The organism is Paenibacillus rhizovicinus (genome assembly GCF_010365285.1).
Taxonomy (GTDB): Bacteria; Bacillota; Bacilli; order Paenibacillales; family Paenibacillaceae; genus Paenibacillus_Z; species Paenibacillus_Z rhizovicinus.
The window spans coordinates 4,360,344-4,418,014 of sequence record NZ_CP048286.1 but is presented as its reverse complement, the minus strand read 5'-3'; the positions used below and the strand labels follow the sequence as shown (position 1 = coordinate 4,418,014).

Below are 57,671 nucleotides of genomic sequence, written 5' to 3'. Positions count from 1 at the left end.
GAGCACGCGAGAAAAGACCAGCCACAGGTCTAAGGCAGACCAGCGGCTAGTCTCTTCGGTTGAGAATATTGGTCCTTCACCAGGAGCCGTCAATGATAATCCCTGTATTCCTGGGGCGTGCAGCCGACCATCTTCTTGAACAAATACGTAAAATACGCCGAAGTTTGAATCCCGACCCGATCCGCCACTTCGTAGACTTTGATGCCCGGATCCTTCAACAGCCGCCGCGCCCGGTCGATGCGGATTTCCTGGACGAATTCCGAGATCGTCTTCCCCATCTCCCGTTTGAACAGGACGCTGAGGTAGCTCGCGTTCAGGCTGAATTCCTCCGCCAGCTGCTTGACCGTCCAGTTCTCCTGGAGACGCTCCTCGATGAAAGCGGCAATGCGGCTAATCAGATTATGCTGCTGGTTCATGCGCTCCTTCTTCTCGATCGTCATGTACCGGTCGACGTAATCGACGAGCAGCAGAACGATCTGTCCCGTGCTGGAGCAATCCAGCATCCGGCGCCACATCAGGATGTTCATCTCGCCGTCCGCGTCGTCCTTCCACTTCAAATTGCGGATCAGCTCGCTCAGGAAACTCATGCCGAACGCCTGCACGTAGGAGAACGAGGCCGGCTCCTGGGTCAGCAGCACGTCCAGAATGCGGTTCATGTATGCGCCGACCTTCGCGGAATCGCCCAACTCCATCAACTTGACGATGTTCGGCATGAATTCCTCGCGCAGCCGGAAGTCCTGGAATTCGCTGCGGTCGATGTAATCGTGCCGAACGATCTGCCCGTCCGAGATAAGCCGGGCCTTCGCCATCATGAATTTGATCTCCTTATAGCAGAGCGGCACCTCTTCCCAGCTGTTCCCCGTCCGGCCGCAGCCGACGGTTATCGTGGCGCCGTACTGCTCGCGCATCATGCTCTGGACGAACGGCAGCCGCTTCTCGATCTTCGCGCGTTGCTCCGGCGTCCGGTTGAAATGCAAGACGACGATCTCGTCCGGCGTGATCTGCGCCAGGAACATCGGCTCGGTGTCGGACATGCCGACCTCCGCGGTTTGCTTGAATCCGCTTCCAAGGACGATCCGGTCTTTGGCCTCCTTGCCCGACGACAGGAAGTGATCCAGGCCGAACACCAGGATTTGAAACCCCGCCGCCGCGTCCGGCAGCTCCATCAAGAGCTTCCAGGAAGCGAGCATTTCGTCCGTCTGCGGGATTTCCGCGATCAAGTCGCTGACGAACCGTTCCTTCACGAGCTTCTGGCTCTCCGATACTTTCTTCTCCAGCTCGCTCGTCTGGACGACGATGCTGCGCATCTTCTCCAGCGTCTCCCGAAAACCCGCGAGACGGCTCGTTACTTCCTCCATCTTGAGCGGTTTGAGCACGTAGGCCTGCGCGCCGACATGGATCGCATCCTGCACGAATTCGAATTCGTTGTAGCCGCTGATCATCAGCACCTGAATGTGGGGATGCAGCTTCTTCGCTCCCGCCACCAGCTCGATGCCGTTCATGCCGGGCATCGACACGTCGGAGATGAGCACGTCGAAGGGCGTCGCGCGCAGTTCGTCCAGCGCTTCTTCGCCCCCCTCCATCGTCACCGGCTTATCGTACCCGAGCGATTGCCAATCGATATAACGGACAAGGCCTTGAATATTGGAAGGCTCATCGTCCACGATGAGTATTTTGAGCATATTAGGCTTCCCTCCTGATCATCGGCTCCGCGGAGCAAGCCGGGAAGACGACGGACACCAGCGTCCACGCGCCGGGCTCGCTGTCGATCGTCAACGCCGCGCCGCTCCCGAAATAAAGCGCAAGCCGCTCTTTGATGTTGGGCGTTCCGAATCCGCCGCCCTTGCCGACATGCGTGCCCTGCCCGATCGCCGCGAGGACATGGGCCGGAATCCCCTGCCCGCTGTCGTAGACGGACATACGGATCATGTTCCCCGCTTCCCGGGCGACGGCGATGCGGATCACTGCTCCGGGCTTGCGGGTAATGGCACCGTGCAGATAGCAGTTCTCCACGATCGGCTGCAGCACGGTCTTGACCGTATAGAAGTCGAGCGCGCCCTCGTCGATGTCCCATTCGACCTTCACGCGGCCGGGATAGCGGAATTGGCAAATGTCGAGATAGGCTTTGACATGCTCGAGCTCGTCGCGGATCCGGATCGAGCTGATTCGGTTGTTCAAGGTGATGCGGTAGAACGTCGTCAGCGCGTCGATAATTTGAATTTGCTCCCCGTCGTCCGCATCCATCGCCCGCCAGCGCAGAAGGCCGAGCGAATTATAGATGAAATGCGGATTGATCTGCGCCTGCAGCGCCTTGAACGCCTGCTCCTTCTCCGCCAGTCCGGCCTTCGTGATGTCCTCGACCAGCCTGCCGAGCCGCTCCGACATGGAGTTGAACCGGTTCTCCAGGTCGCCCAGCTCGTCGTTCTGGCTATAGCGGACCGATGCCTCGAATTCGCCGCGGGAAAGGTCGCCCATCCGCATGCCGAGCTTGCGGATCCGCCGGACGATATTCCGGACGATCGTCGTCATCAGAGACATCGACAGCAGCAGGAAGAACGTCACGATGCTGACGATCAGAATGAGAATCATCCGGTTCTGATTGTCGAGATGCTTCGTGCGCATCAGCGCCACCAGCGTCCAATGGGAGGACAAAGGCTGGGTCAGCAGCATTTCCTTCGTGTCCGACAGATCCACCACGGAACCTTTCTTCTCGTCTTCCGCCGACGATGCTGCGTTCGACGCTACGGACGTGCCGGTGCCGGTTGCGGCGGCGCCGGCCGTGCCGGTTAGGCTGCCGGCGTCCCATGCTTTCAATTGCAAGCGCTTGCCGATTTCCGATCGGTCCGTCGCCGCCAGAATGCGATGGGCATCGTCGACGATGTACAGGCTGCCGCCGTTGAACGGATGATCCAGCAATTCGCCGAACACGGCGTCGTAATTCAATAGAATATAGACCATGCCGAGGAGATTTCCGGTGTTGTCGATGATTTTGCGCGTGATCACGCTTTGGTTCGGATTGCCCGGCACGCTGCTCCAGAAGAGCGGATTCTGCGACTTCTTCGCTTCGTCGTACCAGGAGCGCTCGTCCATGCCGGAGAGCTTGCGCGCTTCGGGCCGCCATAGCAGCTGGCCATCCTGAACGAGCGTCTCGTTCGTGTGATAGATGCGGAAATCCGCGATGCCCGGCAAATATTTGCTCGTGATCAGGAACGTCCTGTCCACGTAGTTGACCGTATCCACCACTTCGGTCATGTCCGCATATTCACGGCCGAGCCTGGCGATCAGTTCGCCGTCGGTCGCCGTGCGAACCGCCAAGAGGTCGTAGCTCTTCTTGCTGAAGTCGACGACCTGCGCCGTCTGCTGCACCGCTTCCTCCGCCGTGTTCGTATAGCTCTGATGAAAGCTGCGGATGACCCAGTAAACGGCGCCGCTGCTCAGCACGAGCGTGGGCAGCAGCAGAATCATCACGTACAGCACCACGATTTTGCCGCGGAGGCGCATTCTTCGGGTGAAGCCCAATATCCATTTATCCAATCGCTGCCGCAAGGCTTCATCCCCTTTTACAACGGAGTATATCATACGACCCCCGGGCGGTTAACAGGAAGCTCCCTCCTGAATCGTGCCGAAAGGGAAGCCGTCACGTAGACGGCTCCCCTTGGTCAGACAGGCATGCAATTTCGATGCGATCCCATTGCGAACTTCGTTGCGGTTTTCCATGCGATTCCGATGCGACCTCGATGCGATTCTTGTGCGGCGTCACACCGGTCCGCTTCTATTATTTGGCCGCCGCGGACTGCTCTTGGAACGTCGCGTTCCATTCCTGCTTGAGCTCGCTCCAGTGCGCGCGTTTCTCAAGCGCGGATTGGAAGTCGCTCCATGCCGCCTCGAATCCTTTGTCGTTCTTGGCCATCAGCAGCTTCGCCTTGAACTCCTTGCGGACATTCTCGAGCTCGGGCAAATATTTCTCCCACAGGCCGCCCGGCTTCGCTTTTACCATATCGTACGGCTCCGCGACCCGGACGCCGCCCATCTTGCCGATCTGCTCGGTGAAATCGATCGTCTTCTGCCGGCCCTTCGGATCGGTCACGGCATAGTTCCACCACGGGTACCACTCGTTGCTGTAGGACGAGATTCCGTAGAGGCCGGGATTCGTGCTCGCGATTTTGGCCGCGTCGCCGGAATCGTGAAGCTGTTGGTAGTTGGCATCCGTGAATTTCCACAGTCCGAGCGGCTTATCCACCCAATCCCAGAACACGCCTGCCGGACCTTCGTTCGCGACCTGCTGCTGCTCCGCCTTCGGCGTCAGCATGTAGTCCACGAATTTGAGGATGGCATCCAGATTCTTCGTATCTTTGCTGATGTATAAGTCATTGGCCGGGTACGGATTGACGATTTGATTCGCTCCGATATGGCCGACGCCCGGCACCTGCGGATACGGGATCGTCTCGTAGAACCAGGCCGGCTCCGTCGGCCCGTCGAGAATCTCCCAGATATGCGCGTCCATGTTGAAGAATCCGCCGGCGTTCATCGCGATGCGTCCGGATTTGGTCTTCTCCTTGTAGCGCTCCGCTTTGTCCGTGATCGCCTCGGCATCGATAAGGCCTTCGCGGTACATTTGGTTCATCCATTGGTAGGCCGCCTTGTACTGCGGGTTATCATAGATGAATTGATAGCTGCCGTCGTCCTTCTTCTCCACCGGAATCACGCCTCCGGCCGTCGAGGTCGATACGCCGAACGTGCTCAGGATGACGTTCTCGTCGCTCGCGTCCGACAGGAAGCTGAGCGGAATGTACGGTTTGCCGGACGGGTCCTTCTGCTGCGCCGCGGCCTTCAGGTAATTCTCCACGCCGGAGATCGTTTTCAGATCGTCCGTCTTCATGCCGGTCTTATCGAGGATGTCCTTCCGCACGAACCAGCCAAGCGACGCCCAGCCCGGCCACGGATCTTTGGGGTTCTGGTCAAACCACGTCGGGATCGACCAGATATGGCCGTCCTTGTCCTTCATGGCATCCAGGTACTCCTTCGGGATGGAAGCCAGCCCGGGATATTTATCCGGCATGTTGAAATACTGCTCGACCGGGAGAATGCTGTTGGAACGGGTCATCGAGGAATCGACGATATCGCTTCTGCCGAACAACGCCGCGTCATCGAAGCCGCCCGTGTTCAGCTTCAGGTTCAAGGCCGTCATGGCGTCGCCCTGCGTCGCTTCCAGCTGGACGTCGATGCCTGGCTCGTGCTCTCTCCAATACTTCTGCACCATGCTGTCGTTGTTGATCGTCGCGGTCCAGCCGAGCCAGAGCTTAAACGTCTTGGAGCCGGCGGAACCGCCCGCATCCGTCGCAGAGCCTGCGGCTTGATTCGTATTCGCTTGCCCCGCCTGGCCGTTGCCGCCGCCGTCGTTTCCGCCGCTCGAGCATGCCGTCAGGCCGAACATGAGCGCCGTTAAAGCGATGGCCATGCCCTTTCTTGCCGTGGATACATTCATGCACTGCTTCCCCTTTCTATTTCCCCATTATATATGGTGTTTCCGGACACCTGCTGTTCAAGGAATTACTTACCGCTTTACTGCGCCTTATCATGCTAGCCTTTGACGGACCCGATCAGTACGCCTTTGACGAAATACCGCTGCAGGAACGGATAGACGCACAGGATCGGAATCGCGCTCACCATGACGGTCGCCATCTTGATCGACATCAGCGTGACGTTCGCAAGGCTCGTGCCCCGGGCCAGCGCCTCCACGTTGTTGTTGGAGCCGAGCACCGCCGAAATGTCCTGCGCGGACAGCAGCTGCTGCAAGAACGTCTGCACGGGAATCAGCTTCTGGTTCGAGACGAAGAACGCGCCCGCGAACCAATCGTTCCAGTGCATGACGCCGGTAAATAATCCGAGCGCGGCCAGCATCGGTTTGGACAGCGGCAGGATAATGGACCACAGCACCCGGAACGGATGGGCGCCGTCCATCTCGGCCGATTCGATCAGCGCTTCGGGAATGCCTTGAATGAACTTCATCATGACGAACATGTTCCACGCCGAGAACGCGCTCGGCACGATATACACCCAGAACGAATTCAGCAAATGCAGGTCGTGAAGCTGGATGTAGAACGGAATCAGCCCGCCGCTGAACAGCATCGTCAGCAGCACGTACCCGAGAATCGTTCCCCGCATCGGCAGCGCCCGGTACGACAAGCCGAACGCGGCCAGCAGCGTGACGAGCAGGCCCAAGACCGTGCCGAGGATCGTCCGGGCGATCGTGATCCAGTAGGAATGCTGGATGACTTCGTTGCCGAGCACGATCCGGAAGTTATAGAACGTAAACGCGCGCGGCCACAAATACACGCCGCCTTTGGCCGCATCATTTCCCTGGTTCAGGGAAATGGCCAGCATATACAGGAACGGATAGATGACCGTAACGCATAACAGCGATAACAGGACAATGATGACGATTTGACTTGCTTTGTCGCCTGCCGAACGTTTCATATGCTACCAGAGCCCCTCCCCGTTGATTTTGCGCGCCGTCTGATTCGTGACGAGCACGAGAATCAAGCTGATGACGGATGACAGCAGGCCGACTGCCGTCGCCATTCCGAAATAGCCTTGCTGGAGCCCGCTTCGCAAAATGTACGTGTCGAGCACGTCCGCGACCGGTTGGTTCGCCGGGTTCATGAGCGGGTAGATCTGATCCATCCCGACCGCAATCAAGCTCGGCATGCTCAGGATGAGCACGATCGAGATTGTCGGCATGATGCCGGGAAGCGTAATATGGCGGATTTGCGCCAGCCTGCCCGCGCCTTCGACCTTCGCCGCTTCGTACAGCTGCGGATCGATGGTCGTGATGGCCGCGAGGTACAGTATCGTATTCCAGCCGACTTCCTTCCACAGGCCGCTCGCCACGATCATCGGACGGAACCATTCCGTCGAGCCCAGGAAGAAGATCGGATCGCTGCCCGTCTTGGTCACGATTTGATTGACGAGTCCCCCGTCGAGCGTCAGCAGCGATTGCAGGATATACGCAACGACGATCCAGGAAAAGAAATGCGGCAGGTAGCTGACGGATTGCACGAACCGCTTGAACCCGCTGTGCCGTACTTCGTTGATGAGAAGGGCGAGAATAATCGGTGCCGGGAAGCCGAACACGAATTTAAGAACCGCGATGATAATCGTGTTCTTCACCACGATCCAGAATTGGTCATCCTTCAGAAAAGAGAAATTCTCAACCCCGGTCCACGGAGCGTTCCAGATCGTGTAGCCGATGTGGAAATCCTTGAACGCGACTTGAATGCCGGCCATCGGAATATAGCTGAACAACAACAACAAGATTACGGCCGGTGCGATCATTACGTACTGCCAACGGTATTTTGCCAGTCTCTCGAGCATGCGATCACCTCTGTACGCTAATTATACGGACAGCGGGAAACCGGAACTAGAACACAACGATTGGATTTCTATCGCAATGATTAGCGATTTCGGCGGGCGGAGGCGCGAGATTATGAAAACGCTTTTCATGAATTCTGGCGGCATAGGGGCGTATAGAAGGGGGCATGCCGGCAGAAGAGCCCCCAACAATCGCATGGATGAACAAAATGAAGGCGGCTTCCCGCAGGAATGCGAAGGAGTGCGACGGAATGCCGTCAAGCCGGCGAAGATCGGAACCTCGCAAAAAAGCAGCCGCCCGGGACGTCTCGTCCAAGCGGCTGCTCCTATGATAAGTGCAAACACGAATAAATGAAATTATACCTCTTCCAAGCTGTCCAAAATCTCTTGCAAGCTCAGCTCCGCGCATGCCATCGACGTGTCCGCGGCGCCGTAGTACATGCGCACGCGGTCGCCATCGACAAGAACGCCGCAGGAGAACACGACGCCGCCGAAGAAGCCGTTCGCTTCATAATCGGCATCCGGCTCCATGACCGGCTTAACGGAACGGGCGATGACCTTCGACGGATCGTTCAGATCCAGCAGCACCGCGCCCATGCAGTAGCGGTGGTCCTTGGTCGCGCCGTGGTACAGCTCGAGCCAGCCCCGCTCCGTCCGGAACGGAACCGCGCCGCCGCCCAGGCGGCCGCTGTCCCACATGCCGTCGCGCAGGCCGATCAAGTGCTTATGGTTGCCCCAGTACAGCAGATTGTCGGACTCGGCGATCCACATCTCCGGATTGCCGACGCTCTTCGTCGTCGGACGATGCAGCGCGTAGTATTTGCCGTTGATGCGTTCCGGGAAAATCAGAACATCCTTGTTATCCGGTCCGAAGATCATCCCGTGGCGTTCCACGCCGACGAAGTCCTTCGTCGAAACGAGCGATTCGCCGATGCCGACAGGCGATACCGCGGAATAGTAGATGTAGTACGTATCCCCGATTTGCGTAATGCGCGGATCTTCGATGCCGAAGGTCTCCAGCGATTCGGACGGATACAGGAACGGCTTCTCGTCGATCGTGAAGTTGCGGCCGTCCTGGCTGCGCGCGATGCGCAGGTACGACAGCGACGTCAAATATTGAAACGCCGGCGCGTTTTCTTTCAAGATAATAACGCGCGGATCCGACAAGTCGTAACGCTCGTCGTCTTTGCGAACCGGAATCAGATCCAGCTCCTTCGTGTCCACGTTGTAGACCGGAGCCAATATGACTTCAGGATCCGGGCTGATCGGGCGCTCGGCGATCCGAAGCAGCATGATGACTTCGCCGTTATACTCCGCGATACCGGCGTTGAACGCGCCGATGACTTCGAAATCGTCACGGTGCGGCTTCACGTCCGCCGGGGTGACCAGCGGATTCTGTTCATAACGGTAAATATTCATAGCGTTAACTCCTCTATAGTAAACTCCTGCCACATGACGGCTATCCAAACCACTTATGATCTCTCTACTCTATCTCTGTGAAACGTCAGCAAAATGTCTCTATTCCTGCTTACTGCCAAGCTCTATTACATCCCTTGGAACGGATCATCAATAACAATACGCTGCGCGTCCGCGTCGCTGATGCCCGCGTACAGCACGGCGCTGCCATCCGCTTGGCGAACCAAGCCGCCGCTGAAGACAACGTCCTCCAGATCCGGCCGCTTCGACGGTCCCGGCAGGAAGCGGCTGCGCTCGGCGATCAGCTTCATGGCCGAGAACGATTCATCGGCCGGGTTGAACACGAACGCCATCGGATAGTAGTGGCGGTCTCCCGCATCGTCGAAATTCGCGACATGGCCGAGTACGCCGACCAATCCGCCTTCCAGCAGATGCGCTTCGTTGGCGCCGCCCCATTCGCCTTCGGCGAACTGGCCTTCCAGCAGCGGCGCTTCATTAATCGCAGCCAGAGTCAAGCTGTCCAGCGATGCGACGCGGGTATAGCCGATTTTGCCGCGGCCGCCCTTCTCGCCCTGCGGCCGTGTAAACACGCCGATGCTTCCATCCGCAAGCTCGACGAGCCGAAGGTCCTTCATGCCGTCCGGCCCTTTGAAGAACGGCTTCAGGCTGCGGATGTCTTGGCCGCGGTAGAAGACGGTACGCCACATGAGCGCGCCTTCGTTCACGGGATGCGGATAAATTTCCACGCCGCCTACGACGAGTTCCCCGCCGATCCGGCAGTGGAACGGATCCTGCAGCACCAGTACCGGCGCATCTTCCAGCGGCAGCCAGCTTCCGTCCTGCTCCGCGAAGAACACGACCTCGGAATGCTCGCTGTCGCGCGATTCCACGCGTCCCGGAATGACCGTTACGCCGTTATCCGTGAAAGGCGCAGCGATATTGTACACGTCTTTATCGACAATGCCGCCGAACGCGATTCGCTCCGCGTTCTCGGCCCGCGCGCGGGAAGCGCGATAGGCCGCCAGCAGCTCCCTGCTCGGCTGCGGTTTAATGCTTGTATCCCATCCTGATGCCATTCTTCTCTCTCCTCGCCCGATTGCTTTATTTTAGGTTGAACTGCATGCCTTCTTTGAACTTCTTGCTGAACGCAACGAACATGATGATGATCGGCAGCGTCAGTATGGTCGATGCCGCGTACAACGGTCCCGGATACGAGCCGTACGGTCCGAACATTTGCGACAGCAATACGTTCAGCGTCAGCATGGAGTCGCTCTTGACCGCGATCATGTCCCATAGCAATTCCGTCCAGCGTTCCATCAGCAGGAACAGGAAGATGACGGTCGTGATCGACTTCGACATCGGCAGCATGATGCGGTACATGATTTTCAGATCGGATGCGCCGTCCAGGCGAGCCGCCTCGATGAACACCTGCGGTACGGCCTTGAAGAAATTCGTATACATGAAGATCGCCCACAGGCTGACCGCTTTAGGGAGAATAAGCCCCAAATACGTATCGTACAAGCCGACTTTTTGAACGATCAGGAATGTCGGAATCAACAGGATAATCGCCGGGAAGAACATATGGAACAGCACGAAGTTGTTAATGACATTACGGCCGAAAAAGTTCAATTTCGCTAAAGCGTATGCCACCATGACGCCGAAAGCCATCATGAGCACGGTAGAACTGATCGACACGATAATGCTGTTCATGAATGCATGCAGCCAAGGCCGCGTGATGCCGGTATCTCCGCCATTAAACAACCAGTCGTACGATCGAGTCGTGAATTTCGTCGGAATAAGCATTTTGTCGATTTGCGACCAATCCGCGAACGAACTGAGCACCATATAGAGATACGGGTACACCATAATGAGCAGAAGCACGATGGCAAGCGCATAACGGACGAACCGTCTGGCGCCGCTGTGCCGTTTAGACCCAACCATTGCGCTTCCCCCAAACTTCAAGTAATTTGCGGATGATGAAAATCGAGATGAACGTCGCTACCGAAGCGAGCAATGCGACCGCCGAAGCGTAACCGCTCTGCAGATTCGAGAACGCCTGTTTGAAAATCTCCATCTGCCAGGTGTTCGTGGCATTGCCCGGACCGCCGCCCGTCAGCTGATACACCTCGGTGAAGATGCCGAACGTGACGCCGAACGCCAGAATCAGCGTCGTGTACAGCGAAGGATACAGCAGCGGAAGCGTGATCCTCCAGAATCGCTGGCCGTCTTTGACCCCGTCAATAGCAGCCGCCTCGTACACTTCCTTGTCGATGCTCTCGAGACCGGACGTAATAATGAGGGCATAGTAGCCCGTGAACTTCCAGGCAAGAATAAGACCGACGATGAAGAGCGCCGTGAACGGCGTGCCGAGCCAGTCGATGTCGATGCCCATGCCGCGCAGCGCGGTATTGATCGGACTGGTATAGGACAACAGGCCTTTGACAATCAGGGCCGACACGACGCCGGAGCTGAGATACGGCAGGAAGAATCCGATCAAGAACAGACCCTTGAACCGCGAAAGTCCGTGAACCAATACGGCAACGCCGATCGCAAGCACGGTCACGAGCGGGACGAAGATCAGCATGAATCGGTACGTATTCCAGAAAGCCGCATGCACGTTAGGCGATTGCAGCGCGTCGGCGAAGTTGCTGATGCCGACGAAATTGAATTTGGGTTTGATCATGTTCCAGTCCGTGATGGACAAGAAGAACGTCCAGATCAACGGGACGAAGAAGAAAACGACCGAATAGATGAGATAAGGGCTGGTGAATAGCCAGCCCAATTTATTGTTGCGTTGTTCCATTAGTGGAATCCTCCCTTATTTCAGGGCTTTCTCAAGAGCCGCCTTCATTGCTGCCCATCCGTCCGCAGGAGCGATTTCGCCTTTGACCACTTTGTTGAACGCTTCAACGCCAATGATCGTTTGCAGGTCGTTGTATTTCGCGTTGTCCATCGGCGGCACGGCATTCGGTACATTCTCCGCGTAAGGCTTCAGCTGAGGGCTTGCATCCAGGATCGGCTTAAATGCTTCGTTGGTCGAGAGATCGTCGCGCGCCGGCGGAAGGTTCGTGTCTTTGAACCATTTCGCATCGTTGGCGGCGTCGCTGTATACCCATTTAATGAAGTCGACTGCAGCTTGCTGCTGCGCTTTCGTTGCGGACGCGTAGATGACGAGCCCTTTCGTATCCGCGAACGTCTTGCTTTGCGCCGGATCAACGTCGTCCGGTACCGGAGGCATGCTCAGCGCGTACGTCTCGTTGTATTTCAAGTTCGGATATTTCTGATCCCACATCGAGAACGTCCAAGGACCGATGTCCGTGAAAATACCTGTGCCTGTCTCGAACGGATCCGTTACTTGACGGGAAAGAATACCCTTCTCCTTGCGGATGTCGTCGACGAAGCTCAATACTTCCGTGCCGGCTTTCTCGTCGCCCGTGAAGGAGCTGCCTTCAATGAACTTGTTGCCGCCGGATGCAGCGTCATAGAGCATGTAGAAGTCGAACCAGCGTTTCCAAGCTGTCGGATCGGCAAGATCCGGTTTCGCCCAAAGGTACTTCTTGTCGCCGTATTTGGCTTTCAGCTTACTCGTCACTTCAAGCACTTCGCTGTACGTCTTCGGCGGAGCGTCGTAGCCGAGTTCTTTCAGCGTATCCAGGCGCCAGCCGAACAGCATCGGGTTGGAATAGATCGGCAGCACGTATTGGTGGCCGTCCGCGAACTTCCACGGCTCGAGCGTCTTCGTCATGTCGCGGGCGCTGACGATATCGGAGAACCCGCTGATCGTATCCAGCGGAACGAGCGCTTCGCTGTCCGCCAGCTGCGCCGCGAAGCCGCGGTTGATGTTCTCGGAGATCGTCGGCGCGCTCTTCGCCGCGATCGCGGATTGAATGCTCGCTTCCGATGTCGGAGATTCTTTAATGGCGCTTACATTGATTTTGACTTTATCGTTCGTGGCTTCGTATGCCTTGGCCATCTCTTGCCAGTATGCCTGCTGCGTCGGATTCGGCGCTGCCCAGAACTCGATCGTCGTCACGCCGCCCGCCGCAGCGTTACTGTTATCGTTTGCCGTATTCTGACCCGTCGAGCAAGCTGACAGCATGACCGCTGAAAGCGTCACCATAAGTAAAGCAGAGTTTCTCTTTTTCATTAATATTAGCCCTCCATGCGTGTTGTAATGAGGAAACTATGAAAAATCCCGGTCTTCTGAACCAAAAATATAACGTGACCGAGACCTATTATGCTCCTTGTAATTATAACAGTCAAGTGACAATATTTGAACCTGCGACGTATAAACCAATTAAGTAACGTGAATAATAGTTATTTGTAACGTTACATATCATAAGAACGGCACGTTGCCCCCGCATTCCACCCCGTATTGTTCCACTTGACAGGTCCCTTCTAATTAAGGAACAATGAGTAATGAAACAGTAACTCTTTTCTTATTGAGTGGAACAGACCGGTAACGGAGGTTAGCAGCAGTGAAAACGAAAGTGACGATGCAGGATATCGCCAACAAGCTTAATCTGTCCAAAAATTCCGTTTCCCAAGCATTGACGGGAAAACCCGGCGTGGGCGAAGACACGCGGAGGCTGATCGTCCAAACGGCGGCCGAAATGGGCTACTCCTACGCAAAGCGGCAGCCTGAAGCCGCTGAAGCAGCTTCGTCCAAACGCACCATCGCCCTCATTGCCTCGGATTACGCCTTTTCGATGAAAAGCTTCTTCAGCGACATTTATTTGAGCGTCGATAAAGAATTGAACCGCCATGGCTGCGGACTACTCATACAATCCATCAGCCCCGAACAGGCAGCCTCGCTGACCTTGCCGGCGTTCCTGCAAGAACGCTCGGTAGAAGGCGTGCTGATCCTCTCGCACATTACGACGCCATACATTCAAGCGGTGCTGGACACCGGCATTCCCGCGGTGCTGATCGACCATCATCATCCTGCGCTGCAGGCGGACGCCATTCTGACCAACAACCGGTTCAGCGCCTTCGAAGCGATACGCCATCTGGTCGACTTCGGCCATCGCGATATCGGCTTCATCGGCAACATCCGGTTATCCCCGAGTTACTATGAACGGCTGGAAGGCATGCGGCTCGCAGCCTACGAACTCGGCCTGGAGCTGCGCGAGGAATGGCTGATTACCGATGCCGTCGAGGAGAGCGAAGCCGTTCGCAGACGGCTGACGGACTTGCCCGCGCTGCCGACGGCTTGGTTCTGCGTCAACGACGGCTTCGGTTTCATGGTGAACTCGGCGCTGCAGCAGCTAGGCTGCCGCGTGCCTGAAGACGCGTCGATCGTCAGCTTCGATAACGGCTACTTGTCCCGCCTCGCCACGCCTCCGATGACTACGATGAACGTCAATCTCCCGCTCTATGCGGAATGCGCGGTGGAACGGCTGCTCGGCCGAATGGACAACCCTTCCCTGCCGCTGGCCGAAACCTTGCTGCCGACGTCGCTGCTCGTTCGCGCTTCGACCGGACCTGCGCCGGGCAGCCGGTAGCCGGCTCGCTTCGCGTGGACAATGGAACGCGCAGCTTTGCCGCTCCAGCCATAACCAACGCCACGATCCGCTTAAGCATGCAAAATGCAAAAAAACGCCTCAAGCACGGTGAAGACCGCGTTTGAGGCGTTTTGTATAATTGCCTTATATTCGGACTGCCGATTCTTAATCGGACTGCCGTTTATTATCTGAAATATTTCGCCAGGTGCTGCGCCGCTCTCTCGATGCCTTGCGTCTCCGCCTCCAGGGAACCCCAGAACCGATGATCTTCCAGCTCGATGCTGACCGCGCCTTGGTAGCCGAGGCGCTCGAGACGGACAGCGACTTTGCCCCAGTCGACTTCGCCGTGGCCCGGGATCGTGTAACGCCATGATCCTTCGGAGAAACCGTATTTCGCGCCGAAAGTCGCTTCCAGCACGCCGCATTCGTACAGCTCGTCATGCAGGATTTCGGTGTCTTTGCCGTGCACGTGGTTGATGCGTTCGCCGAATTCGCCGAGCGCGCGAAGATGATCGATGCCCAAACGGACCATGTGGGACGGATCGTAGTTCAAGCCGAAATGCTTCGACGGAATCGCATTGAACATCGCTCTCCACATCTCCGGCGTGCAGCCGAGCGTCGGATAGTGCGGCGCAGGTCCCGGCCAGCCTTCGATGGCGATGTAGATGCCCTGCTGCTCCGCGTGCTTCACGACCTCCGGGAAGGAATCCTTGAAGAGCTCGAAGCCGTCTTTGCGCGGAAGCGTGTGATCTTCCGGCACCAGACACATGAACAGCACTCGGCCGCCCAGCGCCGCGATATCCGAAATTTCCTTCTTCGTCGCTTCTACCGCATCCGCGCGGCGCGCTTCGTCGCGGCTCAGCAGCTGCGCGGTGTGCTTCGCGTCGATCGTGCCGAAGCCGAGTCCCGCCGCTTCGCAAACCGCTTTCCATTCCGGCGTGAGCCGCGGGAGATCCAGTACGTCAAGACCTGCTTTCACCGCCAGCTTAGCCGTGCTTTCCATCCCCTCCGCCCCGATTTTGGGCGGGATTCGCATACCCAGTTTGACATTCATCATACCGTTTATTCCTCCTCGGATGAAACTATGTAATCGCTTCAGAAACGATTATATACCCAGGGTAAGAGGAATAATATCCCTTGGCGGAATCTTGCAGTTTGTCGCAGATTTGTCGCATAATTTGACTTTCACGAAGTTCTGCAGATCCGCGGCCGGCATGGCCGTCAATGCCGGACTAAGCCAATGCATTTCACAGGGTCTTGAATGCGTTGTCGTCCATTCGGAAGAATACCGATGCGCCCGCGTATTGCTCGCAGCCATTGAGGAAACGCGAAAATTGTTGCATGTATATTCATTCCAAGCCAGCAAGATCGGCAATGTCCCGCCAATATGCTTCTCTCACAGCCTCTCTGTTCTCGACCGTCAGCTCGTACAGCCGCACGCCTGCAGCGGCCTTGATCCGATCGATGACCGGGTGGCTGTCGACGCATACGGTTCCTAAGATGATATGCGGACCGCCTGTTCCGGCGGCAATCTCCGCCAACAGCTCTTGGAAGGGAATGGACAGCATCTGCATAAAGCCGATCTCGTCGATGACGGTGATCGCCTTCGTCCGCAGCGACTCCCGAATGGCCGGAATGGCAATTCCTTCGAAAGCTTCAAGTTCGACGCCGTATCTGCCGACTCGCATCGGACTCGCGCTGTCCACGCTGGCGATGGTCCTACTGCCGCCGCTTACCGTTACGCAGCGGAATCCGGTCCGCCCCTCTTCATTGCGTATTTCTTCCGTATAGAATCCGCCGCATTGCCCGCTCCCCAGTCGGCGCGCGATCGCTTGGATCGCGGTGCTCTTCCCCGTGCGCGGCTTCCCCGTCAGCAGGAGCAGGTTGTTCGCCTTATGACTGGTGTTCAACATGCTTCTCCCCCCGGTCTCCTTTCGATTGAAATACAAACACAGGCCCCTGCCACCTGTCATTCGCCAGCAATTCCTCCCTGTAAGCGCCCTCCCCGGCAAATCGACCGATCACGCGCTTCCAAAACGCGTAGGCGTCCTTATTGCCAACCGTTTGCCGAACCTCCCACATGCCGGGAAACCGGAGGAAGATCGATGCTGCAACCTGGCGGCCGACGCCTTTGCGCCGGTATTTGCGCATAATGAAAAACTCGCTAATTACATGCGTTTGCTCGGCTTTGCTCAGTTTCACATATTGGCGCGGCACGTCGAGGCTGACCAGTACGAATCCCGCGATTTCTCCATCGACCCTAACAATGAACGGCCTCCTGTATTCGTCGGTCCATTGATGGTCGAAGTACTTATACAAGTAATTGCCATGCGCGGTTAGCACGTGGCCGTCGAATTCACTGCTATCGTAGCGGTACAATTGGATGAGGTTAGCCAAAATCGTCTTATCTTCATAGGGAACCAGCGTTACTTGGATGTCCATATCTTTCACTCTCGTTCACTCGCCTTCATCTTTGTTAGTCCATGCGTTGCTGCTGCCATTATAGTGCAAAATCCAATATCTTCCTAGATTCGTAGAGCTGTATATAAAAAAACAGCCGGGGACATGTCCCAAGCTGTGCGTAGACCTATCATGGCTTTGCGTCATTCGGCGGCAGTTTGCCACGTTTCAGCTCGCTGATCGAGTAGCCGAAATCCATCTGCAAATGCGGGTAATCCTTGAAGCTCTTCCAGTCGCCGCCCCATGTGAAGCCGAGCGTCTTGGCGATGGCCACGACCTCCATCCAATCCGCTTTTCCATTGTGGTTGCCGTCGTATTTGAGATCCCAGATGACGTCCCCTTTCGGGGTGCGCAGCGCAAAATCGATCGCGAGGCCGTAGTTATGGTACGATGCGCCGCCCTTGACGTTCGTGACGACCTGCCCCTTCGCGGTCCGGCCCTGTTCGTAGAGCGCGTCCTGCTCCAAGCTGCTGCGGAAGCCGTCGGTGACCAGAATGGTAATGCCCGCCTTCGACGTTTGCTTGATCAGCTCCATCATCTTCGCGCTCACTACCGGATGAAGAGAGGTTACCGGCACGGGCAATGGCGTCTCTTCCTCGGCGATTTTCGGCCAAATCCGTTCTTTCGCCGGCGAGTTGATAATAATCAAGCCTGCAAGCGACGCCAGCATCATGACGAGCAGCCATGGCCTGCGGGCGGTCTTTCGTCTCCCGGGTCGGACCGGAACGGACAAATTCATATCCGGCATATCAGTGTTCACTTCCTTTGAAACGCGTTTCGTTTACTAGATTTAGATTGCGATTTTACTAGTTTACCCTAAATGATATCGGAATAACGTAGCGAAACGATGAAAAATCGGGCGATTTCCTTTGGAGGCGGCTAATGGGTCCTTCTCCCCCAGTACGGCTATGTGGCATACGTCGAAACGCAGCCTACGGCGCCTCGGCCATGCTGATGTGGATTCCGGCCAAAAAAGCCGGCAGCTATGATAGCGGCAAGCATGACTTAGCTCATGCTGCACCCTGATGCGATATGCAATTGCTTCCAAGTCGCCGGGTCCTGTCCTCGACCGGATTCTTGACGGGGAATACGAATATGACGTGCAAACAGAAGCGTGAGCCGGCGTAACGAATCCTAGCAACCTTATTCGGGCCAAAAACAGTGATTTGAAATCGTAACGAACTCCAGACGCGTTATTTCGAATAAATGCTCCACATACCGGCTATTTGGCTTATTTTCTGCGTAATAACGCTCATAGGATTCTTTAGAAGCGTGAAAGTGCTGATTTCTCGATTATAAGCATTATAGAGTTCGTTAGCCGCAAGCATGGGGGCGGAGGAGCGGTATTTGAGACTTGGGGATAGACGGTTGATGGGGGGGCTGGAGAGTTGGCGGGTCGGGGACTTGGTAGGTTAGAGGCTTGGAGCTCAGGAGGTTTGGAGATTTCGAGTTGCGGAGGCGCGAGAGTGCAGGGTCCGAAGGTGCGTGCCGGGGTTCGGGGTTCGGGGTTCGGGGTTCGGGGTTCGGGGTTCGGGGTTCGGGGTTCGGGGTTCGGGGTTCGGGGTTCGGGGTTACGGGGTTACGGGGTTACGGGGTTACGGGGTTACGGGGTTACGGGGTTACGGGGTTACGGGGTTACGGGGTTCGGGGCTGCGAGGGGCCGAGGCTGCGGAGTTGCTGAGGCGCGTGCCCCTTCGGACTTGCCGGGACGGCAACCCGCCGCCCCAGCCCCGACGCCTTAAGCCGGCTTCTTGGCCAGCTCTGCCTCATGCCCGCGCTGCGCGAACGGCGGAATGAACGCGATTACGCTCAAGATCAGCCCGAACAGGAAAAGCTTATGCATGCCGTCGTAGAAGTGATCCGTCTTCGTCACGAAGGCGCCCATGACCGTAACGCCGACCGCCGTGCCGATGTTGCGCGCGAACATTTGCAGCGAGGTCGAGATGCCTTTCTGATGCGGTTCCACCAGCTGCTGCGAGCCGATAATGGATACGGTCGAGAGCAGGCCGTATGCGAGTCCGTAAACCGTCATCGCCAGGAACACGTAAGCGAGCGGCGTGCTTTCGCGGAATGCCAGCAGCAGCAGCGCCGAGACGATGAGAATGAGGTTGCCCGCGATCAGCAGCCGTTTGTAGCCGTAACGCAGCACCCATTTGCCCGCCGGCACGGACACCGCCATCCAGCCGAAAGCGACGAATAACAGCGCGACGCCGCTGATCAGCAGCGAATGGCCTTGATTTTGGACGAACAAGGGCACGAAGCTCGCGGCGCCGAAGAGCGCCATGTACGAGATGAGCGAACCTGCCAGCATCCAGGAAACCGGCTTGTTGCGCAGCAGCGACAGCGGCACGATCGGCGACGCATGTCTGCGCTCATAGACGAAGAAGCCCGCGATGAGCACGACGCCCCCGGCCGCGTATGCGACTATGCCCTTTTCGACGATTGTCGTTGCCAGCAGCAGCGAGACGCCGCCCGAGAAGAGCAGCGCCCCCATGACGTCAATGGATGCCCGCTTCGGCTGATACACTTCCTTGTACGGGAGCAGCGCGAGGAACGAAACCAAGCAGATCGGCAAATTGACGTAAAAAATCCAATGCCAGCTCAAATATTCCACGAAGAACGATCCCAGCAGCGGCGCCAGCACGGCCGACAAGCCCCACATCGCCGTGAAGAAGGCTTGAATCTTGCCGCGCTGCTCGACCGGGAACAGGTCGCCGGCGAGAATGGCCGGGAACGGCAGCATGAAGCCGGCGCCGATGCCTTGCACCGCGCGGAAGATGACGAGCTGCGCCATCGTCTGCGAGAAACCGCATAGCAGCGATCCGCCCAGGAACAAGAGAATGCCCATCGCGAAAATCCGTTTGCGCCCGAACATGTCGGACAGCCTTCCCGCCAGCGGCGACAGCACGGTGGACGCGATCATGTAGGCCGTAAACACCCACGCATACAGCTTCACGCCGCCAAGATCCTTCACGATGACGGGAATCGTCGTATTGATGATCGTCGAATCCATCGACGCCACGAGCATGGCCAGGACGATGCTGACCATGACGACGATGCGGTTATTCATTTGCGCAGCCTCCTTATCGATCCTTATGCGTGCGATTGACTTCCATGGGATTAATTGTAACGAAGCGCGCTTGAATTGACTAGAAGAAGGTATCGCGATCCCGAATGCAAAAAAAGCCGAACGGATCATCAGGTATCGTACCCGATGTCCATTCGGCTTTCATTCGTTGGCGCAGCCTGCTACAGCCGGATTTCCCGGCCCGTTGCCGCGGATTCATAGATCGCCGTCAAAATCTTGATCATGTCGACGCCCTGAGACGGCACGTAAATCGCTTCCTCGCGTCCCAGCACGCATTCGATGAAGTGCAGAATATTCGCCGTATGCTGCGCGGTCTGCTTGCCGTTGAAGACCGGCTGCTGATCGAGCTGCACGCCGCCTTCTTCCGAGAACATCTTCATCTTATCGTTCACCAGCGCGAAGCCGCCTTCGGTTCCCCGCCACTCCACGAACTTCTGCTCGGCCTCGACATTGGATGCCCAGCTGAATTCGAATTGCAGCGAAGCGCCGTTATCGAACCGGACGAAGCCGATCGCCATATCTTCCACGTCGAACGTGCCTGCCGGAACCACTCCGCTCGCATCCGGACGGTTGGCGAACTTATTGTACGTCGATCCGCTGACGGTGATCGGCTTCGGATTGCCCCCGAACCACATGGCGAGGTCGAGCATATGGACGCCAAGGTCGATCAAGGGCCCGCCGCCGCTCAGCTCCTTGGTCGTGAACCAGCCGCCTCTCCCCGGAATGCCGCGACGGCGAATCCAGCCGCAGCGTCCCGCGTACAGGTCGCCGAACTTGCCCGCATCGCTGCTGCGCTTCAGATACTTCGCTTCCTCGCTGAACCGGTTGTTGCGCATCGTCATGAGGAGCTTGCCCGATTCCCGCGCGGCGTCCGCCATCTTCTGCACCTCCAGCGCATTGACGGCCTCCGGCTTCTCGCAGAAGACGTGCTTGCCTTTGCGAAGCGCGGCGATCGCGATCTCCGAATGGAACAGGTTCGGCGTGGAGATATCGACGATATCGATCGACGGATCGTCCAGCAGCTCCTGGTAGCTGTCATATACGCGAGCATCCGGGAAATCCTTCGCGATCGCTTCGGCCGCCGCGCGTACCGGATCGCAGAAGGCGACGAGTTCTACTTCCTTTGAAGACAACCATCCCGGCAGATGGGCCATGCGGAAAATCCCGCCGGTTCCGACCGCGCCAACTTTTAACATCGACTATTTCGCTCCTTTAATCGGTTCCAGCGGCGTCTTCGCATGGCCGTACTTCGGATATTCGCTGCCGACCGGCGCAGCCCATTTCACGGCATTGTCGATGACTTTGCGCACTTGCGGATTATAATACGTCGGGTATGTCTCATGGCCCGGACGGAAGTAGAACACTTTGCCCGCGCCGCGGTTATAGCAGCAGCCGCTGCGGAATACTTCGCCGCCTTCGAACCAGCTCACCATGACCAGATCGTCCGGCTGCGGGATGTCGAAGTGCTCGCCGTACATTTCTTCTGCCGGCAGTTCGATATATTCGCCGATTCCTGCAGCGATCGGATGCGCCGGATTCACGACCCAGATGCGTTCCTTCTCGTCCGCTTCGCGCCATTTCAGGTCGCAGGACGTCCCCATCAGCTTGCGGAAGATTTTCGAGAAGTGGCCGGAGTGCAGGACGATCAAGCCCATGCCGTGCAGCACGCGGTTGTAGACGCGCTCGACGATCTCGTCTTGTACCTCGCCGTGCGCAAGATGCCCCCACCAGATCAGTACGTCGGTATTGTTCAATACCTCTTCGGATAGACCGTGTTCCGCGTCGTCCAGCGTCGCGAATTTGATTTCGCCTTGCACGCTCAAGCCTTCGGCGATAGCGGCATGCATGCCTTGCGGGTAAATTTCGCCTACGACCGGGTTCTTCTTCTCGTGGCGGTATTCATTCCAAATCGTAACGTTGATCTTCTGCTGTGTCATCTGTTTCTATTCCTCCTGTAAGGGCATACATTTTGATTTTATTATAAGGAAGCCGGCGTTCGGGATCGATTGCAGATCGGGCGTTTTTTTTACGGTATCCTGTCATCCTGCCTTAGCAACCGTCGATTCGTGCTACAATGGCCTTACGAAATCATACCTTGCCATTCGTTGAAGGAGCACTGCGATGACTGTCGAAATCCAACATGAACATGTCGCCTACCAGAATCCCTTTCTCGCTATCAAAATCTGGCAGATCGACTCGGACCGGGCGCAGAATAAATCGCTGCGGGCGGAGCAGGACGAGCGGAAAACGGCCTTGGCGCCGTGGAATTATCACGATGAAATCGAATTTCTGCTCATACACCGCGGCGAGATGTTCGCCTATTACGGCGATGAACAGTTGATTCTTCGCAAAGGCGACGTCGCCTTGTTCGGGTCGGCCGAGCCCCATATGACGATACAGACGAAGGACAGCCCGCTCAGCTACCTCGTCCTCCAGCTCAATTTGCGCAAATATTGGGATCAAAGCACCATGAACAATATGATGCATTTTGCGGAAACGATCCGGCCGCTGAGCGCGCTCAATTACATATTCGGCGAGAATCGCGAAGCCCGTGCCGGCATTGCCGCGCTGATCCGCGATATATACAAGGAGATGAACGACCGGCAGATCGGCTACGAGCTGGCCGTCTCCTCCCGCATCAAGTCGATGCTGCTGCTGCTCCTGCGCAGCGACAGCCGCAAGATGCTCCACTATCATGATCATCTGCTCTACGAGCGGCTCCGTCCGGCGATCAATTATATCGAGGAGCATGTGGACGAGAAACTGAGCGTCGAGGCGGTCAGCGAACTGCTGAACATGAGCCCTACCCATTTTATGAAAACGTTCAAGAAGGCGCTCGGCATGACCTTCACCGAGTTCGTCGTGTTTAAGCGCATTAAACGCGCGGAGCAATTGCTCTTGACGAGCGATATCAGCATCGCGGACGCCGCCGTCGCCGTCGGCATGTCCAACCTCGGCCATTTCTACCAGCTCTTTAACCGCCTTAACGACTGCTCGCCGAAGCAGTTCCGTGACCGCTTGCGGAGCGATGCCGCGGGACGGGGATAGAAGGAGGAATCGGAGAGACGCGGTAATTCTCCCAGGACACCCCTTCTAGTTTCTGGTAGATTAATAATAAACCTCCCAAAATAACTCGTGGAGCGCAAGAAGGAGACACGAACCGCAATGAAATTTTGGCTGTTGGATTACCATCCCGCCCATGCCCGGTGGGAATTCGAGGATATGGAAGACTTCGAGCGTCTCGCGTTCGACGGGCAGCCGATGCTCGCCTCTTGGATACCGCCAAGGCTGAAATGCGCCTCGAGCAAGAAGCCGACTGATTTTCTCATGCGTCACAACGGTGCCCTGCTCGTAACCGAGAAAGCCGCGAAACTGTTTCAACGTCATCTGCGCCATGGCGAAGCCGAGTTTCTGCCGGTCGAGCATAAGGGCGAAACGCTCTACTTCGTTCATGTCCTTAATATCCCGGATTGCCTCGACGTGCCCAACTGCCTGGAGGAACGAATCGGCGATACGCTGACCGGCTACAAGCAATATGCCTTTCACGAACGTCTCGCTGCGCCGCACGGAATTCTAAGGATCCGGCTCCACGAAGGGGACAGGCTCGTGAATTACCCGTTCGTCGGCGATACGCTGCAAGCCGCCATTTCGGAATCCGACCTCGCCGGCTATCAGCTGCTCGAAATGTGGGATTCGGCCTGCAGCTGGCAGCAGAAGGAGGCCGATTTCGAAGCGATGGTCGAAGCGTCGGACCGCGCGCGGACGAAAAACTTCGATTTCGGAGCGGCATCGCCTTATATGAAGAAGAAGGGCATGACGGTCTACAGCGGCAAGTGGGCGATGCGTCATGATCCGGAGAAAGGACTGCTGATCGGCGACCTGCTCGGGGACGGCACGTACAGCTGGATCGATCCCATGTTTATTCCGCCGATTCTGCTCGGCTTAACTTGGGGAATCAAGGATCCCGAACCGTCTCCGTCCGGCATGCTTGGCAAAATCGCCGGCGTCTTCGCAGGGGGCCGCAAGAAAGCGTAAGTCAAGCTTCTTCGCAGCGGTCTGCGCCGCATTAGGCTCTTGCCGTGCCGCGCCGCAAGTGTAGTGCAGTACCGCATCGTGTCGCGCTGCACCGTATCGCCACGTGCTGCACTTCACCGCGGAGGAGGACTGCACTGCTTCGCCTTGCGCTGCGCAAGGCCAAAAAAAGCGATTCTCACCCGTTTCCGGGCTGAGAATCGCTTTTTCGCTTTTTCAATATCGCTTCGCTTGCATCAAGCTTTCGGAATCGACGCCATGCAGATTTGCGACGAGATGTCCCAACTGTACTTGCCCCGGCTTCCTTCGTACAGAATGACGAAGGCATCCTCCGTCTCGAGCAGCGCCGGGAACCAGATCGCCCCTCCATCCTCCTGCCCCATCGCGCCGCAGCCGAAGATCGGATTGCCCGGATGCGCCTCCCAATGGAGCAGGTCCGTCGAGCGGGCCAGCCCGAAGAAGTCCGGCTCGTCCGCCAAGTACGAGCTGCCGCCGTACATCATGTAATAGCTGTCGCCGTCCTTCATGAGCCGCGCCGTTACGATGGACAAGGCGTCCCAATTGCCCGGCGTTCCTTCGAATATCGGTTGATCCGATACCTGCTCGAAATGAATGCCGTCCCGCGAGCGGGCCAGATAGAGCCGGTACCCGTTATTTTGCAGGAGCTGATAAATCATGTAGACGTGGCCGTCCTTCACGATGACGGCAGGAGCCCGGCCTTCCATGATATTCCCGACCTTGTTGAAATGAACGCCGTCTTCGCTGACGGCAAGGCCGACGCAATCCGGGCCCGCGCCGATCGCGGAATAGTAGACGAATACTCGGCCCTCGAACGCAATTACTGAGGGATCCAGCACATCCTTGCCGTCGAATTCGTCCGGTCCGCCGACATCGACGATCGGCTCGCCATCGTTCAGATCGCGCAGCGCGATCGTGTCTCGCGTCAGGCCCGCGATTTCCGCAACGCCCAGCCGGTCATGCCGTTTGCCGTCCGTATTCGGCTGTATCCCGTTGCCGCGATAATAGAGCAGCTGCTTGCCGTTAAACGTCAGCACGTCGGGGTTCGCGACCCAGACGCTCCGCCACGTATTCCCGCTGGCCGGGATGACGGGATTATGCGCGGAATGATGCCAAGAGAGACAGTTCTGCCGGTAATTGCCGCCAAACAAGTTCCATAGTTGTTCGCTCATCGTCGTGCGCCTCCGTTTCTTGTCTCCCACTATATCGCTGCGGAGCCGGCGGTACAAGGAACGAACGAAACGACTTTTTGGATTTTCGAAACTATATCGCTGCGTCCTAATTGGGTCGGCTTCTTGACTGGATCCGCGATGATGGGCATGTCGGGAGAATTGGATGCTCGACAGCAGACCGCCCGCTTATTGCATCAACGCTTTGACATCGATCCGTAATGATGCTTATTATTGGGGGAGTTAAGGGTTACGGTAGGTTGTGTTTTTGAAACGTCGCCCCCAGGAAGGAAGAGTACCATGCCGCCTCAGGACTTAATCGTTCAAATCCCGCCGCTTCCGCATTTCCTGACCGCGGGTTCGGATGTATTCCTGCCCGGCAGCCGTCATGTGGAACGGCAAATGATCGGCGTGTTCGATTTGATCGTCGTCTCTAGCGGGGCGCTGTTCATGGGGGAAGCCGGGGAAGACATCCGCATCGGAGCCGGTCAAGCGCTCGTTCTGCGACCGGACCTGCATCACTATCCGACGAAGCCGTGCGAGGAAGCAACGCATTTCTACTGGGTCCACTTTCAGGCGCATGCGCCATGGACGACGCATGACGAGCATGCTACGCTGCCGTTCTCTTCTCAGCAGCGAAGCACGGAGCGATTGCGCCCCGGCGACTTCGGGCGGCAATACGACTTGCGGCTGCCGTGCTTCATCACGCTGCCGGATCCGCAGGAGGTATATGCCGATATCGAAGGACTGCTCGCGCTGGACGCCCGGTCCGATCTGACCGGCAGCTGGAAGCAGCAGACGGTCTTCCACAATCTGCTGTTCCGCTTATGCGGAGAAGCGCAGCAAGGCCGTACGGATTCCGCGGCCATCCAGCTTGCGGAGCGTACGGCTTCGTTCCTCAAGGCAAATTACCGCCAGACCGTCACGAATGAACTGCTGCGCACCGAATTGAATTATCATCCGATCTATATCACGCGATGCATGCGCGCCGTCTTCGGCCGCACGCCGAACGAGTACGTGAACGAATACCGCCTGGAGCAGGCGAAGCTGCTCCTGCTTACGACGGACAAGCCCGTAGCCGATATCGCGGCGTCCGTCGGCTTCGAGGACCCGGCCTACTTCGCGCGCCGATTCGCCAAAGGCGCCGCCATGAGCCCTTCGGCGTACCGGAAGCAGTTTGAGGTTGGCGGGGGATAACGGTGGATAACGGCTGCCTATCCTCCCGTGCCCAACCAGCCAGGCTAATGGCGCACTCGCGGCTTCCGATGAGCGCTCCCCTCATGCAGGAATAATAACAATCTGAAGCGAATTTTAGATTGGGTAATTATTCCATATTATGAGGAGGCTGCGACATGGATCAAACACGCGGTCAATTGTTTACGGGTGATTTAACCAACGCCACGATCGAAAATGCCAGCTTGAATGAGACAACCATCAAATTCGCGAACATGAAGAACGCCCAATTCCTTCATGTCGACTTCACGGGCTCCACGGTTCGAGCAAGCAATCTATCCGAAGTGAATGTGGAAGGGAATGCATGGTGGGGGATGCGCATGAATGCGTGCGATGTGTTCGACATGCAATTTAATGCCGGGATATTGGAAGGCGCTACAGTCTCCAACTCGCATCTTGTCCATCTAACGATTGATAACTGTGTCATCGATGGCCTCGTTATCAATGGTGTCTCTATCAAGGAATTGATCGAGAACCATCCCGATTACCGACTTCATGCGGAGTCGGTTCCTAGCAGGACACGTTATGACGAATCCAGAAATCGGCTAAACGAATAGCTTCGTTTAGCCAGAAACCAGCAAAGCCGCCCCATAAGGCGGCTTCTCCTACAACAGCTTCGACATCCTAAAATTATCTAATCGCACACTATTCCGCTCAACGGTCTGCGCCCGCTCAACCCGGTATCCGCGGCGTTCGAAGAACGGCCTCGCCGTAATGCTCGCTTCCGTATCCATCTCCGGCAAGCCAAGCTCGCGCGCATCGGATTCGAGCTTGTTCACCAGCATCGAAGCGATTCCGCGCCGCTGATAATCCTTGTGGACATACAGCCGATCCAGATGGCCGGCGTTCGTCATATCGGCGAAACCGGCGATTACTCCGGCCATTTCGGCAACATAGCTCCGATTGCGAACCATCGATTCCTGCCATGCCTCCGCCCGCTGCGCCTCTTCTCCTCTCGGAGCCCAGGCATCCAGCTGCTCCTGCGCGTAGTCCCGTTTGTTAACGGCATGCACCGTTTCGTAGAACAGCGAGACGATGCGAGCGGCGTCGGACGCGTGGAATTCCCGGATAACAATGCTCATTTCCGCACTCCTTTCGCGTTCATTTTTTGCAAAATCCTACCTATACCATAATTGTCCAGTTAGAAGCGCCAGCCGGCGCTCCGCCGCTGCTTGAATCACTTGATAAACATGAATATTACCAGCCCAAGCTTTCAAACCACATATGGCCGTGGTCTCTCTCCACTGCCAAGCGGATATAACCAATGATGTTCTCCGGCAATTCGCGCAAGTGAAACCATGTCAGTTCCTCGCATTTATGCGGTTCCATATTCGTGATCTCTCCTTGCCACGCGCGAACCTTCAAGTAGAAATCGATCCACTCCGAGCTGACGTTCTTCCGATGGACAACGCCCACGACATCCAAGTCGTCCGGCAAAATGTCCACGCCCGCTTCTTCCTTCGCTTCCCGAATCGCAGCGGATTTCACTTCCTCGTTGCCGTCGATTCTTCCGGCCACGACGCTCCACTTGCCGTCTTCGAAGCCGGTGTTCTGCCTTTTCAAGAGCAGTACGCGCTCATCCTGGTAGAAGAGCAGATGAACGGCGCCGTAAAATAGCGGTGTTTTCATGTTAAGCAGGCTCCTCCGATCTTCCCATGCCGATACGATTAGAAGCGATCCCGGCCAAAGGGCCGAAATCGCTTCGTATAGGCTAATGCTATTAAATAATCCAATCCGCCACGAACTCCTGCTGCAGCTCCTGCGGCCGCCGCCCTTTAAATACGAGTTCCGGACTTCTCACGCTGACTTTGGTGCCGCTTGGAACGGATACGGTGATGAAGGCATTACTGCCGATGACGACCCCTTCGCCGATGACCGTCTCCCCGCCCAGTATGGAAGCACCGGAATAGACCGTCACTTCATCCTCGATCGTAGGGTGGCGCTTCACGCCGCGCAGGCTTTGACCGCCCCGCGTGGATAGCGCACCGAGCGTGACGCCTTGATAAATTTTAACGCCATTGCCGATCGTCGTCGTTTCGCCGATAACTACGCCCGTTCCGTGGTCAATGAAGAAATGGTTGCCGATCGTCGCTCCCGCATGAATATCGATGCCCGTTTCGCTATGCGCGTATTCCGTCATGATTCTCGGAATGAGCGGCACGGAAAGCTTGTAGAGCTCATGCGCCAACCGATAAATGCTTACGGCAAAAATGCCGGGGAAGGAGAAGATGACCTCGCTTGTCGTCTCTGCGGAAGGGTCGCCCGTGAAAGCGGCTTGGACGTCGGTCGCTAGGATGCAGCGAAGCTCCGGGATTTTGCTTAGGAAGGCATCGATAATGGCATCGGCCTTGGCATCGGCATCCAAGACGACATCGTTATTCTCGAGCGCTTGATGCCTCAGCACGCGCGTGATCTGCTCATGCAGCTTCTCATGAATGCTTAGCAGCAGGTTGGCAATATGGTACTCGATCGTGTCGTTAACAAGATTCTGCTTGCCGAAATAGCCTGGAAACAGCAGCTCTCGCAGCTGATGGATGACTTCAATGATCGTGTCTCTGTTGGGCAAATCCTTGGCATCCAGTAGAATCGTATGCGATTGCTCTCTATAGCTGTTGGAAATCGTCGACACGAGGCCGCCGATCTGCTTGTGAAACATGTTGCGCTCACCCTTTCAACTTCAATCCTGTAGACTCCTATAAACTATACGCCTAATAAGGGAGCTGTTCAACGGTTTTTGAAAGAGGAGACCGCCGCCAAAGTCAACCAGCCGCAGTCGCTTCCGGTCTGGTGCGCGATTCGCATCATTCCTCGTATGCATCCCCGAGCGGCTCAAACCCCTCGTCCAGCCAGTACCAATACTGCCCTTTGTTCGCCAATAACCGTTCCAACAGCTCGGTAAACGACCTTGCGATCACTGGCGTATTCCCGACGAGGCCATGCGTTTCATGGAAGCTGTCGTAGCATTTGCCGCACCGTTCCGGAGCCAAGTCGATCGTGAAGTAATCGCCGTTGCCGTCGTCCGCTGCGATATACCACTGCGCTGAAATATCGTCCTCGCAACGTTCTCCGACAATGACGGGATTGGCAGGCTCGAACTCCTCGGGCGGCACGATATTAACGGAGTAATCCGCAAACTGATACAGCGTAACGCCTCCGCACAAGGCATAAAACGTCCGCACATCCTCAGGCAAACGCAAATGTTCGTCGGTTGCCGGCAGCCCGCTCGGAGGGAGTACGATACAATCCGGCGTCATCCTTATTCTGGCGATCAGCTCTTCCATGCTCATAAGACCATGCGCCTCCTGACAGTATTCTCCTCTTCAGCATAACATGCGGATCGCATCTGTTCGGCCCTTATTTTTCCAATTTAATGGCTTATGCGATCAAAAAATACGATTCCGGCTCTTCGACCGGAATCGCTCTAGCGCCGCTCGACAGCTCGAGCGCGCCTCTTCGTACGCCACTTTGTATGATTTTTCGTACAAAACACTGGCGACAAGCTGCCTCGCACGCTACTTTGTACGATTTTTCGTACAAACGGAGCTTCGCAACTTATGCCATCAATCAAAAAAAAGAGCTGTAAGTTAACGCCGCTAATTATGGCCATTAACGTACTGCTCCTTCTTTTGTTTGAATTCCGAAGCCGCCCAAGCCTGCAGCCTCTTCCTCTAGAACCGGTACAGCTGCCGGTCTTCCGCTTCGCGCATCCACACCTGCATGAATCCCGCTTCCCGGTTATCCCACGCATAGTACGGCGTAAGCGAACACGCCTTGCCCTCGGATGTTTGACCACGCAGCGCAGTCACCCCGCCAAGCAGCTCTTCGCGATGCTCGATCGCAAACGGCGCGCCCGCGGACAGCGCGAACTCGTCATAGGCCAGCCCGTCATTGCCGGCCCCCTCGGCGCAGTACACGACCGGCCCGCGCTGGAACGCGACTCGTCCCCGGTTCGCTTCCACCTCCGGACGCGAGCGGATCGCTTCGACGGGCATGTCGAGCTCAAGCAGGACGGTGTCTCCCGGCATCCAGTGGCGATTCAAGACGATGTATCCCTTGTCCGTCTTCGTATCGGCACCTCCGCCAATCCGGTCGTCTCCTTGAAGCGATACCCGGTACCCTCGGCACCAGCCCGGCACGCGCAGCCGAACCGCGAACTTGCCCGCCTGTTCCGGCAATATCGTAATCGCGACGCGCCCGTCCCACGGGTAAGCCGTGGATTGCAGCACCTGCACCTTGCCGCCGCCCGCCGCATTCGCCGCGTTGATCGTCGTTTCGCTGTTCATGTATTGATTAATAGCAATTCCGTCCTCCGTGACGGCATACGCGTATTGACCGATGGCCGGCAGGAACCGGGCCAGATTCGTCGGGCAGCAAGAGGTGTGGAACCACTCCACCCGATGGTGTTCGCCCTTGGAAGCGAGCGGATTCACGTAGAAGAATTTGTCGCCGGAGAGCGAGATGCCGGCCAATGCGCCGTTGAACATCTCCCGCTCCACGAGATCCGCGTATTTCCCGTCGCCGTGCAGCAGGTTCATCCGATGGTTCCAGAAGGCCATCGCGATGGCTGCGCACGTTTCGCAATACGCCGATTCATTGGGCAGATCGTAATCGCTCGTGAAGCCCTCGTTATGCTGCGAAGGCCCGATGCCGCCCGTCACGTACATGTTCCGTTCGGCCGTATGCGCCCACACCCGGTCCAGCGCTTCGATATACGCCGCGTCGCCCGAAGCCAGCGCCACGTCCGCCATCGCCGTATACAGATACATCGCCCGCACCGCATGCCCTTTCACTTCCCGGATATCCCGAACCGGCACGTCATCCTGGCAATAGGCCGGCCCCCATTCGGGCTTATCCCAGATCGCCCCGACCCCATGGCCATGGCCGCGCTCCTCCAACAGCCAGAGCGCGAGCTTCCAATAGCGCTCTTCCCCCGTTGCCCGGAACAGCTTCACGAGAGCCAGCTCGATCTCCTCATGTCCTTCGGCCCAGTGGCGTTTGCCCGGACCGAACAGGGCATCGTAATGGTCGGCCAGCCGGCATGCGACATCGAGCAGCCTGCGCTTGCCCGTTGCTTGGTAGTAGGCGACCGCCGCCTCGATGAGATGGCCGCCATTGTACATTTCATGCTTTTCCATGTCCGTCCATTTGCGTTCCGGCGCTTCGATCGTGAAATACGCGCATAAGTACCCGTCCGGTTCCTGCGCGGCTTCGATCAGCCCGATAATACGGTCGATCTCCGCCTCCAGCTCGGGGTCGCGGTCCGTCATTAAAGCGTACGCAGCGCCTTCCAGCACTTTGTATACATCCGAATCGTTATAGTAGATCCCTTCGAATTTGCCTTCCTGCAAACCGCCGGCCACCGCGAAATTCGCGATGCGGTTCGTTTGCTCGCATTGGTCCAGACAGACGCTGATCGTCACGTTCTTCAGCACCTCGAGCCGCGGACGCCAGAACGCATCATTGATATTCACGCTGGAGAACGGTACGCCCTGCCAGCCCTTCACCGGATTATTCACTATCGACATGCTTGCATGCCTCCTCAGCTTATAAAGTTGTACGCGTTAACCTTTCAATCCCGTGAGCGTAATTCCTTCCAGGAAGTAGCGCTGGCCGATTAGAAATACGACGACGCAAGGCATGACGACGGCCGCCGAAGCCGCCATGAGCAAATCCCACTGCGCGGTATAGCTTCCTTGAAACATTTGCAGGCCGAGCGCAAGCGTGAAATGGCTGTCGCTCTTCAAGTAAATCAGCGGTCCCATGAAATCATTCCACGAGCCGAGGAACGTGAACAGCGCGACCACGATGACGGCGGAACGGCTGAGCGGCAGCAGAATGCGCCAATAAATTTGAAAATAGTTCGCGCCGTCCACGAACGCCGCCTCGTCGAAATCCTGCGGAATCGTCAAGTAAAACTGGCGCAGCAGGAAGATATTGAAGATGCCGCCGCCGAAATACGCCGGAACGATCAGCGGATAGAACGTATCGTAGAAGCCGAGCGTCTTCCAGCCGAGAAAGCTCGGAATGAGCGTGACCGCCCCCGGCAGCATCATGGCCGACATGAGAATCGCGAAGACCATGTCGCGCCCCTTCCACCGGATACGCGAGAACCCGAACGCCGCGATTGTGCTCGATACGACCGTTCCCAGCAGGACGCCGACGACGATGATGAGCGTGTTTTTGAAGAAAGCGCCGAACGGCACGACCGTCATCGCGTTCTTGAAATTATCGAAGTGGAACGGTCTTGGTATCCACTCCGGCGGCATGATGAAGATTTGCGACAAGTCCATGACGGAGCTGCGAAGCAGCCAGACGAACGGCACGATGAACATCACGGATACGATTAGCAGGGCGACATACCCTGCGGCAAGCTTCAGCCTGGATTCTCTCATGTTCGTTCCCCCTCGTAGTGCACCCAGGATTTCGAGGTTTTGAATACGATCGCCGTGAAGACCAGGATGATGATGAAGAGCACCCAGGCCAGCGCCGAAGCGTACCCCATCTCCGTGTCCCGGAAGGCGGTCCGCCACAGGTAGAACACGAAGAACAAACTCTTGTTATTCGGTCCGCCCTGGGTCAGAATGTACGCCTCGCTGAACACCTGGAAGGAGCCGATGATCGTCATGATCGTGTTGAAGAAGATCGTCGGCGTCACCATTGGAATCGTAATATGCCGCAACTTGTGGAACCAGCCGCCGCCGTCCACGTCGATCGCTTCGTAATACTGTTTCGGAATGCCGGACAATCCGGCTAGAAAGATGATGACAGTACCGCCGATCCCCCACAAGGTCGTGAGGACGATGGACGGAATGACGCTGCCTTCCCCGAACAGCCAGCTGCTTGTCGGAAGATGCAGCTTCTGCAGCACGTTGTTGACCAAGCCGAGATCGGGGTTCAGCAGCCATAGCCAAATCATGGAGGAAGCCACCGCCGGGACGATGCTCGGCAAGTAAATGATGGTCCGGAACACGGAGCGTCCCTTCACGTTCATATTCAGCAGAAGCGCCAGGATGAACGAGATGATAATGACCGCCGGCACGCGCAGAACGACGAAATAGAACGTCGTGCCGAGCGACTGGTAGAACAAGTCGTCCTCGCCGGAGAACAGCTTCGCGTAATTGTCGAATCCGATAAAATCCGTGCCTTCTTTGAAGACGTTATAGTCCGTCAAACTTAAGTAGAAACTCGCGATCATCGGGCCCAAGGTGAAGATTAGAAACCCGAGTATGGCCGGGGACGTGAATAGTAAGCCGTAAAACAACGCTTTGCGCTCTCTTGCATTCTTCCTCTTCCGAATCGCTTGCGTATCAAGCGCCGATTGTCTATCCAGAGCCGGAGCTTCCATGCCGACTACCTCCTGTCTATGAAAGAGGACAGCGTTCTTGGGCAAGAACCGCTGTCCTCCATGCCTGTCATCTATGCTTGTCGTCCATGCCCGGCATCCGCGCCAATCATCGGTGCATGTTGCCCGCGGCTGCGGACGGCCTTGGCCTTAATTGACGTCGCGGCGTCCTTGGACTTGTTCCTGCGCCTTCGCGGCGACGGCGTCCAGCGCCTCCTTGGCCGACTGCTTGCCAAGCCATACTTTATCCAAAGCGGGATTGATGACATCCATGATTTTGTTGAAGTTCTTCACGTAGGCCGTCGGGGTCGGATGGCTGTGGTTCAGCAGGACATCGATGACGGCTCCTTTGTAGCCGGACGGTCTGGACGGGAGGTTCTCTGTCCATTTGGCCAGCTTATCCGCATCCGTATACCAATCCTTATGGGAAGGCATCCAGGTGCCGGCCGTCAGCATATCCAGCGAAGCGTCGGGGTCCAGCAGCGCTTTCGTCAGCTCCCAAGCTTCCTGTGGATGCTTGGTGGACTTGAAGATCGAGAACATGCCGCAGACGACGGTCGTCACCGGCTGCTTCATGACCGGCAGCGCGCCCACGTTGTAATGGAACTTGGACTGCGCCAAGCTCGCGGTTGCCCATTGCCCGTCGAAGGCCATGGCGACCTTCTTCGTTTGGAGCGCCACGTTCGTGCCCGGAATGTTCTTCGCTTGCAACGGGGACGGCGCAACGTGGTACACATTGATCAGATCGGCCAGCTTCTGCAGCGCCTCGACCGCTTCCGGCTGGTTAAGGCCCAGCGTCTTGCCGTCGGCCGAGAGGAAATCCCCGCCGTTGGAATAAATAAAGTTGCTGTAAACGCCCCACCACGTCGGCAGGTTGATGCCGAATTGCTTGATGTTCTTCGGATCGAACCCTTCCTCCGACGCGTTCCGGCCTTTGCTGTCGACGGTCAATTTCTTCGCGACGTCCACGAATTGTTCCCATGTCCACGCTTGGGCCGGATCGGCCGGCGGCGGCGTCAAGCCCGCATCCTTGAAGACGTCTTCGTTATAATACAGCACGAACGTTTCCGGTCCCGGCCCGATGCCGATCACATTCCCGGGCTCCGAGGAGTACGTAATGTTCGGCACGAGCGCATCCGGCGTGATTTCCCCGTCATTGTCGAGGTAATCCTGCAGATTCAGGAACTTGCCCTGCTCCGCCAGCGGATAGGCGATCGTGGCCGATTCCATCATGGCCACGTCCGGCTCGTCGTTGCCCGCGACCATCGTGGTCAGCTTCGTATCGTAATCCGCGGTAATCGCTTGAAAATCGACTTTGATATTCGGATGGGCTTTCTCGAACTTGGCGATGGCGAGTTTGTACGCCGCGACTTCGTCCGGCGCGCCCCATCCGGTAAGACGCAGCTTGACCGGCTCCCCGCTTCCGGCGTTCGCCGTTCCCGCATCCGCGTTGTCCGCGCCTGCTTCGTTCGTGCCGCCATTGCCCTGGGCGGCGTTCGTGTTTCCGCCGGCGTCCGACTTCGTGCAGCCGGACAGCACGGTCACGGCCGCCACCAGCAATACCAGGAGCATGGAGACCAGCTTCCATTGATTTCTGAACATGATAAGAGCCCCTCTCTGCATTCATCCTCATTGGCTCATAGCTGCAGTCTATGATGGTTTAATTGTAAGAGACGGACAGCGCTTTCAAAACCCGAGCATTTCTAGAATGGTGGACTATTATTGGGTGTTGTGCGACAGGTGGATCACGACGCTCGTCCCGCCGCCCGGCGCGGAGCGAATTTGAATGCCATAGACATCGCCGTAGGCCATCCGAATGCGCGAGATCGTGTTCTTGATGCCGACGGAAGCGGATTCCTTGTACAGAATCGCGTCGATCCCTTCCTTGCTGATGCCTCTTCCGTTGTCGCGGATTTCGAAATACCGGCTTGCGCCCTCCGTCCAGCCGCGGATCGCGATTCGTCCGCCTTCCTCCATCTGGCTGAATCCGTGCAGGATCGCATTCTCGACGAAAGGCTGAAACAGCAGGCGCGGCAGCTTCTCCTCGAACAGGGAAGGCTCGATCTCGTAGCTGACGCTGAATTTGCCTTCGAACCGGGCACTCATGATGTAGAAATAATTCTTCATCCATTCCATCTCCTCCGACAGATGGACCGCCCCCCATTCCTTGCGGGACGTATAGTGCAGCATGTTGGAGAGGCAGACGAGCATCTTGCTCAATTCCTTCTGGTTGTTCTCGATCGCGGTCCAGTTCATGATATTGAGCGTATTGTACAGAAAATGCGGGTTCATCTGCATGTTGAGCGCATGAATCTCCGCTTCCTTCTCCTTCAGCTTGATCTCGTAGTTTTCCTTGACCAGCATCTGAATACGGTCGTTCATCCGGTTGAACCGCTGTGTCAGCAGCCCGAATTCGTCGTTTCTGGCGACGTCGACGCGGGTGTGGAAATCGCCTTCGCCCACCGATCGCATGGCGCTCATCAGCTTCTTGATGGGACCGATGATCCGGCCGAGAATGAAATACGCGAACAGCAGCGCGACGCCGCTCAGGACAAGCGCGCTGACGATCGTCGTCGTGCGGATGATGGGCACAAGATTGCTGACGAGCGCGGATTGCGGGGTAATGACGACCGACAGCCAGCCCGTCACTTCGGACTGGTCGAAGCAGACGATTTGATTGCGCCCGTTCAGCTTCAGCCGCTGCGTGCCGCTCCCCTTGGCGCGGAACGCCTCGATCCAATCCTGCTTATAGCGCTTCGTGACCTGCGCCTTGTCGCTGGACGCCACGACGATATTGTCGGGATTCAGCACCATGTAAGTGGAGCCGGCAGGAATGCTCTGCTCGAACAGCTCGTCCAGCACGGTGGACTTGTAGCTGATCGTCAGCACGGGCCGCTCGACGTTCGGCTTCAGTTTCACGAGCGTGCTGTCGTCCATGTGGGAGAAATTGAGCATCCGGGTCGCGGAGAATAAGTAGCGGTATTCGATCGTCCCCTTCTTCAACCAAGGCTGGTTGAACATGTGAATGAAATCGTAGGTCGGGTACCAGACCATCTTCCCCGCCGCCTGTTCGGCTTCTTTATAAATCTCCGATTGCGCGGGATCGCCTTGCGGCATCGAACGCGACGTGCCGAAGCTGAAGTACGTGGTCCACAGCTGCGCGGCGTAGACGTCTTCGTTCTGGGAAAAATATTTGCTCAAGATCGTAGATACTTGGCGGTCGGCAGCCACGAGCTCCTCTTCGTTGGCGGGATTCAGGTTGTTGAAAATTTGAAATAAGTCCTTGTCCACGAATAAAGCCCGGCTATTCTGTTCCGCAAGGCCAAGCTTCGTATCGATCACTTCATCGTTCTTCTTCACGACGGCGTATACGTTCTTCTGGGCCTGCTCCGTAACGACGTTCAAGCTCGTCCGGTAGAACAGCGTGCCAAGCACGAAGAGCGGCAGCGCGATCAGAACCAAGTAACTGAGCAGCAGCCTTGCCCGAAATGTCATGCTTCTCCCTCATTCCCGGATGACTTCGATTCCATATGCTTGTAAGCCTCGGGAGACAGCCCGACCTGCCGCTTGAACATGCGCGTGAAATATTTCGTATCCCGGTAGCCGCACTGCTCCGCGATCTCGTAGATTCTGAGCTGTCCGGCGCCAAGGAGCTCCTTGGCCCGCCGCATCCGCGTTTCCGTGAGATGATCGGAGAACGAACGCCCCGTACGGCTCTTCATTAACGTGCTGAAATACGAAGCGTTGAAATGAAAACGATCGGCCGCCATCTCCAGCGTCACGTCTTCGCGGTAATGCTCCTGGATCCAGCACAAGCATTGCTCGATAATCAGCTCGCTGCGGCCTTGCTTCCGCGCATTCAGCGACCGGTGCACCTCGTTCAAGCGCAGGAGCAGCAGCTCAATGAGCGCTCCGCTGCTGACGCATGCCGGAATACCGGATACGGCCGTTTCGGTGAGAACGCTTCCAAGTTGCCGCTCGACGATGTCTTTGGTTCGGCTCTTGATCTTCATGATCGTCAAGGCCGCGTAATCCTTCATCAGCTTAGGGTCGGCATGTCCGGATGCCGCGAGCTCTTGAAAAGCAGCCCGGCACAGCGCCTCGGCAGCTGCCGGCGACGGCTCCTGCAGCGCTTCGAACAGCTGCTCCCCGTCCAGCCGGAAGATGGCCGCGGGCGCCGGAAGCAGCTCCGCCCCGTTCACGATCCCCTGCCATTCGTCGTGAAACGCATAGGCCAGCGCGGTTTGCGCCTGCAGATATAGATTCGGTATACGCGCGGCGCCCGTGTCCGGCTCGGCCGGGAAGACTGCGGCCCCGATGCCGTGAGACAGGCGCAGGTCGGGCTGCCGGGACGCCGACAGCGCCAGCAGCACTGCGCGAATGCCGCGGTTCAGTTCGTTCAGCTCGGCTGCAGATATCGGCACGGGCCGGCGAAGGCGCAGCGCCGTGACGATCCGGATGTTCTGGCCGGGTTCGGTCTGCAGCGGCCAAGCGCAGGCTTGGCCGAATGCCGCTCCCGCCTGCTCCAACTGACCGGTCAGCGATTGGAGCAGCGACGGCAGAAGCGCCTGCTGATCGTTCGCATCGTCCGCATCGTTCGTCCCGCTGCCGATTTCCGTCACGATGAGGGCATCGACCTCGCGCAGCAGCGCCCAGTCCGCAAGCTCTTCCCGCTCCTCCGGCGGCAAATCGCCGCTCAGCCACAAGTGGAGCAGGCGGCTCCGGTAGGCGGAAGAAGCGAGCCGCAGCCGCTGCTTCAGTTCGGCGGACTCGCCCCGTTCCTTCTCCTCCATCGCGAGCTGGTGCTCCAGCCGCTGCAGCAGCTCTTCGACTTTGTCCGCATCGATCGGCTTCAGCAAATAATCGCATGCGCCATGCCGGATCGCGGTCTGGGCGTAATCGAACAGATTGAACGCGGATACCATGACGATTTTCGTCCGGATGCCCTCTTCGGCCACCAGCTTCAGCAAAGCAAGCCCGTCCATGTTCGGCATTTGAATATCGCTGAGCACCACGTCGGGCAGCTCCGATCGAATGCTTGCGAGCGCGACTTCCCCATCCTTGGCTACCGACACCTGCGCATGCGGCCGCATCGTCCGGATCATCGCAGCCATCCCGCGCAAATGCCGTGGTTCATCGTCCACGATGAGAATGTTCATAGCGTGCTCCTCCCTGCCTGTCAGACGGATATTTTCCTTCTACACTACTACGTCATCGGAGCCTTGAATAGAGGGGCCGATCAGTTCCCGCGTGCTTGTCGCCTGCCTGTCACCTGCTTGCCGCCCGCTTCGGCAATCATCCGCAGCTCCGTGCATAATCGGCCGTTCGTTCCACATACTACCATTTTGACAAAGGGATGCTTATCACGAAGAACGGAGGACTATCGCCATGCGCTTCAAAGACGTCTTCTCCATCATCGGCCCTCCGATGATCGGACCGTCGAGCTCGCATACCGCCGGTGCCGCGCGCATCGGACGGGCGGCCAGGCAGCTGTTCGGACGGCTGCCGCAGCGGGCCGACGTGATTTTCTACGGCTCGTTCGCCGCAACGTACGAGGGACACGGAACCTATGCGGCCGTCGTCGGCGGGCTGCTGGATATGGCGACGGACGACGTCCGGCTGCCGGATTCGCTGGACATTGCAATGCAGGAAGGCATGCAGCCCGAGGCCATAACGGGAAAAGGCTTATACCCCCATCCCAATACGGCTGAGCTTCATCTGTACGAGAATTCGGAAGACGAGGAGCCGGCCTTCACGCTCGTCGGCACCTCCATCGGCGGCGGCAATATCGAAATCGTCAGCATCGACGGTTTCAAGGTGAAAATGACCGGCAATTACCCGACCCTCGTCATCCAGAACGCGGATGCTCCGGGCATGATCGCCATCGTCGCGCGGCTGCTGCAGCATCATGGAATCAACATCGGGACGATGACCGTCGATCGCAAGAGCCGCAGCGGCGAGGCGATGATGGTGCTGGAAACGGACGAGGATTTCCCGCCGACGCTGCGGGGCGAACTCGCCGCCTATGCCGAAATTCATACGGTCCGTTTCGTTCATATCACTTGAGGAGGGGGAAATTCCATGCATTTTCGCACGCTGCGGCAGCTGTCCGAACAAGCGGAAGCGGCCGGATTGTCCATCGGACGGTACATGCTGAAGGAGCAGGCCGAAGAGACCGGCAAATCGCCGGAGGAAGAGTTTCAACAAATGGCGGCGTATTACGGGATTATGAAAGAAGCCGTTCAGCGCGGCTTGACGGAGGATACGACATCCCGCAGCGGACTGACCGGCCAGGATGCCAAGCGCATCATGGCTTATCGGGAGGCGAAGGACAGCTTGCTCGGCGCAGATGCGAGTCTCGCGATGGGGTACGCGCTGGCCGTCTCCGAGGTCAACGCCTCCATGGGCCGCATCATCGCGACGCCGACCGCCGGCTCCTGCGGCATCATTCCCGGCGTATTCCTCAGCTGCCAGGAGCGTTTCGGCTGGAGCGACGAAGACATGACGTACGGCTTGTTCGCCGCAGGGGCCATCGGATACGTGATCGCCAACAACTCGTTCGTCTCTGGCGCGGAAGGCGGCTGCCAGGCCGAAGTCGGCTCGGCGATCGGCATGGCCGCCGGCGCGCTGGCGGACGTGCGCGGCGCGAAGCCGACGCAGGCGATCCATGCCGTCGGTCTGGCGCTCAAGAACTCGCTCGGGCTCGTCTGCGATCCCGTCGGCGGACTGGTAGAGGTGCCCTGTATCGTACGCAACGGCTTCGGGGCCGTGACCGCGCTGGCCGCGGCCGACATGGCGCTCGCCGGCGTGCGCAGCGTCATCCCCTCCGACGAGGTGGTGCAGGTCATGCTGGAGGTTGGCTCCGCCATGCCGGATACGCTGCGCGAAACCGCCGGAGGCGGACTGGCGCAGACGCCGACGGGGAAGCGGATCATGGAGGATTTGAGGAGGAAGAAGAAATAGCGGCGCCGCGCGCCGCGCCAAGCGGTACGGTTTGCTCGGTTGAGAGAACAAGCGGTGCAGCATTCCAGCCTTATAACCGTAACGGCTGTCTTCAAAATGCTTCTGGACCAGACTTTACTGAACATTCAATCTCCTGTCGGCCTGCCCTTCTTGCCGAACTCGCTGTATTGGACTTGAATCCGGTTTTCCGGCCGGCTATCGACGGTGTACAGCACGAGCAGAAAGGACCATTCCATCGGCTTCATCACTATGAATACCGCATCCGCCGCAAGCTTCGAACGAATCTGCCGGCTCACCGGATAGCCGTACGTGTCATATAGCCGGCGGATCGTCCGATGGCAGGCGGGCATGTACTGTTCCAGCACGTTTTCGAACGCGTTGGCGATCATCAGCTGGCGGTTCGCGGTAATGGCCGCGCCGTGCCGGATTCCAGCCCGAAGCGGCTTCACCACGCGCCGATGCCCGCGGGCCGCGACGGTACACAGATAATGACCGTCTCCCCCCACCATTTCCGGCGGCGGCGCCGGCAGTCTCGACAAGTGAAAGCCGCTCGTAGCCAGAAACGCCTGCACGACGCTGTCCGGCCGCTGCCCGAACAAGACAAGCAGCAGCTGAATGACAAGCTGAACAGGGAATAATAACGCGAACCACAGCGCCGGAACCCTCCGGCGGCGCATCATAAAGCGATGAAGAAACGTTTTATAGTAAAGATGAAGTGAATCTCAATAAACCCATTAACATAGAAGAGGCAGCCGCATGATACCGGCTGCCTCTTCGCGGTCCAAGACCAGTTGGATTCATTCGTGCGACGTCACGGTTATTCCTAGCTTGCGAGCCATCCAAGATGTTGTGCTCGCCTGCAGAACGATGGTCAGCATCACCGCCATGAACGTGACGGATGAGATGACGTTTGCATGCTTGACTCCCAATCCCGCGAGCATGCCGGCCAAGGCAGCAGGAATGACGCCCGTTTCCCGCACCCACATCATGAACGCCATTTCCTTCAGCGTCCAACGGCTCTTGACGTCCGGAAGCGCGCATAGCAAGACGGCTATAGGCCGGGCAACGAACATGAGGACGATAATCGCCAGTACGCTCTGCCAGAGATATTCAGCCATTACACCGAAATCGACCTGGCTCCCTAGCAAGATGAAGATCAGCATCCGCAGAAGCACGGTCATGTTGTCCAGGTAATGACCCATTTCCTCTTGTTTATGCCCCATGTGCAAGTTGAACGAGCTCGAGTTGCCCCATATCAAGCCAGCCGCGAAAGTAGCCATATAGCCGCTGACATGCAGCATTTCGCCGACCGCATACGCGCCGATCGCCGTCCCTAGCATGGCGATGGTGGTATAGTCCCGCAAGAGCCCGAACCGAAAGTGCGATACCGCGAATGAGACCGCGTATCCCAGCGCGCAACCGACCGCAATCCCGCCTAAGCCCGTTTTCAGAAAATCGAGCGTTATGGAGCCCGCATCCAGTGCGGACTTGCCGGTAGCCGCCGCGAGGAGCGCAAAAGTAAGAATCGAGCCCGTCGCATCGTTGAAGGCCGATTCGCTTTCCACCGTTTCGCGCACGCGCTCCCGAATGCGAACCTGCCGAAAAACCGGAATAATGGAAGCCGGGTCCGTCGAAGCGATAACGGCCGCGCACAGAAATGCGTACAGCCACTCCAAACCAAATAACCAATGGATGGCCGTACCTACTACGGCGACCGTAACAAGCACGCCTGGAACGCTCAATAGCCCTACGGTCCACCCGACCTGCCTCAGTCCATGCAACCGGATGTTGCGTCCGCCGTCGAACAAAATCAATACGGAGCCCGTGATTAGTATCAACTGATTGGTTAGCGAGCTGTCGGATTCATGAATCCAATGAAGCCCCGGACCGATCAGCATGCCTGCAAGGATGAATAGCGCAACATCCGGCAAATGCAGTTTCTTCGCAAGCGTGCCCGCGATCATGCCCGTCCCGATTACGATTAGCAGAAGCTGCATGAGATACCCGATAATTTCGGTTGTGCTTGTTTCCACGTTAATGACACTTCCGCTTCTGAGGAAAGATTATTTCGACGCATACCCTCTTCGTTATGGATGGCCACGATGCTGCAGCCGATACGCCCGCCAAGACTGGAACCGAACCGCCCGTCCCCTATCCGATCGTAATCTTGCCTTCGGGATATCTGAATAAGGCTCTTTCTTGGCGCGGTCTTAAAGCGTAAGCAAGCGTCAACGGTCCCAGTCTTCCCACAAACATCATAAGGATAATCAATGTTTTGCCGATCGTTGTTAGCTCAGGCGTTATGCCGAGCGTCAAACCGACCGTAGCGAATGCCGAAGTGGTTTCAAACAAAATTTTGATGAACGCCTGGTCTTCCGTCGTTGTCAGAATCATCGTCACGATAATAACCAAGGTCAGCGACAGCATCGTAATCGTGAGCGCTTTGTTAATGCGTTCCTGCGCAAGTCGAAACCGGAATAATACGATATCTTCTTTGCCCCGTATCATCGAGAGGACCGCAACCGCCAGCACCGTGAATGTCGTTGTCTTGATACCGCCCCCCGTCGACCCCGGCGATGCTCCGATGAACATTAGGATCACCATGAAAAACTGCGTGGCCTGCCGAAGCGATGCCAAATCCACCGTATTTGCGCCTGCGGTTCTTGTTGTAACGGATTGGAAGAAAGAAGCCAGTATTTTCCCGCCCCAATGCAGCGACCCCAGCGTCTTCGTATTCGAGAACTCAAAGATGAACACGACTAACGTGCCTACTACGATCAGAGCTGCCGTCGTCGACAAAACGACCTTGGAATGCAGCGACAAACGCTTGGTACTCCGGTAGTCCATGACATCCGCAATGACGATAAAGCCGATACCGCCCAGAATGATTAACAGCATCGTCACGATATTGACAAGGGGATCATCCGCATAGCCGGTCAAGCTGATGAACGGAACCCCGAATTGGCCGAATAAATCGATTCCGGCATTGTTAAAGAACGACACCGCATGAAAAAGGCCGAAGTATATCGCTTTGCCGATCGGCATATCGAACGACCAGCGAACGGCAAACAACACAGCTCCCGCGAGTTCGATCGTCAGGGCATACGTAATGACTTTTCGAATTAATCGCACAATGCCCTCCATGCTGTTCTGATTCAATGCTTCTTGCAGAATCAGCCGTTCCCGGAGCAAAATCCGCTTACGCAGCACAAGCGCGAACAACGTGGCCATCGTCATGAATCCAAGGCCGCCAAGCTGTATCAGAATGAGAATAATAACTTGTCCCGCCACCGACCAATGGCTTCCGGTATCGACGGTAACCAGCCCCGTAACGCAGGTTGACGTCGTCGCCGTAAATAACGCATCGATATAAGGCGTGAACGAGCCGTTCGACGATGCGAACGGAAGGCTTAGCAGGACGCTGCCGCAGAGGATGATAAGCGCGAAGCCCGCAGCCAATATCCGAGGCGGGGACCACTTGAATATTCTCTTGAAGAACTGCATGACCCGATCCCCTTTCTTAAATTAGGCACTATGCAAATGCGTATTTCACCTTACGCCTTTCGGCTTTATATTTCATTCATGCGATTTCAGAACCAATCATACCGATGAGCTCCCGATTTGGCAAATAAAAGAGGCAGCCTTCACCGGGCTGCCAATCATGGTCATGAAGCTCAGCGGCACGTCATGGAATCAAACTCCGTATCCGGAGGGACCCTGGTTTCCCCACTGCCAAGCTAAAAGAAATCCGCCAAATAAGTGGCCCGCTGCGGAAGAGCCGCTTCCAAGCGGTCAATGCTGTCCTGCGAGCCTTGGAGACGCTCGATGCGGGCCATAAATCCGGGCCGTTGATAACCCATGAACATGGCCGTCAGCGTTTGGATCGTGCAGCTGAGCACTTCGCTCTCTTCCGGCGCCTCGCCCTCAGCAAGCTTCGTGACTTCCGCCGTCGTCCCGCCGTTCGCAAACGCCATGCGATAGACGCCCTCATTCCAGTCCGCATGCGGGTCCGAGATGCGCAGATAGAGCGGTTCGGCCCCGGAACGCGCCGCATAGACATACTGCGTCAAGAACGCTTCCGCGTCTACGATCCGCGCCATGAAATACGGCGTTCTCTCTTGCTTGAACCGCGGCTCTTGCATCAGGAACGGAAGCTGATCGTCGACCGGCGCTTTGACTTCCGCCTTCGTGATCATGGAATCGTGATCGGCGATGAATTTCCACAGCCCGCGTCTTGCTTCCTCGTCCAGGAACACCAGCTCGTGGATGGTCGCCACGGAGTTCCTCACTTGGTAGAAAACGTAACCGCGCGCTTCTCCTTGGGGGTTCAAGTAGATCGCCGCCGTGCCCTTTTTGCCGAAGAAAGCCTTGCTCCACCGTCCCGCATCCCGCTCCAGCATCCCGTTGAATTGCTTCGCATAGCTCTCGTAGATGGGGTTGAGAAGCTCACCGTCCCGGGCCACGCGCACGACCGAGCTGCCTTCGGCCGCTTTGAACTTGGGCAGCCCGTCGGAAGGAATCTCGTACTGGACATAGTCGACGTACGTTTCCCAGCCGTATTTGCGATAAAATTCAAATTTGAACGGCGCCAAGAATGAAAGCGTCTGCCCGCGATCCCGCATCACCTTGAGCGCATGCCCCAAGAGCTGCGCCACCTTTCCGCCCCGCCGATATTCCGGCCAAGTGGCCACGCCTGCAATACCTCCCATCGCAAAACGCCGGCCGTTCACCCACGTATGGAACGGGATAATTTGGAGTTTTGCGGCTAACTTGCCTTCCGCGAAGAAGCCCCAGGTTTGACCCGGATCCGCCTGGGCAATCCGATTGGCTTTGTCGTCCGCCGACAGCTCGAATTGAAAAGCGAACGCCGACAGCTCGATGCTATCTCCAAGGTCATCATGCTGCAATACGCGTATTTCATTCATAGGTGAACCTCGTTTCATTTCATGATGTTAACGAGCGACGCAAGTGCTAGTCGACGTCAGAACCGTTAACGCGGTTTAGAATTAATCATTCAAACAGAGCGATGATTCAATCAAAACAGTAACGCAGCCCTCTTCGTTCCCCCAGCCAATTCGAGAATTGCGCCTTCGTACGAATGCCTTCGAACACCGCCTCGTAGACATCTACGCTAAAAAACGTTCGCCGATACTCCGGATGCCGGTGCAGCTCGCTTTTCAAAGACAGTATGAACGGCCGGTTGCCGTCGTTGATCTTGGCCGCAAGCAAGGCAAATGCCTCCTGCTTCTGCCGGTATTGCTGCGCATCGAGCGCCCAAACGTCGAATTTCCATGTTTGGCCGAACAGTCCGGCATACGCGCCCCAATACAGCCCTCTTGGCAAATGATCCGTTTCGCCTTGGCGCTCGTTGCGGTAGCTCATCTTGGACGGCTGGACGCAGGCGGCGATCGCCTTGCCCAAGTCGAAGAACCGGGACTCGCTCCAATCGACGGTTTCCACGTACATATCCAAGTCCCGCCACGTCATGAGATCCAAGGCGTAACTGCCATGGACCAGCGTCTTGCCGAAACGGTTCAGCGCCTCCATTAATCCCGACTCGTTCAGAATCCGATCCGCTTCAAGGCGGATGACATTGCTTTGCTGTTCATTGGTCATGGCCATTCCCCTATCTGCTAGCCGTTCGCTTCCAAACCGCAAGTGACGCTAACGAATCGAGCTGACGCTATTCGCCCCTTGCGGCTGCACTCAACAACGTAACGAATCTCAGCGAAGCTATTTGGCTTGCGAACCTTACATGGGAGCCATTTGCACTCAAATAAGGGATGTCGGGTTCGTTACCCGATTTCAGGCGCTCATTCCGTCCATATAAGGCGCGTGAGATTCGTTAAGGTTCGGACATTCCCCGCCTCCTGCTTACGGCACTCATTGATGAGTACGACTAGTCCCGATCCCGACGAAGGCTACCCACCCGCCAACGGACGCGACGTCGCCACGCTGATCGTCCGAAACTCGCTGCCGAAATTGTTCGTCGGGTCGCCTTCCCTGTACGGTCTGCACGCGCAGTAATAGTGGTACAAGACGCCGTCATGCATCACGACGGACGGCTTATGCGCATGGATAGCGTCGATTTCGCCCGCTTCGCCGGTCCGCAGAATCGGTTCGTCGACCTTCGTCCACTCCGTCAGGTTGTCCGAGAAAGCAATGCCTTCTTGCGCGTTGCGGCCGTCGAAGCCGAAGAAGTACATGATCCAGCGGTTCCCGTCCTTCACGACGCACGGATCGCTCACGAACCGCGAATCCCAGCCTCCCTCGGACACCCGCAGAATGGGATTTGCCGCAGCCCGCGTCCAATCCGTCATATTATCCGACACCGCGTATCCGGTCTGCTCGATCCAGAAATCGTCGTCGTCCGGCATATTCTTCGCATTATAAAATAAAAACAGCTTCCCTTCGTGCTCGATCAGACACTCCTTGTACAATCCGCCGCGCTCCCATTCAGCGCCTTCCTCCGGCGTAAGGATCGGCTCCGGCAACCGATGCCATTGGAGCAGCTCCTCGTCCTGCGTCCAAGCGAGACCGATCCGTCCCGGTCCTGCCTCGTAGCCGTCGTCCGGATACGTATGGTAGACGAGCCAGTAGCGGTCGTTCCATTTTTTCAGCTTCGGCGCTCCTTCGAGGCCGTTCTCGCGCAGTATCCAGCAGCCCGCGGTATTGCGGCTGTCCCAGCCGTTTCCCTCGCCGCGCTTCAGTATGACGCCATACGGCGTCCAGTCGATCAGATTGTCGCTGACCGCCAGCGCCGTTTGATAACCCACTCCGTTAAAGCCGACATGCAGCATGAAGAACCGCTCCCCGTGCTGAAACACGAACGGGACGTCCACCGCCAGCTCGTCGTATGCGCCCGGTTCGCCTGAACCCGTCAGTACCGGACGGCCCAGCTTATACGGCGTTAAATACCGCTCAATTCCCTGCGTAATCATATTAACCCTCCAATTTGGTTAATCGCTGTCGCGTAATTCGCCGGCTCATAAATCGGCTGTGCTTCGTCATCTCCTGCTGCGGGAGGCGGCTTTATTACGGAATTCGGCATTCATCCGGCTTTCCCTGCCTCCCGTCTGCTCCCGATACCTCGCGAAACAATGAAAAAGCCGGACGAGAGAATCGGCTGCAAGCCCTTCTCGTCCGGCGTCCGGCATAACCGGTTTGATTAGCAAGGGGGCAAATCAATACGGCGCTTCCCACGAAGGCTGATTCGCGACAGTACCGCTCGGATCGTTCGATCCGACGAGACGATCTCCACGCCGTCCATCCGATTGTTCACGATGATCGTATTTTGCCGCCGCTCTTCTCGCATCCGATTCATGGCCGGCCGCCGGAACCATACCGTCCTCGGGCAGCGTGTTGCCGGGCGCTCGCATCCGCTTGCGCATCGCGGGCGAAGACTCGACATTGCGGTTCAAATCAGGCATGCTGTATGTAAGTAAGAAGAAGGAAGTCAGCACGTGGGGCAAGCAGGGAATTGCCAGCTATGACTGGCCAATCATCGCAGCAATAAGGAGGAATCATCATGGATTTGGAATTGAAGGGCCGGACCGTCATCGTCACGGCGGCTAGCAAAGGATTGGGCAAAGCAACCGCGCTGCGCTTGTCGCAGGAAGGCGCGAACGTGGTTATTTGCGGCAGAACCGCGGCGACCATCGAGGAGGCGGCAAGCGACATCCGCTCGGCGACGGGCGGAGACGTGCTGGGCGTGCGGGCCGACGTGTCATCCGCCGCGGATATTGAAGCATTGATCGCAGCGAGCGTGGAACGGTACGGCCGGATTGACGGGCTGGTGTGCAATGCGGGCGGACCGCCTGCGGGACCGTTCGCGTCCATTACGGACGAGCAGTGGGAGAGCGCCTTTCAGCTGAACATGATGAGCGTCATCCGATTGGTCCGCCAGACGCTGCCGCACTTCCCGGCGGAAGGCGGACGGATCGTCTACGTCTCCTCCACGTCGATCAAGCAGCCGATCCCGGGCCTCGTGCTCAGCAACACGCTCCGTCTGGGCGTGCAGGGATTGATCAAGACGCTGTCCGACGAGTATGCGCCGCGCAACATCCTGATCAACTCGGCCGCGCCGGGCCGCTTCGCAACGGATCGCGTCCGGACGCTCGACGAATCGCGCGCCGCGAGCACCGGCGTTCCGTACGAGGAGCAGCGCGCGAAGTCCGAGAGCGAAATCGGCGTCGGCCGCTACGGCGATCCCGCCGAGTTCGCCCGCTACGTCGCGTTTCTGGCGTCGCCCGCGAACAGCTATGTGACCGGCCAAAGCTTGATGGTCGACGGCGGGCTGGTTAAAGGGGTTTAGCGCGGAAGTCGTCGATTGGTTAATTGTCAGCTAGTTCGTTGGGCAGGGCCGGCACTTGAACTTGAGCGCTGGCCCTTTTTTTGCAATAGAGACTCATGTTTTTCGCAGGATGTCAAACAGCCGAAGTACATTAACAGCCCCGCTCTGTCATCCTGCCGCGAGCTTTACTTTTGCCGGAACGCCCCCCGTTACACTGCATATTTCACGTCCCGCCTCATGAGGACGCTCTATTAAGGCAAAGCTGTGACGCACTGCCGGATCTCCGCAAATATTTAATACCCTGTTAACAAAACTTCCCCGCATCCTAACATCCGCATGACATTAGACTTGTACTATGAACCTGTCCTACTACATCTTGGGCAACACATTCATAGACTGGTGGTGCATTACGTTTTGAAATCCATTAAGCAATCCCGTATCCTCATTCCGGCTGTACTCGCGACAATTATCCTATCGTCAGGTCTCTCCGTCCAAATCCCTCAAGCAGCGGCGGCTTCGCAGGATGAGTCCGGCAGCGGCGCTTCGCAGGGACAATGGCTGACCGGCGAATTTCATGCCCATACCTTTGAGTCGGACGATGCCCAGAGCTCGCTTGAGTCCGTGCTGGATAACGCCCTGACGAAGTACGGCTACGATTTCATCATGCTCGCCGATCATTTGCGCTCTTCCGGACGAGACGACACGGGCGCGGCTATCCCTAGCGGACCTATTCCGCTGTCGCAAGGGCTGCTCGATTACCAAGTTCCGAAGACGAAGGCACTGCAAGCCGAGGGCAAATATGCCGGCAAGACCATTTTCTCCGGCTTTGAATGGGATATCCCTTCCCATGAACACGGTTCGGTCGGCATCCTGACGGACGAGCCCGGCTCCGACGCAGCGCTGAAGGCCGCGAACCAATTCGAATACCTGTTCACGAACCGAGATGCATCCTGGTTCAATCCGCAAGACGTCGCGCAATGGGAAGAAACGGACGACCGGGCGTACAGCACGCACGCGGATAGCTTGACCGCTATTAACTGGCTCCAGAAGAACTACCCGCAAACCAGCTATTTTATCGTCAACCACCCTTCCCGCGGGGTGGGCAAATATAAGGTTTCGGATTTCCGCGACTTCAATAATACGGCTCCGACTGTCGCATTCGGCTTGGAAGGCATGATCGGCAACCAAATGGAGCCGGATCGCGGCGGGTACAACACGTCGTACGACCCCGCTAACCCGACAGCCAACGACAACTACAAGTACCGTTCTTACGGCGGCGCGGATTATATGGTCGCGAAGGTCGGCGGCCTCTGGGATTCCCTGCTCGGCGAAGGCCGCAAGTTCTGGAATTTCGCTAACTCCGACTACCATTTCAAGACGATCGACGGCAATTCGAGCGGCTACTGGCCGGGCGAATACGCGAAAAACTACATTTGGACCGACGGCCGCTCCACCCAAGACATCCTTGACGGCATGCGTTCGGGCAAATCGTTCTCCGTGTTCGGCGATCTGATCAACGCGCTGGACTTCCATGTCGGCGACAACGGCACGGACGCCGAAATGGGCGAGAGCCTGCAGGCAACCGAGGGAGACGACCTTACGGTTACAATCAAGTTCAAAAGCCCGGAGACGAATAACTATGAGAACCCGATCAACAGCGGCATATCCGGAGAGATGAAGCCTGTCGTGGATCATATCGATCTGATTTCGGGCGACGTAACGGCTCCGGCAGTGAAGGGAACGCCTGCCTACGACAAGGATACGAACGATTCCACGCATGTCGTTGCTACCTTTACAAGCGAGGACTGGACGACGGACGCGGACGGCTATAACGTCATCACCTTCGATCTGCCGCGCGCCAGCAAAGATCAGTATTTCCGCCTGAGAGGCACGAATCTCGGCATGAACGTGCCGGGCGAAACGGAAAACGGCAATCCGTTGATCGATCTGAAGACGACGACGGCCGATGCGACAGCAAGGTTCAACGACATTAACAACCGCAATTATCAAGATCTATGGTTCTATTCCAACCCGATCTTCGTTGACACTGCCGCATACAGCGACGAACAAGCCGTTGCCGACACGCTCGGCACGCTGTCGCTCGGCGATACGAGCGCGGTTACCGCGAATATTCCGCTGCCTGCGGAAGGCGAGCACGGTACGGCCATCACTTGGGAAGAAACGGCCGATCCAGCCAATAAATTCACCATTGAAGATGGCATTGCCAAGGTGGTACGTCCTTCTGCCGGAAGCTCGAATGCGTCCGTAACGCTTAAAGCGACGGCCACGCGCGGCGAAACATCGGATTCCAAGACGTTCACCCTTACCATTAAGGCCCGCTCGGCGAGTCCGACAACCGACCAGCCTGGTACTCCGACAACCGAACAGCCCGGAACGCCTGCGACCGAACAGCCTGGTACTCCTGAGACATCCGTGTCGGTGGACATCGATCCTGCCCAAGGCGCAGAAGGCAGCCTGACGGACGTCATCGATTTCAAGCTGCCTGCAGGCGCAGTCTCCGCTAGCGGAACAATCGGCGCGCGCATCGTTCCGACAGACAAGCAGCCAGCGCTCGGCAATCTCCACGCGCTCAGCCCGCTTGTGGAGATGACGAGCAGCACGGGCAAAACATTCGGCAAGCCAGCACAGTTAACGTTTAACTACGCGCTGAATTCGGCTGCGCCAGGAAGCCAGCCGGCTGTATACTATTACAACGAAACGTTGAAGAAATGGGTATTCCTCGGCGGTACCGCGAATGGAAAGACCATTACCGTTAACGTGAAGCATTTTACGACCTTCGGAGTGTTCAGCTATGTGCCTCAAACCTTTGCGGACCTCCAAACATCGTGGGCAAAATCTTACGCCGACCGGCTGATCGGCATGGGCGTCGTCTCAGGCTATGAGAACGGGCAGTTCCGTCCGGACCAACCCGTTACGCGCGCAGAATGGGTGAAGCTGCTTGCCGACTCGCTCGGACTGCAGACCGCTTCAAGCGAAACAAGCTTCGCCGACGACAGCTCTATCCCATCATGGGCAAAGGGACCCGTGAAAGCAGCCGCTGATGCAGGCTACGTAACGGGCTTCTCCGAGCATGGCGACTCTGTGTTCCGTGCATCGCAGCAAATCACGCGCGCGGAAATCGCCGTTATGGCCGCGCGGGTTCTGAATGCTGCCGGTACGGCTTCGTCCGGCGAAGGCAAAGCCTTCACCGACGCGGCGAGCATCCCCGCATGGGCTGCCGGCGCAGTAAGCCAATCCGTCTCCGCGAGCATCATCAACGGCTACCCGGACAACTCTTTCCGTCCAGACGGTACGCTGACACGTGCCGAAGCGGTGAAGGTGATCTATACGCTGCTTGATGCGTTGAATATTTAGAAATGAAAAAGAAACCCGACGTTTCAGCGTCGGGTTTCTTTTTTTAGTTTCGCGCCTTGCTTCTGGGCCTCGGGTTCCTCCCGGCGAGGCGCTTCTTTCCAGCTGGCGGGTCTTGTTACGTTCTGCACGGCTGAGGGAAAGAGCGCGTTTTTTCACTGGAGTTGTATTCAGCGGCCATGTAGTGTATAGGGTACACTGCTTGGGCGGTTTCTACTGGAATTCTGCTCATGTAGTGTACTGGGTACATCTCTTCGGTGGTTTTCACTGACTGGTTAGACGAAGCCCGCCGACAATCCCGCGACTACGCGCGCTCTTCCAGCAGCCCGAGCTGCTCCACCTTATTCAGCGCTTGCGTCCGCGAGGAGACGCCGAGCTTATTGTACACGCGGGACAAGTACACCTTCACCGTCCCGATCGACAAAGCTAACTCGCTCGCGATTTCCTGGTTGGATGCGCCGCGGCGGATCAAATTCATCAGTGCCAGCTCGCTCTCGAGCAGCGGCTCGATGAGCCCGAACAGCTTCGTCTCGCCGGCGGGCGCCACAGCCGGGAACGCCGCCAGCAGCCTGCCGGCGTATGCCGCGTATGCACCGTGCGCGCCTTCGCCGGCCACATACGCTTGCAGCAATTCCGCCGCTGCCGATCCCTCGTCCAGGAAGCTGCGAGCATACGCGTTCGCTTCCCCGATCGCCAGCGCTTCCCGCAAGCATTGCAGGGCGCCGGCACGCTGTCCGCGTCCGTGCTCCGCCAACGCCCGAAGAATCGAAATTTCAACCACGCTGGACAGCAGCGCCTCGCGCTCGGCCTGCGGCTTCAGCCATTCCAGCAGGCGGATGGCCGGCGAGAACTTCCGCTGCCGAAGCAGCAGACGCGCAAACGTCAAGTATTCGTATTCGCGGTTAAACGCAGGCTTGTCCTTGTCGGACAAACCTAGCGCCGCCAGTTCCTTCTTCGCCTCGGCAACGCGGTCCTCCGCAAGGTAGACGCGGGCTTTGCTCGCGCGCAGATAGGACAGCCATTGCGCTTCCTCATGCTTCTCCGCCGCTTCCATCGCCAGGTCAATCGCTTCATGCGCCTGCTGCGGCTGCTGGTCCGCAAGCAGCAGCCGCGAGCGCAGGATCGCCAGCGGCACGTAGAGACCCGGAAGTCCGATCCGGTTGGCCATCGGCTCGAGTCCGCGGGCGAACGTCCGGCTTTCCTCCAGCCGGTTCCATTCGTAATACCCCTCGGCAAGCGATTGCCGGACGTACAGGCCAATGAAGGAATCCTGCCAGCCGTGCGTTTCCAGCACCCGCAGAAACCCGAGCCCGATCGCTTCCGTATGGGCATTGAGCATGCCTTTCAAACCCAAGGTCGTCCGGCGGACCAACGGCTCCGTCAAATTATAGTTCACGTCGTAAAAGATCCGGCTGTCCGGCATCATAACGGCCGAAGCGCCTTCCGCGAACGATTGCCACCGCTCGAACCGGCCGCTGAAGAAGATCACGTTCGATTCCACGAACAGCATGCCGCTTTGCACCTCCTGGCGATCCGCTTCGCCCTGGATCCGGGCAAGCCCGCGCTTCACGGCCGCCAGCTGCTCTTCCGCAGCATCCGCCTGCCCGGTGATTGCCAGGATTAACGCGTACAGCAGCTTCATATCCGCCGGCCATTCGTCATCCTCCGGCAGGCTGCCGAACCAGCGCAGCAGCGTGGACAGCTCCCCTTGCCGGAACACGGTCGCGATATGCTTCTCCAGCAGCGTCCGCGCGAGCGGGAACTCGCGCGCAGCGATTGCATGGTCGATCGCCTCGCTGAGCAGTCCCAAGGAAGCATAGCTTTCGCTCGCCCTCCGATTCGCCCGCAGCCAGCCTTCCGGGTCTTCCCGCTTCAGCATTCCCCGTAGGAAAGACGCGAACAATTGATGGTAGCGGAACCACTCGTCCTGCTCGTCCAATGAAATGAGGAAGAGCTGCAGCTCGTTCACCCGCTCCAGCATGCGCCGCCCGTCGATGCGCTCCGCGACCGCATCGGCCACCGCCGCGTTCAGCCGGTCCACTACCGAGGTCATCAGCAAGAACTCCCGGATGTCCGCAGGCAAATGACTGAATGCTTCCTCGAACAGAAAATCCGCTACATTCCGGTTATGTCCCTGAAACTCCTCGATGAACCGCTCGCGGTTCGATTGCGAACGCAGCGAAATGAACGCCAGCTGCAATCCCGTCACCCAGCCTTCCGTACGCTCGAGCAGCTTGTCCAGCTGCCGCCGGGACAGCGGAATATCCGCCATTCCCGCACGATAAGCCTCCAATTCATCCATCGTGAACCGAAGCTCGGGCACCGACAGGTTCGCGCGCTCCTGCCTGGCGATCCACTTCCCGGTCGGAAAAGGAAGCTCCGTACGGCTTGCGATCATAAGGTGCACTTGCGGCGGCAGGTACTCCAGCAGATATAGCAAGCTTTGGTGAATCTCGTCGTTAACGATGGCATGGTAGTCGTCCAATACGAGCAGCAGCGGCTTGTCCAGCGCAAACAGCTCATTGATCAATGAATCGAGGAACGTCGCTATCGATAGGTTCGGCAGCGCCTTGGCGAGCGGGATGCTCCGGGGGAGCGACGCTTCCGGCAGCGTTTCGTCCAGCGCATGCACGGCATACCGCCAAAACTTGGCGGGATCATTGTCATGCTCGTCCAGCGACAGCCAAGCGGCCGGACAGGAAATGCCCCGCACCCACTCGCCGAGCAGCGTCGTCTTGCCATAGCCTGCCGGGGCGCATACGGCCGTAAGCCGTCCGGACTGCCCGACTTCCAGCAGCCGATGAAGCCGATCGCGGCGTACGAGACCGTCTCTGGCCGCGGGGGCGAGCATTTTCGTCTTCAGCAGCGTGCGGTCTATTAATGTACTCATGATTCCTCCATGGGAAAAAGGCCGATTTTTCTCCATTTTCTCTTTTTTTTCGCGAAAAAACAACAAATAGAATCGGACCATGCCTTCCGTCAGCCCTCTATTAACTCCTTTACGCGCTTCATAGTTAACACCATAATGAACAGTCTTACACGCTAAAGGCAAACAAGCCCCGAAGCAGCCTCAATAGGTCGCTTCGGGGCTTGCCGCTTACCGCCGTTCAATCTCGTACTACGCCAGCACCGGCTCCTGCTCCGCCGCTTGCTTCACCGGATAGCGGAACGCATAGCTGCCCGAGCCCAATGTCAATCTGGCGCTGCCGTCGACTTCCTCCGCACCGATCACGCCATCGGTAAACTCGGCTGCGATCCCGTCCTCCGTCAGCTCCGCCAGAGTGACGCCGTCCAGAATCACTTCCGCCGTCGCGTTCGCCGGAACCGCGATGCGCACGACCGTTTCATCCGCTTCCTGCGACCAGCCCGATTCGATCCGGCCGTACGGCGATTCCAGCGCGGCGCGGGCATGCGTCAGTGCGCCTTCCGCAAAACGCGGCCGAATGAGGATTTTCTTGTACGCTGCTTCGGTTTCGTCCATGTCGAGACCGGCCACGTACCGGTACATCCACTCGCCGATCGCGCCGTATGCGTAGTGGTTGTAAGAGTTCATGTCATCGCTCCAGAACGAGCCGTCCGGCTTGATGCCGTCCCAATGTTCCCAAATCGTCGTTGCGCCATTGGAAACGGAATAGAGCCATGACGGGTACGTCTCCTGCATGAGCAGCTTCACGGCCGTCGCGTGATAGCCGTTATCCGATAAGGCGAAGCACAGGTACGGCGTACCGACGAAGCCTGTCGTCAGATGGTACTCGTTGTGCACGACAAGGTCGTTCAGCTCCCGTGCAATCCGCTTCTTCGCGTCGCCTTCGACGAGCTCGAACATCAACGCCAGCACATGCGCCGTTTGCGTCGGCGCAGCCAGACGGCCGTTCGGCGTAATGAATTCGCGTCGGAACTCCGCTTTGATTCGGTCGTACAGCTCGCTGTATTTGCGCACATCCGCCGCTTTGCCGAGCACGACCGCCGTTTCCCGCACCAGCCGGGTCGAATACGCGAAGAATGCCGTGGCGATCAGATCGCGCGGCGTTGCGCCAATGTAGCTGTTCTCCTTCGCATCAAGGCCCAGCCAATCGCCGAAATGGAAGCCGGTATTCCACAAATACTCGTTCTCTCCCTGGCTGCGAATGAACGACACCCACCCGCACATGCTCTCATATTGCTGAGACAGCAGCCGGACATCCCCATAACAGAGGTACATGGTCCACGGAACGATGACGGCGGCATCGCCCCAAGCGGCCGAAGACGGAATTTCCTCTTGCGGAGGCGGCGTCGCCGACTCGTTCAACGCGTTCGGGATCACGAATGGCACGCCGCCGTTCGGATTCTGGTCGGCCTTCAAGTCGCGCAGCCATTTCGTGAAGAAGTTTGCCACGTCATAGTTGAACGCAGCCGTCCGAACGAATACTTGCGCATCTCCCGTCCAGCCGAGCCGCTCGTCGCGCTGCGGGCAGTCCGTCGGCACATCAACGAAGTTGCCCCGCTGGCCCCATAGAATGTTGCGCTGCAGCTGGTTGACCATGTCGCTTGAGCAGTCGAACTCGCCCGTCGGCGCCATATCGGAATGAATGACCTCGCCCACGACGGATTCCATCAGCCGATCGGCTTGTCCGTCCGGCAGCCCTTCGATGCTCAAATAGCGAAAGCCCATGAACGTGAACGTCGGCGCGTACGTTTCGCCCGAAACGCCCGATGCCGTATACACGATCGTCTGCTTCGCGGAACGCAGGTTCCCGATATAGAAATTGCCGTCCTTGTCGAGCACTTCCGCGTGCTTCAGCGTAAGCGTCGTCCCGGCGGGAACGTCCAGCGTCATCCGAATGCGTCCGACCATGTTTTGTCCCATATCGAGCACGGTTTCGCCTCTCGGCGTACGGATCAGCTGCTGCGGCCGGATGGTTTCGATCACGCGAATCGGCTGATGCTCCTGCGCAGTCAGATGCGTCACCGGAAGATCGATACGCTCCGTCCCGCTCCAGGCCGAATCGTCGAACGATGGCGCGCTCCAGCCCGGCTGCTCCAAGTTCGCGTCATACGTCTCGCCGTCATACAATTCCGCCAGCCGAATCGCGCCTTCGGCCGCTTTCCACGACTCGTCGCTGCATACGATTTCCTCCGTGCCGTCGGCATAGACGATGTGCAGCTGCAAGAGCAACGCTCGGCGTTCGCCGTACAGCCTGACGCCCTTCTCCCAGCCCAAACGTCCCTTGTACCAGCCGTTCGCCAGCATGGCGCCGATTGCGTTCACGCCGCCTGCCGCCAGTCGATCCGTCACGTCGTACGTTTGGTATTGCTGCCGCCTGCGGTAGCTCGTCCACCCCGGCGCAAGCAGCTCGTCGCCGACCTTCTCCCCGTTCACGAACAGCTCGTAAACCCCCGCGGCCGTCGCATAGACGCGCGCAGAGACGAT

47 protein-coding genes and 1 pseudogene (1 of these 48 only partly in view) are annotated in these 57,671 nt (G+C 57.5%); 9 read left to right on the top strand and 39 right to left on the bottom strand.

Annotated elements, in window-relative coordinates; all coding sequences use genetic code 11:
* Positions 1–89 precede the first annotated feature (89 nt).
* From GZH47_RS19815 to GZH47_RS19765, 11 genes are all read right to left on the bottom strand, one after another.
* Positions 90–1,682 carry a response regulator gene (locus GZH47_RS19815; protein ID WP_162642675.1) on the bottom strand — a complete coding sequence of 531 codons (1,593 nt, stop codon included), beginning with the start codon at positions 1,680–1,682 and terminating at the stop codon, positions 90–92.
* A gap of 1 nt (position 1,683) precedes the next feature.
* Positions 1,684–3,546 carry a cache domain-containing sensor histidine kinase gene (locus GZH47_RS19810; RefSeq protein WP_225446137.1) on the bottom strand — a complete coding sequence of 621 codons (1,863 nt, stop codon included), beginning with the start codon at positions 3,544–3,546 and terminating at the stop codon, positions 1,684–1,686.
* 229 nt (positions 3,547–3,775) lie between these two features.
* Positions 3,776–5,485, bottom strand: coding sequence for a type 2 periplasmic-binding domain-containing protein (locus GZH47_RS19805; protein WP_162642672.1), 1,710 nt, complete (start codon positions 5,483–5,485; stop codon positions 3,776–3,778).
* Positions 5,486–5,580: 95 nt separating this feature from the next.
* Positions 5,581–6,477: a carbohydrate ABC transporter permease gene (locus GZH47_RS19800; protein WP_162642671.1), complete on the bottom strand. Its 897-nt coding sequence runs from the start codon at positions 6,475–6,477 to the stop codon at positions 5,581–5,583.
* Positions 6,478–6,480: 3 nt separating this feature from the next.
* On the bottom strand, positions 6,481–7,374 hold the full coding sequence (locus GZH47_RS19795; RefSeq protein WP_162642670.1) for an ABC transporter permease: 894 nt from the start codon (positions 7,372–7,374) through the stop codon (positions 6,481–6,483).
* Between the two features lie 46 nt (positions 7,375–7,420).
* Complete coding sequence (locus tag GZH47_RS19790; RefSeq protein ID WP_162642669.1) at positions 7,421–7,687, bottom strand: hypothetical protein; 267 nt, start codon at positions 7,685–7,687, stop codon at positions 7,421–7,423.
* A 41-nt stretch (positions 7,688–7,728) separates the two neighbouring features.
* On the bottom strand, positions 7,729–8,790 hold the full coding sequence (locus tag GZH47_RS19785) for a BtaManbiosPhlase (RefSeq protein ID WP_162642668.1): 1,062 nt from the start codon (positions 8,788–8,790) through the stop codon (positions 7,729–7,731).
* Positions 8,791–8,915: 125 nt separating this feature from the next.
* Positions 8,916–9,863: an MTP-1 family protein gene (locus GZH47_RS19780; protein WP_162642667.1), complete on the bottom strand. Its 948-nt coding sequence runs from the start codon at positions 9,861–9,863 to the stop codon at positions 8,916–8,918.
* 25 nt (positions 9,864–9,888) lie between these two features.
* A complete protein-coding gene (locus GZH47_RS19775; protein WP_162642666.1) occupies positions 9,889–10,728 on the bottom strand; it encodes a carbohydrate ABC transporter permease in 840 nt (279 codons plus the stop codon).
* Positions 10,715–11,590, bottom strand: a complete 876-nt coding sequence (locus tag GZH47_RS19770; RefSeq protein WP_162642665.1) for a carbohydrate ABC transporter permease — start codon at positions 11,588–11,590, stop codon at positions 10,715–10,717. Before GZH47_RS19770 ends, GZH47_RS19775 begins: the two co-directional genes overlap by 14 nt.
* Before the next feature lie 15 nt (positions 11,591–11,605).
* On the bottom strand, positions 11,606–12,934 hold the full coding sequence (locus GZH47_RS19765; protein ID WP_162642664.1) for an ABC transporter substrate-binding protein: 1,329 nt from the start codon (positions 12,932–12,934) through the stop codon (positions 11,606–11,608).
* A gap of 331 nt (positions 12,935–13,265) precedes the next feature.
* Between GZH47_RS19765 and GZH47_RS19760 the strand changes: the two genes are divergently transcribed.
* Positions 13,266–14,291 carry a LacI family DNA-binding transcriptional regulator gene (locus GZH47_RS19760; protein WP_162642663.1) on the top strand — a complete coding sequence of 342 codons (1,026 nt, stop codon included), beginning with the start codon at positions 13,266–13,268 and terminating at the stop codon, positions 14,289–14,291.
* A 184-nt stretch (positions 14,292–14,475) separates the two neighbouring features.
* Here GZH47_RS19760 and GZH47_RS19755 read toward each other — a convergent pair whose 3' ends face one another.
* The 7 genes from GZH47_RS19755 to GZH47_RS19725 all read right to left on the bottom strand — a co-directional run bounded on the left by GZH47_RS19755 (position 14,476) and on the right by GZH47_RS19725 (position 21,776).
* On the bottom strand, positions 14,476–15,348 hold the full coding sequence (locus tag GZH47_RS19755) for a sugar phosphate isomerase/epimerase family protein (protein WP_225446136.1): 873 nt from the start codon (positions 15,346–15,348) through the stop codon (positions 14,476–14,478).
* 292 nt (positions 15,349–15,640) lie between these two features.
* The gene (locus GZH47_RS19750; protein WP_162642662.1) at positions 15,641–16,204 is read right to left on the bottom strand and encodes a nucleoside-triphosphatase; all 564 of its coding nucleotides are present in this window, start codon (positions 16,202–16,204) and stop codon (positions 15,641–15,643) included.
* Positions 16,185–16,733 carry a GNAT family N-acetyltransferase gene (locus tag GZH47_RS19745; RefSeq protein WP_162642661.1) on the bottom strand — a complete coding sequence of 183 codons (549 nt, stop codon included), beginning with the start codon at positions 16,731–16,733 and terminating at the stop codon, positions 16,185–16,187. The genes GZH47_RS19750 and GZH47_RS19745 overlap by 20 nt, the downstream gene beginning before the upstream one ends.
* Positions 16,734–16,881: 148 nt before the next feature.
* Positions 16,882–17,490 (bottom strand): M15 family metallopeptidase, encoded by a 609-nt coding sequence (locus GZH47_RS19740; RefSeq protein ID WP_404823815.1) that lies wholly within the window; start codon positions 17,488–17,490, stop codon positions 16,882–16,884.
* Positions 17,491–18,489: 999 nt separating this feature from the next.
* A complete protein-coding gene (locus GZH47_RS19735) occupies positions 18,490–19,821 on the bottom strand; it encodes an MDR family MFS transporter (protein ID WP_162642660.1) in 1,332 nt (443 codons plus the stop codon).
* Positions 19,822–20,000: 179 nt separating this feature from the next.
* The gene (locus GZH47_RS19730) at positions 20,001–21,035 is read right to left on the bottom strand and encodes a Gfo/Idh/MocA family protein (protein WP_162642659.1); all 1,035 of its coding nucleotides are present in this window, start codon (positions 21,033–21,035) and stop codon (positions 20,001–20,003) included.
* 3 nt (positions 21,036–21,038) lie between these two features.
* Positions 21,039–21,776 carry a ThuA domain-containing protein gene (locus tag GZH47_RS19725; RefSeq protein WP_162642658.1) on the bottom strand — a complete coding sequence of 246 codons (738 nt, stop codon included), beginning with the start codon at positions 21,774–21,776 and terminating at the stop codon, positions 21,039–21,041.
* 184 nt (positions 21,777–21,960) lie between these two features.
* On the opposite strand from GZH47_RS19725, the gene GZH47_RS19720 reads away from it, so the two are divergent.
* Both GZH47_RS19720 and GZH47_RS19715 read left to right on the top strand, forming a co-directional pair.
* Positions 21,961–22,887, top strand: a complete 927-nt coding sequence (locus tag GZH47_RS19720) for an AraC family transcriptional regulator (protein WP_162642657.1) — start codon at positions 21,961–21,963, stop codon at positions 22,885–22,887.
* Between the two features lie 117 nt (positions 22,888–23,004).
* Positions 23,005–23,874 (top strand): hypothetical protein, encoded by an 870-nt coding sequence (locus GZH47_RS19715; RefSeq protein WP_162642656.1) that lies wholly within the window; start codon positions 23,005–23,007, stop codon positions 23,872–23,874.
* A 233-nt stretch (positions 23,875–24,107) separates the two neighbouring features.
* Here GZH47_RS19715 and GZH47_RS19710 read toward each other — a convergent pair whose 3' ends face one another.
* Entirely contained in the window at positions 24,108–25,061 is a 954-nt protein-coding gene (locus tag GZH47_RS19710) for a glycoside hydrolase family protein (RefSeq protein ID WP_162642655.1), read from the bottom strand.
* 297 nt (positions 25,062–25,358) lie between these two features.
* On the opposite strand from GZH47_RS19710, the gene GZH47_RS19705 reads away from it, so the two are divergent.
* Both GZH47_RS19705 and GZH47_RS19700 read left to right on the top strand, forming a co-directional pair.
* Positions 25,359–26,255, top strand: a complete 897-nt coding sequence (locus tag GZH47_RS19705; RefSeq protein WP_162642654.1) for a helix-turn-helix transcriptional regulator — start codon at positions 25,359–25,361, stop codon at positions 26,253–26,255.
* A gap of 155 nt (positions 26,256–26,410) precedes the next feature.
* On the top strand, positions 26,411–26,848 hold the full coding sequence (locus GZH47_RS19700; protein WP_162642653.1) for a pentapeptide repeat-containing protein: 438 nt from the start codon (positions 26,411–26,413) through the stop codon (positions 26,846–26,848).
* A 48-nt stretch (positions 26,849–26,896) separates the two neighbouring features.
* On the opposite strand, the gene GZH47_RS19695 is transcribed toward GZH47_RS19700, so the two are convergent.
* The 10 genes from GZH47_RS19695 to GZH47_RS19650 form a co-directional block, all read right to left on the bottom strand.
* Entirely contained in the window at positions 26,897–27,367 is a 471-nt protein-coding gene (locus tag GZH47_RS19695; RefSeq protein WP_162645333.1) for a GNAT family N-acetyltransferase, read from the bottom strand.
* A gap of 121 nt (positions 27,368–27,488) precedes the next feature.
* Positions 27,489–27,920, bottom strand: a complete 432-nt coding sequence (locus GZH47_RS19690) for an NUDIX hydrolase (protein ID WP_162642652.1) — start codon at positions 27,918–27,920, stop codon at positions 27,489–27,491.
* 91 nt (positions 27,921–28,011) lie between these two features.
* Positions 28,012–28,947 carry a serine O-acetyltransferase gene (locus GZH47_RS19685; protein WP_162642651.1) on the bottom strand — a complete coding sequence of 312 codons (936 nt, stop codon included), beginning with the start codon at positions 28,945–28,947 and terminating at the stop codon, positions 28,012–28,014.
* A 145-nt stretch (positions 28,948–29,092) separates the two neighbouring features.
* Positions 29,093–29,578 carry an SMI1/KNR4 family protein gene (locus tag GZH47_RS19680; RefSeq protein ID WP_162642650.1) on the bottom strand — a complete coding sequence of 162 codons (486 nt, stop codon included), beginning with the start codon at positions 29,576–29,578 and terminating at the stop codon, positions 29,093–29,095.
* A 381-nt stretch (positions 29,579–29,959) separates the two neighbouring features.
* Positions 29,960–31,816 carry a glycoside hydrolase family 127 protein gene (locus GZH47_RS19675; RefSeq protein ID WP_162642649.1) on the bottom strand — a complete coding sequence of 619 codons (1,857 nt, stop codon included), beginning with the start codon at positions 31,814–31,816 and terminating at the stop codon, positions 29,960–29,962.
* Between the two features lie 36 nt (positions 31,817–31,852).
* Positions 31,853–32,683 (bottom strand): carbohydrate ABC transporter permease, encoded by an 831-nt coding sequence (locus tag GZH47_RS19670; RefSeq protein WP_162642648.1) that lies wholly within the window; start codon positions 32,681–32,683, stop codon positions 31,853–31,855.
* Positions 32,680–33,636, bottom strand: a complete 957-nt coding sequence (locus GZH47_RS19665; RefSeq protein ID WP_162642647.1) for a carbohydrate ABC transporter permease — start codon at positions 33,634–33,636, stop codon at positions 32,680–32,682. The genes GZH47_RS19670 and GZH47_RS19665 overlap by 4 nt, the downstream gene beginning before the upstream one ends.
* A 147-nt stretch (positions 33,637–33,783) precedes the next feature.
* Positions 33,784–35,235 (bottom strand): ABC transporter substrate-binding protein, encoded by a 1,452-nt coding sequence (locus tag GZH47_RS19660; protein WP_162642645.1) that lies wholly within the window; start codon positions 35,233–35,235, stop codon positions 33,784–33,786.
* 117 nt (positions 35,236–35,352) lie between these two features.
* Positions 35,353–37,128, bottom strand: a complete 1,776-nt coding sequence (locus tag GZH47_RS19655; RefSeq protein ID WP_162642644.1) for a sensor histidine kinase — start codon at positions 37,126–37,128, stop codon at positions 35,353–35,355.
* Complete coding sequence (locus GZH47_RS19650; RefSeq protein ID WP_162642643.1) at positions 37,125–38,792, bottom strand: response regulator transcription factor; 1,668 nt, start codon at positions 38,790–38,792, stop codon at positions 37,125–37,127. Before GZH47_RS19650 ends, GZH47_RS19655 begins: the two co-directional genes overlap by 4 nt.
* Positions 38,793–39,021: 229 nt before the next feature.
* Between GZH47_RS19650 and sdaAB the strand changes: the two genes are divergently transcribed.
* Together sdaAB and sdaAA are read left to right on the top strand one after the other, a co-directional pair.
* The gene (gene sdaAB, locus GZH47_RS19645; protein ID WP_162642642.1) at positions 39,022–39,699 is read left to right on the top strand and encodes an L-serine ammonia-lyase, iron-sulfur-dependent subunit beta; all 678 of its coding nucleotides are present in this window, start codon (positions 39,022–39,024) and stop codon (positions 39,697–39,699) included.
* Positions 39,700–39,714: 15 nt separating this feature from the next.
* Positions 39,715–40,596, top strand: a complete 882-nt coding sequence (sdaAA, locus tag GZH47_RS19640) for an L-serine ammonia-lyase, iron-sulfur-dependent, subunit alpha (RefSeq protein ID WP_162642641.1) — start codon at positions 39,715–39,717, stop codon at positions 40,594–40,596.
* Positions 40,597–40,721: 125 nt separating this feature from the next.
* On the opposite strand, the gene GZH47_RS19635 is transcribed toward sdaAA, so the two are convergent.
* The 8 genes and pseudogenes from GZH47_RS19635 to GZH47_RS19605 form a co-directional block, all read right to left on the bottom strand.
* Positions 40,722–41,135, bottom strand: coding sequence for a DUF6688 family protein (locus GZH47_RS19635; protein WP_450091452.1), 414 nt, complete (start codon positions 41,133–41,135; stop codon positions 40,722–40,724).
* A pseudogene (locus GZH47_RS34770) lies at positions 41,118–41,279 on the bottom strand (DUF6688 domain-containing protein); the annotation flags it as partial. The gene GZH47_RS19635 and the pseudogene GZH47_RS34770, both read right to left, overlap by 18 nt.
* Positions 41,280–41,393: 114 nt before the next feature.
* The gene (locus tag GZH47_RS19630; RefSeq protein WP_162642639.1) at positions 41,394–42,629 is read right to left on the bottom strand and encodes a cation:proton antiporter; all 1,236 of its coding nucleotides are present in this window, start codon (positions 42,627–42,629) and stop codon (positions 41,394–41,396) included.
* A gap of 118 nt (positions 42,630–42,747) precedes the next feature.
* The gene (locus tag GZH47_RS19625) at positions 42,748–44,100 is read right to left on the bottom strand and encodes a TrkH family potassium uptake protein (protein WP_162642638.1); all 1,353 of its coding nucleotides are present in this window, start codon (positions 44,098–44,100) and stop codon (positions 42,748–42,750) included.
* Between the two features lie 233 nt (positions 44,101–44,333).
* Positions 44,334–45,521, bottom strand: coding sequence for a GNAT family N-acetyltransferase (locus tag GZH47_RS19620; RefSeq protein ID WP_162642637.1), 1,188 nt, complete (start codon positions 45,519–45,521; stop codon positions 44,334–44,336).
* Positions 45,522–45,627: 106 nt separating this feature from the next.
* Positions 45,628–46,212 carry a hypothetical protein gene (locus GZH47_RS19615; RefSeq protein WP_162642636.1) on the bottom strand — a complete coding sequence of 195 codons (585 nt, stop codon included), beginning with the start codon at positions 46,210–46,212 and terminating at the stop codon, positions 45,628–45,630.
* 305 nt (positions 46,213–46,517) lie between these two features.
* Positions 46,518–47,537 carry a glycoside hydrolase family protein gene (locus GZH47_RS19610; RefSeq protein WP_162642635.1) on the bottom strand — a complete coding sequence of 340 codons (1,020 nt, stop codon included), beginning with the start codon at positions 47,535–47,537 and terminating at the stop codon, positions 46,518–46,520.
* A gap of 243 nt (positions 47,538–47,780) precedes the next feature.
* A complete protein-coding gene (locus GZH47_RS19605; protein ID WP_162642634.1) occupies positions 47,781–48,017 on the bottom strand; it encodes a hypothetical protein in 237 nt (78 codons plus the stop codon).
* A 107-nt stretch (positions 48,018–48,124) separates the two neighbouring features.
* Here GZH47_RS19605 and GZH47_RS19600 point away from each other — a divergent pair, with 107 nt between their 5' ends.
* Both GZH47_RS19600 and GZH47_RS19595 read left to right on the top strand, forming a co-directional pair.
* Positions 48,125–48,910 carry an SDR family oxidoreductase gene (locus GZH47_RS19600; RefSeq protein ID WP_162642633.1) on the top strand — a complete coding sequence of 262 codons (786 nt, stop codon included), beginning with the start codon at positions 48,125–48,127 and terminating at the stop codon, positions 48,908–48,910.
* Between the two features lie 393 nt (positions 48,911–49,303).
* Positions 49,304–52,264, top strand: a complete 2,961-nt coding sequence (locus tag GZH47_RS19595; RefSeq protein WP_225446134.1) for an S-layer homology domain-containing protein — start codon at positions 49,304–49,306, stop codon at positions 52,262–52,264.
* 301 nt (positions 52,265–52,565) lie between these two features.
* Here the strand turns inward: GZH47_RS19595 and GZH47_RS19590 are convergent, their stop codons facing one another.
* The gene (locus GZH47_RS19590; RefSeq protein ID WP_162642631.1) at positions 52,566–55,151 is read right to left on the bottom strand and encodes a winged helix-turn-helix domain-containing protein; all 2,586 of its coding nucleotides are present in this window, start codon (positions 55,149–55,151) and stop codon (positions 52,566–52,568) included.
* A 228-nt stretch (positions 55,152–55,379) separates the two neighbouring features.
* Positions 55,380–57,671, bottom strand: the 3' portion of a protein-coding gene (locus tag GZH47_RS19585) for an alpha-L-rhamnosidase (protein WP_162642630.1). 441 nt of this gene lie beyond the right edge of the window; only the last 2,292 of its 2,733 coding nucleotides appear in the window; its start codon lies off the right edge, out of view; it ends in the stop codon at positions 55,380–55,382.

Bases quoted from the DNA above. Each gene is read 5' to 3' on its own strand.
- GZH47_RS19815 (WP_162642675.1), bottom strand. From the start codon at position 1,682: ATGCTCAAAATACTCATCGTGGACGATGAGCCTTCCAATATTCAAGGC.
- GZH47_RS19805 (WP_162642672.1), bottom strand. From the start codon at position 5,485: ATGAATGTATCCACGGCAAGAAAGGGCATGGCCATCGCTTTAACGGCG.
- GZH47_RS19800 (WP_162642671.1), bottom strand. From the start codon at position 6,477: ATGAAACGTTCGGCAGGCGACAAAGCAAGTCAAATCGTCATCATTGTC.
- GZH47_RS19795 (WP_162642670.1), bottom strand. From the start codon at position 7,374: ATGCTCGAGAGACTGGCAAAATACCGTTGGCAGTACGTAATGATCGCA.
- GZH47_RS19785 (WP_162642668.1), bottom strand. From the start codon at position 8,790: ATGAATATTTACCGTTATGAACAGAATCCGCTGGTCACCCCGGCGGAC.
- GZH47_RS19780 (WP_162642667.1), bottom strand. From the start codon at position 9,863: ATGGCATCAGGATGGGATACAAGCATTAAACCGCAGCCGAGCAGGGAG.
- GZH47_RS19775 (WP_162642666.1), bottom strand. From the start codon at position 10,728: ATGGTTGGGTCTAAACGGCACAGCGGCGCCAGACGGTTCGTCCGTTAT.
- GZH47_RS19770 (WP_162642665.1), bottom strand. From the start codon at position 11,590: ATGGAACAACGCAACAATAAATTGGGCTGGCTATTCACCAGCCCTTAT.
- GZH47_RS19765 (WP_162642664.1), bottom strand. From the start codon at position 12,934: ATGAAAAAGAGAAACTCTGCTTTACTTATGGTGACGCTTTCAGCGGTC.
- GZH47_RS19755 (WP_225446136.1), bottom strand. From the start codon at position 15,348: ATGATGAATGTCAAACTGGGTATGCGAATCCCGCCCAAAATCGGGGCG.
- GZH47_RS19750 (WP_162642662.1), bottom strand. From the start codon at position 16,204: ATGTTGAACACCAGTCATAAGGCGAACAACCTGCTCCTGCTGACGGGG.
- GZH47_RS19745 (WP_162642661.1), bottom strand. From the start codon at position 16,733: ATGGACATCCAAGTAACGCTGGTTCCCTATGAAGATAAGACGATTTTG.
- GZH47_RS19740 (WP_404823815.1), bottom strand. From the start codon at position 17,490: ATGAATTTGTCCGTTCCGGTCCGACCCGGGAGACGAAAGACCGCCCGC.
- GZH47_RS19735 (WP_162642660.1), bottom strand. From the start codon at position 19,821: ATGAATAACCGCATCGTCGTCATGGTCAGCATCGTCCTGGCCATGCTC.
- GZH47_RS19730 (WP_162642659.1), bottom strand. From the start codon at position 21,035: ATGTTAAAAGTTGGCGCGGTCGGAACCGGCGGGATTTTCCGCATGGCC.
- GZH47_RS19725 (WP_162642658.1), bottom strand. From the start codon at position 21,776: ATGACACAGCAGAAGATCAACGTTACGATTTGGAATGAATACCGCCAC.
- GZH47_RS19720 (WP_162642657.1), top strand. From the start codon at position 21,961: ATGACTGTCGAAATCCAACATGAACATGTCGCCTACCAGAATCCCTTT.
- GZH47_RS19715 (WP_162642656.1), top strand. From the start codon at position 23,005: ATGAAATTTTGGCTGTTGGATTACCATCCCGCCCATGCCCGGTGGGAA.
- GZH47_RS19710 (WP_162642655.1), bottom strand. From the start codon at position 25,061: ATGAGCGAACAACTATGGAACTTGTTTGGCGGCAATTACCGGCAGAAC.
- GZH47_RS19705 (WP_162642654.1), top strand. From the start codon at position 25,359: ATGCCGCCTCAGGACTTAATCGTTCAAATCCCGCCGCTTCCGCATTTC.
- GZH47_RS19700 (WP_162642653.1), top strand. From the start codon at position 26,411: ATGGATCAAACACGCGGTCAATTGTTTACGGGTGATTTAACCAACGCC.
- GZH47_RS19690 (WP_162642652.1), bottom strand. From the start codon at position 27,920: ATGAAAACACCGCTATTTTACGGCGCCGTTCATCTGCTCTTCTACCAG.
- GZH47_RS19685 (WP_162642651.1), bottom strand. From the start codon at position 28,947: ATGTTTCACAAGCAGATCGGCGGCCTCGTGTCGACGATTTCCAACAGC.
- GZH47_RS19680 (WP_162642650.1), bottom strand. From the start codon at position 29,578: ATGAGCATGGAAGAGCTGATCGCCAGAATAAGGATGACGCCGGATTGT.
- GZH47_RS19675 (WP_162642649.1), bottom strand. From the start codon at position 31,816: ATGTCGATAGTGAATAATCCGGTGAAGGGCTGGCAGGGCGTACCGTTC.
- GZH47_RS19670 (WP_162642648.1), bottom strand. From the start codon at position 32,683: ATGAGAGAATCCAGGCTGAAGCTTGCCGCAGGGTATGTCGCCCTGCTA.
- GZH47_RS19665 (WP_162642647.1), bottom strand. From the start codon at position 33,636: ATGGAAGCTCCGGCTCTGGATAGACAATCGGCGCTTGATACGCAAGCG.
- GZH47_RS19660 (WP_162642645.1), bottom strand. From the start codon at position 35,235: ATGTTCAGAAATCAATGGAAGCTGGTCTCCATGCTCCTGGTATTGCTG.
- GZH47_RS19655 (WP_162642644.1), bottom strand. From the start codon at position 37,128: ATGACATTTCGGGCAAGGCTGCTGCTCAGTTACTTGGTTCTGATCGCG.
- GZH47_RS19650 (WP_162642643.1), bottom strand. From the start codon at position 38,792: ATGAACATTCTCATCGTGGACGATGAACCACGGCATTTGCGCGGGATG.
- sdaAB (WP_162642642.1), top strand. From the start codon at position 39,022: ATGCGCTTCAAAGACGTCTTCTCCATCATCGGCCCTCCGATGATCGGA.
- sdaAA (WP_162642641.1), top strand. From the start codon at position 39,715: ATGCATTTTCGCACGCTGCGGCAGCTGTCCGAACAAGCGGAAGCGGCC.
- GZH47_RS19625 (WP_162642638.1), bottom strand. From the start codon at position 44,100: ATGCAGTTCTTCAAGAGAATATTCAAGTGGTCCCCGCCTCGGATATTG.
- GZH47_RS19620 (WP_162642637.1), bottom strand. From the start codon at position 45,521: ATGAATGAAATACGCGTATTGCAGCATGATGACCTTGGAGATAGCATC.
- GZH47_RS19615 (WP_162642636.1), bottom strand. From the start codon at position 46,212: ATGACCAATGAACAGCAAAGCAATGTCATCCGCCTTGAAGCGGATCGG.
- GZH47_RS19610 (WP_162642635.1), bottom strand. From the start codon at position 47,537: ATGATTACGCAGGGAATTGAGCGGTATTTAACGCCGTATAAGCTGGGC.
- GZH47_RS19600 (WP_162642633.1), top strand. From the start codon at position 48,125: ATGGATTTGGAATTGAAGGGCCGGACCGTCATCGTCACGGCGGCTAGC.
- GZH47_RS19590 (WP_162642631.1), bottom strand. From the start codon at position 55,151: ATGAGTACATTAATAGACCGCACGCTGCTGAAGACGAAAATGCTCGCC.